Here is a 56876-nt window from a genome sequence, read left to right on the forward strand (position 1 = left end):
TGAAGGACATGCTCAAAGAGGTCTTCCGCCAGCAGATGCCGGCGGTCGCAATCACCGATCACGGCTACATGTACGGCGCCTACGACTTCCACAAGCAGGCGACGGCGGCCGGCGTCAAGCCCATCATCGGCTGCGAGGCGTACGTCGCGCCGGAATCCCGCCCGCTCAAGCAGCGGGTGCGCCGCTGACGGTGGAGCGGCTGCGGGAGGTTCTCGGCGCCCCTCCCGGGCGGACGGAAGTGCACCTGCGGCTGCAGACCGCGAGCCGCACCACCGTGTTCCGGTTCGACGACGCGCATACGGTCCAGCGCACTCCGGCCCTCATGGGCGACCTCAAGGCCCTGCTCGGCGCCTCCGCCGTGGCCTGAGCGGCGCGGGACGGACCGGAGCATTCCCGCTACCGAGGATCCCGTCGGGGATACGGACATGCAACACCCGACACCGTTGCGGCAGCAGGTTTCCGGGGGACGATGAGCCCAGGTAACAACCGGAGGATGCGCCGTGACGATCAGTCGACAGCCGGCGGAGCACGACCCTGCCGAAGCGACCATTCCGCGCCGGGAGCCGCAGTGGTCACCGAACGTGGCGCGGGCGACGCGCATCTTGTTCGAGAGCCTGATCGGGGACGACCCGCCGGTACGGATCGCGCTGTGGGACGGCTCGGTGCTGGGACCGGACACCACCACCCGGATCCTGGTCCGCTCGCCGGAGGCGCTGCGCCGCATTCTGTTCCGCCCGGGTGAGCTGGGCTTCGCGCGGGCCTTCGTCGCCGGGGAGATCGACGTCGAGGGGGACATCTTCGCCGCCCTCGCGGTGCGCCGAGGCATCGCCGGTGCCGGCTCGCGGCTGACCGGCGCGACCGCCCGCGCCGCCGCGACCCTGCTGCGCGAACTCGGCCCGCGCATGCCGGCCCCGCCGCCCGAGGAGGCCCGGCTGCGCGGCCGGCAGCACACCCGGGACCGGGACGCGGCGGCGATATCCCATCACTACGACGTGTCCAATGCGTTCTACCGCCTCATCCTCGGCCCGACGATGACCTATTCCTGCGGGGTGTGGGAATCGGAGCAGGTCGGCCTGGACGCCGCCCAGAACGCCAAGCACGAGCTGGTCTGCCGCAAGCTGGGCCTGCGTCCCGGCGAGCGGTTGCTGGACATCGGCTGCGGCTGGGGCAGCATGCTGATCCACGCCGCCCGCCACCACGGGGTCCGCGGCGTGGGGGTGACCATCTCGGTGGAACAGGCCACGCAGGCCCGCCGCCTCGTCGCCGAGGCGGACCTCGCCGACGTCATCGAGATCCGCCTGCAGGACTACCGGGAAATCCCGGACGGCCCCTTCGACGCGATCAGTTCCATCGGCATGGTGGAACACGTCGGCCGGGCGATGCTCCCGACTTACTTCGACCAGTTGTACCGGCTGCTGCGCCCCGGGGGGCGCCTGCTCAACCACGGCATCTCGTTTCCCGGCGACCCCGCGGGGGCCCGCCGGGCCCGGCCCGGCCTCGGCCCGGTCCCGTTGCCGAGGGGACGCGACTTCCTCCAGCGCTACGTCTTCCCGGACGGGGAACTACACGAGATCGGGGTCATGGTCTCCCTGATGCAGGCGGCCGGTTTCGAGGCGCGCCACGTCGAGTCCCTGCGCGAGCACTACGCGCTGACCCTGCGGGCCTGGGTACGCCTGCTGGAGAAGAACTGGCCGGCCGCGGTCGGCATGGTCGGGGCGGGTCGGGCCCGCGTCTGGCGGCTCTACATGGCCGGATCGGCGCTGAGCTTCGAGAGCGGGCGGACCCAGATCCACCAGACCCTCGCGGTCCGGCCGGACGCCGGCACCGCCGGCATGCCCCTGCGGCCCCGCTTCGAGTCGCCCACGACCGCACCGAGCCAGTCGACCGCACCGACGCCCACGACCGCACCGACGCCCACGACCGCACCGAGCCAGTCGACGGCCGGCTGACCCGGCTATGCCGCCCGGGAGCCCGCCCGGGAGCGGCGTCTACGATCGGAAGCGACGCCTATGCCCCGGGAGCGGCGGAGTCCGCCACCGTACGGTCGGACCCTTCGGTGCCGACGCTCTCGGCCCGCCCGGCGACCGCGTCCCCGGCCGTTGACGATCCGACCGTTGACGATTCAGGCATCGACGGCGCAGCGTCCCGGCGCAGCACCACCACGACGGCGATGGCCGTGACCGCCATGACCGTCATGGCAATCAGGGCGGTCACCGACATCGCGTCGACGTAGCATTCCTGTGCCACCCGCAGCAGCATGTCGCCAAGACCACCCGGGTGGAGGCCGCCGGGGAGCCGGTGGGCGACCTCCACCGCACCGCCGAGGGTCTCCCGCGCCGCGTCGACCGCGATCGTGGGCAGGCCGGACGGTGCCCGCGTCGGCACCTCGTTCCGGTAGACGGCGGTGGCGATGCTGCCGAGAACGGCGACCCCGAGCGCGCCCCCGAACTCGATGGCCGACTCGGACAGGGCGGAGGCCGAACCCGCCCGTTCGGGTGGGGCGTTGCCGAGCACGACGTCGGTGCAGATCGTGAGGACGACACCGACCCCGCTGATCAGCACGGCATAGGCGCCGAGCAGCACCGGCAGACCCCCGGAGACGCCGAGCCGACTGGCGATGCCGAATCCCAGCGCGGTGACGACCAGCCCCGCGCCAAGCGCGCCGCCCAGCCGCAGCAGCCGCAGCAGCCGGGGGGCGGCCAGCACAGAGATAATCATTGCGGTCGCCGGCAACATCGTCCACAGTCCGGCGACCAGCGGGGTCAGGCCCGCCACGAGCTGCAGGTACTGAGTGGCGAAGAAGCTGAACCCGACGAGGGCGAACAGGGCGAGGGCGTTGACGGCCAACGCCGTGCGCACGGCACGGGACGCGAACAACCGCGGATCGATCAGCGGTTGGTCGACCCGGCGCTGCCGGACCACAAGGAGGCCACCCAGGATCACACCGACGACGAAGGCGGTCATCGGAACGGCGGTCCAGCCGTGTTCGGCGATGCGCTTCATGCCGTAGACCGCGCTGAGGACGGCGGCGAGGGAGAGCCCGGCGCTGGTCAGGTCGAAGCGGCCGGGACGCGGATCCCGGAACTCGGGCAGGAACGCGAGACCCAGCACCAGCAGCAGGAGCATCACCGGCACATTGATCAGGAAGACGGCACCCCACCAGAAGTGCTCCAGCAGGAAGCCGCCGAGCAGCGGTCCCAGCGCGACACCGCCGGAGAAGCTCGCCGTCCAGATGGCGACGGCGACGCGCCTCTGGTCCGGATCGACGAACAGGACCCGGATGAGCCCGAGGGTCGACGGCATCAGGGTGGCACCGGCGGCGCCCATCGCCGCCCGGGCGAGGATCAGCATGACCGGGCCGGTGGCGTAGGCGGCGAGTACCGACGCGGTTCCGAACACGGCCGCGCCGTAGAGCAGGAGCCGGCGACGCCCGATCCGGTCGCCGACCGTCCCCATCGTGATCAGCAGGCCGGCGAGCACGAAGGAGTAGATGTCGACGATCCAGAGCAGTTGGGCGCCGCTCGGGGCGAGGCGTGCGGTGATGAACGGCAGGGCGAAGTACAGCACGGTCACGTCGATCGACAGCAGCAGGCAGGGCAGGGCGAGTACGGCGAGACCGGCCCATTCCCGGCGGCCGGCCCGTCGTGTGCCGGGGGTCGGCCGCATCCCGGGCATCGGTTGCATCACCAGGTCTGGCATGCGCCGACTATGGCGCGGACCGGCGCCCGGCGCCGGGGCCCAGTCCTGGATGCGGCGAGATGCGACAACGCACCGGGACGGCGGAACCTCCGGACGCCCCGATCCGCCGTGACCAGCCGCGTTGTTCCGCATCGTCGAGAAAACCCCATCGGGTCCATGAGGCGAGACGGCAGCACGGCAGCACGGCGAGACGGCAGCACGGCAGCACGGCGAGACGGCAGCACGGCACCCGTCTCAGTCGGAACGTCACGGGTCCGACAGGCGGAAGGACAGGTCGGCCGGGGGCACGGCCGTGTCGAGTTGGGCCTTCTGCAACCTGCCGGAGTAGTCCCAGTTCATCGACTGCCATCGGGTGACCTGGTCGAGGACCCAGCGACCGGACTGGCGGCTTCCGTTACCGGACCGCCCGTTGCCACCGAAGGGCAGGTGGGCCTCCGCGCCCGACGTCGAGGAGTTGACGCTGACCATCCCGGCCCGCACCCCCCGCCGGAACCGGAACGCGCTCGCCGCATCGCCGGTGTAGATCGACGACGACAGCCCGTAGCCGGGCAGGTTCGCCAGGTCGATGGCCTCGTCGAGGCTGCGGTAGGTGGTAACGCCGATGATCGGACCGAACGTCTCCTCGCGGAACACCTCGTCGTCCGGGCGCACGCCGTCGAGCACCACCGGGTGGTAGTACAGCCCGGAGTCGGGATCGCCGACGAAGCCGCGACGCGGTCCGCCCGGCCACCTTCCCGGCCCTGCCGGTGTCAACGGCGTCGATGAACCGGCCGACGTCCCGAAACCGGCCGACGTGATCCGTCCCACCGCGGTGGACCCGAAGATCCGGTGATGGTCCCGGATCAGGTCGAGATGGTCGGCGAACCCGGCCGCGAACCGGGCGTCGAGCAGCGGCCCGTACAGCACGTCCCGGGTCGGATCGCCGACGACCGCCGCGGACACGGCGGCGTCGAGCCGACGCACGAACTCGGCGTGCACCGACTCGTGCACGATCGCCGTACCCAGCGAGGTGCACCGCTGCCCGGCGGTGCCGAACCCGGCGAACACCGCCGCTTCGACGGCGGCGTCGAGATCGGCGTCGGGCGCAACGACCATCGGGTTCTTCCCGCCGAGTTCCAGGCACGGCGACTGCAGGTACCGGCCGCACAGGGCGCCGATGAACCGGCCGACCTCGGTGGATCCGGTGAAGCCGACCTTGTCGACGACGCCGGCCGCCAGCGCCCGCTCCAGCCCGAGCGACGTCGCCGCGCCGTCGGCGGGCACGAGGTTCACCGCGCCGGCGGGAACCCCGGCGGCGGCCATCAGCTCGACCAGGGCCTGCGCGCAGGCCGCCGCGTACTCGGCAGGCTTCCAGACCACGGTGTCGCCGGCGAGCAGGGCCGGCACGATGTACCAGGACGGCACCGCCACCGGGAAGTTCCCCGCTGTTATCACCATCATCACCCCGACCGGCTCCCGGAAGGTGAACAGCTGCTTGTCCGGCATCTCGGAGGGAACGGTCTCGCCGTAAAGCCGGCGTCCCTCGCCGCGGAAGAACTCGCAGGTGTCGATGATCTCCTGGACCTCGCCGCGAGCCTCGGCCGCCGGTTTGCCGATCTCCCGGGTGACGAGCCGGGCGAGCGCGGCGGCGTTGTCCGCGACGAGCCGGCCGAGATTGCCGATCACGCTTCCCCGGACCGGGGCCGGCACGTCTGCCCAGGTGCGCTGGGCGTCACGGGCCGCCACCGCGGCGGCAAGGATCGTCTCCGGGCCGGCCAGCTCGACCTCGGCGACCACGTCGTCGAGCCGGGCCGGGTTGGTCGAGGGCACCGTCCGGACCGGGGTGAGCTCCGCTTCGGCCGCGCCGGGCGGCGCGCACCCGTCCCGCGGACGTCCGTCCCGCGGACGTCCGCCAATGAGCGCACCAACCCGCCGTGGCCGTACCAGCGTCATGACGATCCCCCATCCGGTCCACCGGGTCCATCCGGCCTATCTAATCCGCCCGGCCCATCGGATCCGCCCAGCCCGTCCAATCCACCACCCGGCAGTCCGTCGAGGACCCGGCCGAGGGCCGCGATCCCGGCGGCGAGCTGCTCGGCGCTCACCGTCAGCGCCGGTCGGAACCGGATGGCCCGTTCCCCGGCGGGCAGCGCGAGGACTCCCTCGCGCACCCGCAGCCGCCGCAGCACCTCGTCCCGGACGGCGCTGCCCGGCAGGTCCACCGCGCAGAGCAGACCGCGCCCACGGGGATTACGCAGCAGCCGGGAGTGGCGGGCCGCGAGCTCCGTCAGCCCGGCAAGCATGCCCACGCCGAGCTCGCCGGCCCGGGCCATGAGCCCCTGTGCCTCGATAATCTCCAGGATGCGGGTGGCGCGGACCATGTCCACCAGGCCACCACCCCAGGTGGAGTTGATCCGCCCGGGCACGCGGAAGACGTTGTCGGCGACCTCGTCGACCCGCCGGCCGGCCATCACCCCGCCGAGCTGGACCTTCTTACCGAACGCGACGACGTCCGGGCGCAGGCCGAGCTGCTGGTAGGCCCACGCCGAGCCGGTGGCGCCGACACCGGTCTGCACCTCGTCGAGCACGAACAGCGCGTCGTGGCGCCGGCAGAGCGCGGCCATCGCGGCCAAGAACTCGGCCCGCAGGTGGTTGTCCCCGCCCTCGCTCTGGATCGGTTCGGCCAGAAAGCAGGCGATGTCGTGGGGATGGGCGGCGAAGGCGGCCTCGGCCTGGCCGAGCGCGACACGTTCCGCGGCAATCACGGCGTCGAGGGCCGGCCCCACGCAGGGAAACATCATCGCCGGGCAGTCAATGCGCGGCCAGTCGAAGACGGGGAAACGCTCGGTCTTGACCGGATCGGTGTTCGTGACCGAGAGGGTGTAGCCGCTGCGTCCGTGGAAGGCGTTCCGCAGGTGCAGAACCCGACGGCCGAGCGCCGCGGGACGGCCGTGTGCCGCGTTGTGCCGGCTCTTCCAGTCGAAGGCGCACTTGAGCGCGTTCTCCACCGCCAGGGCCCCGCCCTCGACGAAGAACAGATGCGGCAACTGCGGATCGCCGAGGACCCGGGCGAAGGTCCGCACGAACTCGGCGTAGGCGACGGTGGCGACGTCCGGATTCGCCGGCTTGTTGACCGCCACCCGGCCCAGCCGGGCGACGAAGCCCGCGTCGTTGACGAGGTCCGGCGGGTTGATCCCGAGCGGCGCCGAGGCGAAGAAGCTGTAGAGGTCGAGATAGCGCCGCCCATCACGGGCGTCGACGAGCACGCTGCCGCGGCTCATCGCCAGGTCGCAGACGAGGTCGAAGCCGTCGACGAGGACGTGACGACCGAGCGTGCTCAGCACTGCGTCCGCCGCTAGCCCCTCCGCCGGCATCGCGTCCGCCGACCGGGCACCGGACGCAGACACCTGGGCTGACCGCAAGGGCTGGGCTGACCGCAAGGGGACGACCATCCCGCTCTCCTCCCCCGGACCACTTTCATCCGGATCCCGTCGCCATCCCACGAGCCGTCTCGGCGACGTCGATCTTCTTACGAAAATATCCCTGCAAGATTACGCTACAACCTCTAATTCTTTCGTTCCATACCAAGCATTGGACAAATCTTCGCGCGAAGGTCGTCAGGGCGTAGCGGCGACGCGTCAACCACACCGCGAGCGGCGCGTCGACCACACCGCACACATAAAGTGGCGGACACTTGACACAGAGCGAAGGCAACGCCGTCAGATGAGTGCAGGGGACGGCACGGGAGACAATCGGCGCATCTCCACCCCGCACCGTCGCGAGGTGCGCCGGAACCGCCGGGCCACCCCGACACCCGGGCCACCCCGACACCCGGGCTACCCCGACACCCGACGACGGAGAGAAGGCAAGCGGCGTGCTGACGCCCCTGACCACGGACGATCCCCGACGCATCGGCCCCTACCGGCTGGCGAACCGCATCGGCGCGGGTGGGATGGGCGTCGTCTACCTCGGTTTCGGCACCGACGGCAGGCCTGCGGCCGTGAAGGTGCCGTCGGCCGGACTCGCCGACGATCCCGAGTTCCGGTCCCGTTTCCGGCACGAGGTCGACGCGGCCCGCCGGGTCAGGGGCAGCGCCGTCGCCGCTGTGCTCGACGCCGACCTGACCGGGCAACGGCCGTGGATGGCCACGGAGTACGTCGAGGGCAGGAACCTGGCGGACGCGGTCGCCACCCGCGGCCAGCTCGACGATCGACTGGTCCAGGGACTCGCCGTCGGTCTGGCCGACGCCCTGGTCGCGATCCATGCCGCCGGGGTGGTGCACCGCGACCTCAAACCGGCGAACATCCTGCTCACCTGGGACGGCCCGAAGGTCATCGACTTCGGCATCGCCCGCGCCGGGGACAACACGAGCCACACCCGGACGGGAATGCTGATCGGCACCCTGGTCTGGATGGCGCCCGAGCAGCTGCGCGGCGAGCGGGCCGGACCCGCGGCCGACATCTTCGCCTGGGGGGCCTGCGTCACCTTCGCCGCCGCCGGCCGGCCCCCCTTCCGGGGCGAACGGGCGGAGGCGATCGGCCTGCAGATCCTCACCGCGGAGCCCAACCTCGACGGGTTGCCCGCGTCCCTGGTCGGCGTCGTGCGGGCGGCCCTGGACAAGGAGCCGGCGCGCCGCCCCGCCGCCACCGAGCTGCTCGCCCGACTGGTCGGCCACGACGTCCGCTCCCCCGCCGAATCGGACCGGGCCAGCGAGACGGCGCTGGCCCGCTGGTGGTCGTTGCCGCCGACCCCGCCGGACGGCGAGGGTCCCCACGGGGGGTACCGCGACGCCGGCTACGGTCCCGATCCCGCCCACCACCGCGCGTCCGCCCACCACCGCGCGTCCGCCCACCACCGCGCGTCCGCCCCGCCGACCGTGAGCCACGGCGCTGACGGCTGGGAGGACGACGGGTGGCGCGTCGGGTCGGGCAGAGGCGGGAGCGGGGGCGGCGGGCGGCGTGGAGCCGTCGTGGCGGTGGCCGCGCTGCTCGCGGTGCTGCTCAGCGGGGGCCTCGCGGCGGCCCTGGTGCTCAACCGTAGCGACGACACGCCCACCATCACGGGGTCGACGCCAGACCCGCTGGCGACGGCGGGGACGGCCGCCGGGACGGCGGGGACGGCCGCCGGGACGACGGGTCCGTTGCAGGCCGCCGGGACGACGGGTCCGTTGCAGGCCGCCGGGACGACGGGTCCGTTGCAGGCCGCCGCGCCGCCCGCCACAACCGGGCCCGCATCGGCGCGGGCGCGGGCGTCGGCGTCAGCGAGCCCGACACCGGTGGCGACCACGGTGGCGACCACGGTGGCGACGCTGTCCGCCGCCGACGCCGCCGCCACGGTGCGCCGGAAGGGCTATGAGCCGGACATGAGCACCTACGCGGCCGACCGGCGACTGAACGTAGTGATCGGCACCGGCCAGCCGGCCGGGGACACCCCCCGGCAGCTCGCCTTCGTCTTCGCCGACGGTGAGTACCGTGGCACGGACACGAAGGCACCCAGCGCGCGCATCACCCTCCAGCGCCAGCGCAACGATCATGAGGTCGTGCTGCGCTATGCCACCTACGACCCGCGGGACCCGGTCGATGCCCCGTCGGGCCACGCCGACGTCCGCTTCCGCTGGACTGGCACAATCTTCTCCACCCTGGACAAGATTCCGCCGAGCGACCCGAATGTCTCCGGCAGCCGACGGTAGGGCCGTCCGCCGGGGTCCGGGTGGCGGCGGGCGGTACCGGATGGCGGGTGGCGGATGGCGGTGGCGGGTGGCGGACCCGAGGCGCCCGCCTCCGCGCCCAGCCGCACATCGCTGCGCTGGAAGCATTACGGTTCAGGGTTAGGGGTCTCGCGGGGCCGTGGACGTCGCGGATGCCGTGGACGCTGTGAATGACGCTGTGAATGCCGTCGACCCACGGACACCGGTGCGGCGCGGGCCGGCGGCCATCGGGCCTCGGCCCGTGCCCACCGCCGACGAAGGAGTGAGCTTTCGGGTGAGCCCCGGCATTCCGAGTCTCACGGCCGAACGCGGAACCGAACGCGGAACCGAACGCGGCGATCAGGACAGGCGGCACGATGCTGACCCCGCTTGTTGACGACGACCCGCGCCACGTCGGCCCGTTCACGATCCACAACCGGATCGGCGCTGGCGGCATGGGCACCGTGTACCTCGGTTTCAACGCCGACGGCCGGGCCGCCGCGGTGAAGGTTCCCGACGCCCGGTTCGCCGACGACCCCGAATTCCGGGAACGGTTCCGCCGCGAGGTGGCCGCCGCCCGCCGGGTGCACGGCCGGGCGGTCGCGGCGGTACTCGACGCCGATCCCGAGGCCACGTCGCCGTGGCTGGCGACCGAATACGTGGAGGGCACCAGCCTCGCCGACGCGGTGCTGCGCCACGGCCGGCTGGAGGAACGGCTGCTGCACGGCTTCAGCGTGGGACTCGCCGACGCGCTGATCGCCATCCATGCCGCCGGAGTGGTGCACCGCGACCTCAAGCCCTCGAACATCCTGCTGGCCTGGGACGGCCCGAAGGTCATCGACTTCGGCATCGCGCGGGCCTCGGGGATCCCCAGCCACACCCGCACCGGGATTCTCATTGGCACGCTGGCCTGGATGGCGCCCGAGCAGCTGCGCGGGGAACGGGCCGGGCCCCCCGCCGACGTGTTCGCCTGGGGCGCCTGCGTGACGTACGCGGCGACGGGACATCCGCCGTTCGCCTCCGAGCAGTCCGACGTGCTGACCAGGATGCGCGAGGACCGACCACCCGACATCGCCGGCGTGCCGGTGAAGCTCGCCCCGCTGGTGCGCGCGGCGCTCGGGCGTCGGCCGGAGGAGCGCCCGAGCGCCGCCGAACTGGTCCGCAGCCTGGTCTCGGACTCCGCGGTCCGCACCCCGGCCGACGCCGACCGGGCTGCGGCGTTGGCCCTCACCCCCTGGCAGGCCCGCCCGCCGCTGAGCGCGGGACCCGGCAACGGCAGCAACAGCAACGGCGCGCCGCTGGACCCTGACCGGCCCGATCAGCCGACCCATCCCCTGGCCAACCGGCCGACGCCACCGCCGGGCGACGACCAGTCGTGGCGCACCGTCCCGGTGCCCCGCCGGGGCGCGGACGGCTCGGTGCAGGATCCCGCCGACGGCGGCGCAGCCGGTCCGCCGCGACACCCGGCGGACGGCGGGCTCCTCGGCATGCTGCTCGGCCGGCTCCCGGCGTCCTGGCGGCGGCAGGCACCGGGCGCGCACGGAGCGCTGCCGGTCGTCCTGCTCGCTGGAATCGTCGGGCTCGTCGGGCTCGTCGCCGCGCTCATCGGGGCCGGCGGCTCCGATCCCCAGGTGGAACCGGCCGCCCCCGCCCCGTCGTTCGGCCCGGCGGCCCCCGGCGGCCCCGCGAACCAGCCGCCGGCCGGTGCTCCGCTGTGGACGCCGGGCACCCGGCCCGGCCCGGCTCGGCCCGGCCCGGCCAGCCCACCCCCGGTCGGCGACGAACAGCCGATGACACCGACGGACCCGGGCACTGCGACACCGGTACCCACCACGGCGAGCGCGCAGCCGAGCGCCACGCCTACGAGCCGGCCATCGCAGCCGACGGGCGCCTCCCCGACGGTCGCGCCGACCCCGTCGCCGAGCCCGGGCGCCTCGACCACGGCGACAAGCTGCCCGACGGGCGCCCCAGTCGGGGGCGCGACGACCGCACCGCCCTGCTGAACCCGCCGCACGGCCGCGTCACGCCACCGTCCGGCGTCCTGGTGCTCATCCACCACGCACCGGAGACTCTGACTGTGGCAAACCGGCTACGCGACCGCCGCCTTCGGCTTCGCCACAAGATAGCGAAGCGATCGGATCTAGGAAAAATTTAGGAGAACGGAACGGTGATGCAGGCCGCCCGCGGACCGGCGGATCCGGCTTCGCCGGGCATGCCACTCGTCCCGTGCTCGTGGAGCACGACGGCCCTGGCACCGCCGGCTCGGAAGTTCCAGTCGACGACGGCGAACGCCTGGCCGTTGCCGTCGGCGTCCGTACTGAAATCCAGCCAGACCTCGTTGTGTGGATTGGCGTACGCCGGATCGACAGAGGGTTGTACCGGGTCCGGCACGTTCTGGTAATGCGGCCCGGCCGCCGTACCCGTCGCGCCGCACGCCTTCTGATGAACATGCGCCCCGTACCTGTGGCCGGGCAGCAGCCCCTGAACCACCAAGCCCACCACGGTACGAGGTCCGCCGGCCGCCAGTACGACCGCCCCGGCGCCGACCGGAACGAGATGCCGGTCGTAGGTGACGGCCGCCGGTGGCTGCTTCTCGTTCCAGGTCGTGAACGCGACCGGCTCCGCGACGACCCTCGTGGCGCTCGGAGCCGCCGGTGCCACCGCCGAGGCCGCAGCGGCGAACAACGCGGTGAACAAGCCGAGGCCGGCCAGGGTGATCGACAGACGCCGTCGCATGAGGATCCTTTCAGCGGCTAGTTCAGTGGCTCGGGAACGCCGTTCACGTGGGACGAGCCTAGCCTGGCCACGGGTTTCGGGAATGCTCAACACGACCTGAACGGAAACGTGGGGCCGAACGGGGGTGCCCGGCTCACCATCCTCGGCGCGAATCCGAGGAAGTACCCAAGGACCGGGGCAGCACCGACGCCATATTTTGCTCGGACGCCACGTTTTGCTCAGGCATGGTCCACCCTTCCTCAGGCATGGTCCACCCTTCCTCAGGCATGGTCCGCTCCCAACGCCGGCCACCGGCTCGGGCGAAGAAACCAGCCAGGCTCGGCATGCGCCCGGTGGCTCAGGCGGGCACAGCAACGGTCAGGCCTTCCTGGGCGGCGGCGGTCGACAGGCGCTTGTCGTAGCTGACGAAGACCAGTGACGGCGCATCGAGCCGGAGCGCCGTCGCGAGATGCAGGGCATCCAGCGAACGCAGCAACGGATCCGTCAAGGCCGCGGCGGAGACCATGATCGGTTGGTCGATGGGCACGAGCGTGATCCGCGACAGGACGTCGGGGATACGGGGAAGAGCGGCGGGGTCGCTGCGGCGCAACGCTCGGGTCACTTCGAGCATCACAAGCGCGGACGACACCGCGACGCCTGGCCGGACGGCAAGCCAGGAGCGCAGCGCACGCGTCCCACGCTCCGGATGGGTCAACTTCATCAATGCGCTGGAGTCCAGATAATTCAAGAAGATTCCCCGCGTAGCTCCGCCACCACGTCCACGGAGTCACGGCCGTCCCAGCTGCCCGTAGACGTCGGTTCAGGGAGATCAGCCAGGCTCGCGGTGGGGACGGTAACGCGCCCCTCGGCAACGAGTTGGTCCAGGTAGTCACTGCCCGTCTGCGTCAGTTCGGGCACCAGCCTCGCCCACGGTCGTCCGTTGCGAGTGATGACGATCGATTCTCCCGCGTGCGCACGGTCAACCCAGGTACCCACGGCGTGGCTGAGATCCCGCATGCTCACCACAGTCATACCTGAAGTCCAACAAGTGTTGGACACCCGCTGGCCCCTCGATTCCAGGATCAGCGGGAGCACCGTCCCCGGACGGCCACTCGTCCCCGGACGGCATCGCGCCCCCGGACGGCATCGCGCCCCCGGACGGCATCGCGCCCCAGCGCTCGGCGTGGACGGCGTCGGCGAGGGGACGCCGCCGGGCCCAGCCATGGCGTTCGAGGTCGGGAACGTGCTCAAGATGGGTTACCGGCCCGAGGCAGAGCCACGCCACGGGCCGGATGTCGGCGGGGATGGCGAGCAGATCACGAACGAACGGCTCCCGGTAGAACGACACCCAGCCCACCCCGAGGCCCTCGGCGGTTGCGGCGAGCCACAGGTTCTCGATCGCCAGGCACACCGAGTACAAGCCGGCGTCGGCAATGGCGTGCCGCCCCAGCACCGCCGGCCCGCCGCGGTGCGGATCGTAGGTCACGACCAGCGACAACGACGACTCCAGGATGCCGTCGATCCTGATCCGGGCGAACCGGGCTGCACGCTCACCGGCCAGGGCCCCGGCGAAGACGGCGCGCTCGCGGTGCACATGGGTGTGGAAGGCCCGCCGGGACCGCTCGTCGGTGACGAGGATGAAGTCCCAGGGCTGGCTGAGGCCGACGCTCGGCGCGGCGTGAGCCGCCCCGAGCACCCGGTCGAGCACGTCGGCGGGGATCGGCGCGCCGGTGAACTGGCCGCGCACGTCGCGCCGCCGGTGCAGGACATCGTAGAGGTCCGTGGGGCGGAGGTTCGTAGGGTGGCTGTCGGTGGGCATGGCAGGCTCCCGCTGTCCGGCCGCCCGCACGACGACGGGCGACGTCGATGCGGGGCCGGTCTTCGGACTTCCGGATCAACGCCGGCCGTCCGCCTTCCCGGACCCGAGGGCCCAGTGGCTGCGCGACGCGCATGGACGGCGACTTCCCGGTTACCGCGGCGGGCCCGTGCCGGACTTTCACCGGCTTCCCGATTCTCCCCGGTCCCCCGGGGCACCCCGCTCATGATGCCATTGGGGACGATACAGGATAAATCGACATACCAAGGTGACGGCGATCCGTCGACCGGTGAGTTTGGGGGACCTGAGCACGGTCTGCGGGAAGGTCATCCCGGTCTGGCAACGGAACAGGCGGCTCAAGGTACGTTCACTGTACGTTCACTCGCCCCGACGGTGGCGCCGAACTCGGCCCGAGTCCGCGGATCGGCGGGATCACCGGCCAGCGCCGCTGTGAGCGCGGCGACGCGGTCGTCGCGCGGTTGGGGCAGGCCGAGCCGTAGCTCGGTCACCTGCCGCAGCGAGCGCAGCGGGACGGCTGTCAGGTCCGTCGCGGTGAGCGCCCGGATGATCTCGCACAGCAGGGGGTTCCGGCTACCACGGTCGGAGCGGGGGACCCGAACGGATCATCCATGTCCGGGAAGGCCAGTACGTGCATATGGGTGGGGGTGCGCCTGGTGCGCGTGGTCACCGACGCGATCCCCCGCGGCGACCCGGCCAACATCGCCGCGGCCGGGCTGAAGGCGCGTCAGGACGCGTGCTCGTGCTGACAGGCAACCCGCGCGAAGAGAGCTACCGCGGCGTTGCAGCTGGTCAGAGGAAAAGCTGGTCGAGCGTGTCGGCGATCAGGACGCGAGCGGTCCAGGTCTGGAGCTGGCCGGCGGAGGCGTCGTGCACGGCGGCGAGCGCGGCCTCGGGAAGCGGACCGAACTTGAGGGTCAACAGCTGGAGGAGCGACTCGACACGACCCTCGACGCGACCCTCGACACGACCCTCGGCACGGAGCATCTCTGCGATGGTCATGTAGGCATCCTCCGCCTCAGGTCCAAGGCCGGCGATCAGGTCATGCAACTCGTCGCGGGCGTCCGCTTCTCCGACCAGCTCAATGTAACGCAGCAAAGTGGCGAACTCCTCCCTGCCATCCGGGCCGTCGAGGACCGCGCGCAGTTCGTCGACCCACGGTCGCAGGTCCTGGGCGAGCCGGGGGTTACCAGGGACGATCTTGAGGAGGAGCAGAGTGAGCCGCACCGAGTGCGTCAGCGGACGCTCCCGCAGCTCCCGCTCGTCAACGCGAACCAGGTCATCGAGCAGGAACTGGAACCGGGGCAGATGCTCCCGCCAGGCGCCGGCGAGGTCCGGAGCCAGGTCGACCAGGTCGAGCACCTGAGTCGGGGCGACCCACGCGTGCTCGTTGTGGTGCACGACCAGCGGGACCACCGCTGGCAGCCGGGCCGCTTTGTGATGGTCTGCCAGGTAGCGGTCCCAAACACGCACGACGTAACGCAGCATCCGGAACGCCATAAGCGGGTCGCTGCTGCTCTGGTGCTCGACGAGGACGTAGATGAACGCCTCATGGCCGTCAAGCGGAGCGGTGAAGAGCAGGTCGGTGTGCCGCCACCGCAGCGTGGCGTCGACCAGGCTACCGGGGACAATCGCCAGCCGGTCGAGGTCGAGGCGGGCCACAAGAGCCGCCGGCAGCGTCGCGCGCAGCTGCGACGCCGCGTTCGACGGCACACCGAGGACCCGGCGGAACACCGCGTCATGCGGCGAAGGCGGACTCGACATGGCGGCACCGTACCGGCGAACACCGACATCCCAGACGGCGCCGCACAGCTAGCTCCCGATCCACACGGCCAACGGGGGCGGCGCTCAAGCCGTCTGCCAGACTGGCGGCAACGATAGCGCCGAGTTCCCAGCACGCCTCGCGTACCGCGGCGTCCACTTCGCCGACGATCGACAGCGGCTCACGCCGGCGCTTCCACTTCAGCCCCGTGGTGACACCACCGCCGCGGATCGCGCCGGTGGTGTCGCTGTTGCCGCGCGTACGGCCGGCCTACGGTTGCCTCAAGCACGGGATAGTAGATCTGCTCGCAGATTTCACCGAAACTCGGGTACGCGACGTGGCCACGCTACGTGTCCGCGAGGTCGAGACACCACGGCCGGCCACGTAGAAGACAGCGAGCCCGGCGCCGCCGCTCCCACGTCCGAGGTCGAGAATTTGCTAAACTCTGTCTGTGGACGAATGGGAAGTCCGCGTGACGAACGAGTTCCTGGCCTGGGTCAACGAGCTCGATCCGAGGTCCAGGGCGCTCGTCGTCGACGCGATCGATCGGCTGGCCGATGCCGGGCCAAGCCTGGGCCGACCACTGGTCGACCGCCTGGTCGGCTCGGAGATCCACAATCTCAAGGAGCTCAGGCCAGCTTCCGCGGGCACCTCGGAGATCCGCGTCCTGTTCGTCTTCGATCCCTGGCGCTGCGCCATCCTGCTGGTCGGTGGGGACAAGTCGGGCGACTGGTCCGGCTGGTACCGCACGGCGATCCCACGCGCGGAGACGCTGTACGCCGAGTACATGAAGGAACGGGAAGCCGAGGAGGGCAGCTCATGACCAGATTCCCCCGGTGGAACGACGTCCGCGCCGATCTGATCGCCGACGCCGAGGAGACCCTGACCGAGGCCCGCAGGCGCAACCAGGCCTACATCGACGGCCACCGCCTCGCTGAACGCCGCAGGCTCCTCGGCCTGACCCAGACCGAGGTCGCCGAGCACATGGGTGTCAGCAAGAGCCGGGTCTCCCAGATCGAACGCGGCGACGTCTCCACCGTCGACGTCATCGCCCGCTACGTCCAGGCCCTCGGCGGCCAGATCCAGATCACCGCCGTCTTCGGCGACGATCTCTACATCCTGCGCGGCACCGACACGCCCGCTGCGTGACAGGCAACAAACCACGCCCCCGCACTGTCTGGAGCAAGCGGCCTGGGCCGGGTTTCCTCGGCGAGACAGGACAGAGCCGCAGGCCGCCACGGGCACGGACCTGGGGTCGACGTGGGCGAACACCGGTGGTGCGGGTACCCGGCCGGGCGGGTCCGGACGGGTGAGTGTGGTCGCCGATGGTCTGCTACCGCCCCGGGTGGCGGCCCAGGGCTGCTCTACCGGGCCCGGACCTGGCGTGGTGGCAGCGGCCGGAAAGGCATCGGCTGGCAGGACTGCCGGGATCTGCTGGCCGCCGCGCACGCCCAGCTTCCCGGGGGCCGGATGATCCTGGTCTGGGACGGGGTGAACATCCACCGCCAGGCGGAGATGGCCGCGTTTCTCCAGGAACACGCCGATGGGGTGAGCGTGGTGGCGTTGCCGGCCTATGCCCCCGAGCTGAACCCGGCGGAGGGGTGTGGTCACAGATCAAGCGGACCGCGCTGGTGCACCTGGCTGCCCGCAGCCTCGACGCCATCACGATCATCCTATCGAGGCGTCGCTACGACCGTTTGACCCCGCCCCCAGTCAAGTGTCCATTCACGGGTGACGGCTTGAGCAGCCCCGTGTTGATGTTGGTTTAGGTGGCGAGAGCGTGTGTGGGGCTGGCCGCGCGCCTGGCTGGCATCCAGGGCGTACCGGCGAGGGCGAGGCGGATGGCGTCGACGGCGGTCAGGCCGTGGTCGCGGGCGGATACGAGGTAGGAGCGCACGCGTAGGTAGGCGGCCATGGTGGGGGTGTGCCAGTAGCCCGAGACGGCCTGGTGGCGTTTCGGGAGGCGTATGGCCTGCTCGCTGGGGTTGTTCGTCCATGGGATCTTGAAGTCGGTGGTGAAGAGCCAGACCTGGTCTGCCTTCGCGGCGAGCCGGCGGGCCAGGACCAGGCCGGGATGGTTCTTCTCGTCGGCCCAGGGGCGGGACATGTTCGTCAGCTCGCCGATCCGGACGTCGGCGTCGTAGCGGGCCCGCAGCGCGTCGATCGCGGCCTGGCCGAGGCGGCTGTTCCCGGCGGCGCGGGCGGCGACGACCAGGCCGTTGGCCTCGCGGAGCAGGTCGATGAGCCGGCCCGCCCACTTCTGGACCTTCGGCGCGAGGATCAGCACCGCACGCAACGCCCTGATGAGATGGGCACAGCACAACTGCACGCCGGCGAGCGTGGGGTCGTACTGGTGCCAGCCGGCGTAGTCGTCGCGGGTCAGGTAGCCGTGCCAGCCGGTGAGGACGCCGGTGGCGTCGATCGCCCCGGACGAGCGGGAGCTGATCGCCGCATACCAGACCAGCCCGGGCGCCGGGGTGCGCACCACCAGCAGGTGCGGGGTGCCCGACAGGGCGGTGCCGGTGGCCTCGTCACGATCCTTGCGCAGCACGTTGACCGGCGACTCGTCCCCGCACAGCACCGGCTCGGCCCGCAGCGCCGCCTTCATCGCCTCGTCGAACCCGGCGGCCTTCAGGTCCTGGGCGAGCCGGGCGTTCGCGCGGGCGACGAACCCGGCCGACACCGGCACCCCGAGCAGCGCGCCGATGACCATCGCGGCCCGCTCGACCGGCACGTTGCCCTCGGAGGCGAGCAGCACCGCCGCGCCGTGCAGCCTGGGCCCGTAGGACACCGCGCCCGCCGCCGCGTGCCGCACCCCCGGAACCACGGCGGTGGTGACCTTCGCGCAGCACGCGCAGCGCCGCCGAGGCAACACCCACTCGACCTTCTCCAGCACCGGTTCGAGTAGGTCCCAGACCTGCGCCCACCCGTCCGCCAGCACCCCCGCGTCGGACAGATCCGCCTGGCACGACGAGCATTCCGACGGCGGGTCCGCCGACAACGACCGGTCCGGCGTCTCCTCCCGCGCCAGCCCCGCCCCCGGATGGCCCGGCTGCCCACCCGGCTTCCTGTCCTTCGACCGGACCCGCTCCGAGGACGCCCACCGCTCGGCCTTCCGCTTCTCCCTCGCCCCGACCGGCTCCTTCGACGGCGGCACAGAGGAGTTCGTACTGTCCATCGACAACCGCCGACGCAGCTCGGCGAACTCGAGCTCAAGCTCCTCGACCCGCCGCACGGCCCGGTCCCGCTCGGCGCGCACCGCGCCAAGCTCCACCTCATGCCGCGCGGCCGAGTCCTCCACGACCCGACGCAGCCGCTCGTTGACCGACACCAACCGCTCGTTCGCCGCCACCGACGCGGCCTGCCCGACGGCGAGTTCCTCGATCCGCGCCTCGGCAGCCGCGAGACGCGACTCCCACGACGACGCGGACAGCTCAGCCACAACCCTGATCATCCACGCCCAGCCACCAGGATCAAGCAACGGCCACAGCACGTCCCCGCAACACAAACCCCAAGGTCAGCGGGCTACCCCGGCACACCCGTGAATGGACACTCTCTGGCGTCAAGGTACGGCGGTGTTGTTTTACCACTCGGCCGTCCCTGGCCCCCAGGGTGCTCCTCGCTGGTAGCCCTCAGCGGGTTTCTCTTTGGTGTCATACCAGGACAAGGGAAGTTGCGTGCCGAAATGGAGAGCAGCTGTGAGGAGGGCATCAATGTGTGTATTAGATACCATGAAGGCGCTCATGGCGGAGTTCCTTGTTTACTGTCCCTCTTAGCCGAGCACCGGCCGCGACCCCTTTGACTTGTAAGGGGAGGGGTAGGCTGACGAAAGGCATTGACCGACATCCGGATGCCCGGTAAGCTAAGAGTGAGTTTTTCCGTTAGTGCTTATTGCGGCTCCCGTTCCAGCGGGCAGCCGCTTTTTCATTTGCGCCGCTTCAGGGCGGCCGGATGCTCGGCAAGCGGCGGTGCCGGGGCCGCTTGCGACCACTCAGGACGCAATGCGTGACCTCGATGGCCAGGCAGACGACGACGAACATGCGCCAGGCTGCGCGGGCCAGCTCCACCGCCCAGGCTCGCGCGGAGTTGTCGAGGGCGGCAGGCTGGTGCAAAGTGCCTGTACTTCTGTTGAACGACCGTCCCAGCAGCACCAGGACGGTCAACTATGGCCGTCCTGGAGGTAGCGGACACCTCCTCCGCCCAGCACGGCGAGTGCTACGTGTACCCGCCGCCATACATACGGCCGGAGTAGCTGGGCCGCCTCCTCCGGGGAGCAGAAGCGGACGGCCGCCAGCTCCGGGTCCACGGAGCGCAGCCCCTGCGCTTGCTGCTGGGTGAGGGCGCCGCCGTCGAAGACGAAGGCCAGCAGGTCATCCCACGGCCCATGCGGTGAAACCCAGTCCACGCACAGCAGGTCACCCACCTGCGGATCAAGACCGAGTTCTTCCTTCAGCTCGCGCCGCAGGGCGTCCCGCGGCGGCTCGTTGGCTTCAGCCATCCCGCCCGGTAGATCCCAATCCGGCTTGTATGTCGGATCAACCAGCAGGAGGCGGCCGGCTTCGTCGCGGATCAGAGCATCAGCCGATACCCGCTTGCGGGCCTGGCGGGCGTTGCCTTCGGCCAGGTGGGCGAACTCGGCGGCATCGCGGCCGGCGTAGCTGGCCTCCCACTCCTGTTCGATGTTCATGAAGCCTCAGCCGGCCGGGGTCGTGGCAACGTCGTGGTCATCCGCCCAAGAAAATTGGCTACGGGCCCAACAGCTCCGTGAGGTTCAAGCCGGTGGCCAAGGGCCCGAAGCTGGCCGACGACGCGATCGGATGCCAGATGCGGCGTCACGTCGAGCACCTGGCCGCCGGCTTCACACGCCCCCTCAAGGTCGCCGGCCCCAAGACGCACCGTGGCCAAGGTCAGGTTCCCGAAGGCCCGGCTACGAACCCGGTCGGGGCCTCGAAGCTCCAGCACGCGGGCAACCTGGCGCTCGGCTCCGGCAAGGTCACGAAGATCCCGCAAGCAAATGGCGGCCTCAGCGGCCAGCGCTGCTTCGTCGAATGGGCTCAGCCACTCGTGGCCACCGGTGGCGGCACGTGACAGTTCCAGTACGGAGGCCCGGAGGGCGGTCAAGCAGTCGGCCGGTGCTCCGGCCAAGGCGCTGCCCCTGGCCTTCATGGCATGAAGCCGGGTACGCAATGCGCCGCAGCCCGGATCATCCGGCACCAGGGCAAGGCCAGCCTCGGCCAGCCGGACGGCGTCGCGGGGACGGTCATCCTCCAAGGCTAGGTGACTCTGGCTCACGAGGGCTTGGGCACTCAGGGCTTGGTCGCCGGCGGCGGTGGCAAGGCCGAAGGCCTGCACGAAGTGCTGCCCCGCGAGGTCGCCCCGCTCGTCGTCGTAGGCCAGCCGGCCATGTCCGTCAGCGACGAGGCCGCCGAAAATACCGCCGACGGCGGGTGCTGGTGGCCCACCAGCTGCGGAGCAACTTCGGTCTGGATGAACCGCACTACCACTGGGTACAGCCGCCCGCCCCCGAGCTGGCGGTCGGCAGCCCGGAAGGCCAGGGCGGCGGCGCGGATCGTCTCCAGGGCTCCACCCTCGACGGTGGCAGCGATGGAGCCGTAACCCGGTCCACCCATCCAGGCCGGCGTGGAAGACGCCGCCAGGGGTACCCGCGGTTGCCCGGGAAGGTCGAACCAAAGCAGGGCAGGCGGCAGCCGAAGTGTCCTGGCCCAGTGCGTCAGGCGGTCCAAGTCCCGGATGGGCGGGCCACTCTCGATCCGGCTCACCTGGGCCTGGGTCAAATTGAGCCACCCACCAAGCCGCTCCTGGCTGATGGGCCGGCGGTGGTACGGGCTTTGGCGGTAGGCCACGGAGATCAGGCCGATGTGCTGGGCCGCGAAGGCGTCGCGGAGTTGATCGGTCTGCCAGAAGTGATCCGGAAGCGCCGGCGGGCCTTCGGCTTCCCGGCGGACTCGCCCCAGGCATCCGGTGCAGCGGGGGCCGGCGTTGTCGGCGGCCAGCCGGGTGCCGCACTCGCAGTAACGCGCGGCCAGCTCCGGCATGTGATCGCTCCCGTGGGATGCCGCCTGGGTATCAACGTGATCGAGAGTGTAGCGGCCAAAAGTCCACCGGACGGGAGCCGGCGGTCACCACCCGCCGTTCCTTCGATGTGGGATCATGACCGGGTGACCGCACCGGCCCTCATCCTTTGGGACGTCGACCACACCCTGCTAGAGATCAAGGGCGTCAGCCGGGACATCTACGCCCGCGCCTACCAGCTGGTAACGGGCAGCCCCATGGAACAGCTGGCCGACATGACCGGCCGCACGGAGCGGGCGATCATTATCGAGACGCTCCAACTCGGCGGGATCACCGAGCCGGAGCCGCTGCTACCGGCCTTCTACGACGCCCTGGGCGAGGCGGCCCGGCAGCTCCAGGACCGGATGCGGGGCGCCGGCCGCAGCCTGCCCGGTGCTGGGGAGGCCATCGCGGCTCTCGTTGCCGATGGTGTTGTGCAATCTGTCGTGACGGGCAACCTGCACTCCATCGCCGAAGTCAAGCTGGCCGCCTTCGGGCTCACGGAGCATCTAGACCTGGCCGTGGGCGGCTACGGCGACGACGACAGCGACCGGGCCGTGTTGGTCCGGCTGGCGGTTAAGCGGGCCGAGGCCGCCCACCAGGTGAGCTTCCCCCGGCCCAGGGTGGTGGTGATCGGGGATACGCCGCACGATGTCAAGGGCGCCCACGATGCTGGTGTGCGGGCGGTGGGCGTTGCCACCGGCGGCAGCACCGTGGCGGACCTCGAGGCCGCTGGGGCCGAAGCCGTTTTGCCGGACCTCACCCGGCCCCGCGCCCTCCAAGCGGCCGTCTTCGGCCTCGTGGGCTAACTGCCGGGGCCAGCGGTCGCCAGGCGGAACCGCTCGCCGAAGTCCCGCGCCGCGGGCACGGTGCCGAAGGGCTCAAGCCCGTCCGCAAATTCTTTCAGGCGCAGAGCTACCCGCGTCGAGCCGATGGCTTCGCTCAGGGAGAGGGCATCGGCCGCCGTCTGGCAGGCCTGCTCAACGTCGCCCGCCTTCAAGTGGCACTTCGCCAGCCGGGACAGGTAATGCACCTGGTCCCGGATGCGGTGGGGTGTGCGCTGGGTAAGCAGGCCAATGGCCTGCGTCAGCGCCGAGGCGGCCTCGCCGGTTTGGCCCAGTTCCAGCAGGCAGGCGCCTTCCTGGGCGGCTACCTCTACCTCGTCGACGTAGGACACCCACATGGGCTCGTCCCGGTGGCCGGCGGCCTCGAAGTCGGTACGGGCGGCATCCAAGGTGCGGCGGCAGCCGTCCTGGTCGCCAACGCCGGCCTGGGCCCGAGCCAGGCGGGTACCCAACATCGTCTTGGTCAGCGGCGTAAGCCCGGCCGTCCCGGAGGCGAGCGCGGTTTGCGCTAGCGACAGCGCCGGCCCCCGCCGCCCCCGGTAGGTCTCCTGAAGGCTCATATAACCCAGGGCGCTGGCGGCCAGGCCCGGTTCGTCGCTCTCATGGGCCACGTAGATGGTGGTGGTGAAGTAGCGGCGGGCCTGGGCGTGGTGGTCAGCGTCCAGCGCCAGCCACCCCGTCATCTGGGCGAGCTGGCCGAAAGCGAGCAAACCATCACCGGGGTCCTGCTCCACCGTCACGGCCATCCGGGCCACGTACCGGGATAGGGGCAGATACAGGCTGTCGCCGCCCAACTCGTCGTCAAGCTGCAAGAACAATTGCAGCAGCAGTTCGGCGCTCTGGCCCGTAGTCATGCCCTCGAAGGCGGAAATGCCGATGGTGGGGCTACGGGTCTCGCCGGCGGCCAACGGGAGGCGCCCAGCCGTCAGGCTGCCCAGCAGCGCCGGCAGGTCCGGCCCCGCGGGTACCGGCGGCGTCGGGGCCGCCGCTACAGGTGCGGGGCGCTGCTCGGGGAGCTGGAACCACAGCAGATGAGCGGGGATGCGCAAGGTGCGCGCCCACATCATCAGCCGGTCCAGGTCCTTGATCGGCGGGCCGGACTCGATGCGGGATAGCTGCACCTGGGAGAGGTCGGCCCAGCCGCCAACCAGTTCCTGCGCCAGCACCCGGCCGTGCCAGGGGTTGCGGCGGTAGGCGGCGATCACCCGGCCCATGTGCCAGCTGGCCAGGGCGTCGCGTAGTTCATCGGTCTGCCAGAAGTGATCAGGCACCACCGGGGCCTGAAGGCGCAGCTGCTCCTGTTTGCGCTGGCAGGGGGCACAGGACCCGGCCGCGTTGTCGCGGGCGAGACGGCTCCCGCAGGAGCGGCAGTACCGGCCTGATGCCCTGTCCATGCCCCCGGCCGCTTCCACTCGTGGTCATCCAAGTGCGCTCGGCAGCAGTGTAAAGGGGCATTGGTCACGCCAGGTGGGGAACTGGAGGCGGCACGTATAGCCGTCATACATGGCCCGGCATGGCCGCATCCGTCCCGCCCGCTCACGCTGAGGACCAAGGCGCCCGGGGCCGGGTAGAGGACCCTGCTCCCCGGCCTCGGGCGCCCGTCCACATCAGTGGATCTTCCTGCCAGGATTGGAGGCACCGGTGGATGCAAACACCGGAAGGCAAGACTCCGTACTGGGGCCGCTGGGCAGTGCGGCGCTGCGGCTCATCGCCGAAGGGCTCGGGGCGGCGTTGGGACGGCTGGAAGCCGCTGGCGTCGTCCTCGCTTGCGACGCGGGCGACCTGCCCACCACCGCTGTACAGCAGGCAGCCTTGGAAGAGCGAACCGAAGCCGTCACCGCGGAACTGCGCCGGTTGCACGGCGAGGCGCGGCGGATGCTGGCCCGCCAGCGCCGCACCCCTGCCGCTAGCCTGTCCCGCCGGGCCTTCCTCATCTGGCCGGGGTTCCTTCCGAGCAGCCAGGCCACCACCCGCTTCACCGCCTCATGAACGGCCGCCCGCCGTCCTCGGCGGAGTGCCAGTCGGCGCGGACGGTGTACGGCTACATCAGCTCCGAGCACGCCGACGAAGCCGAAATCGACCGGCTCCACGACCAGCTCACCGCCCACGCGCAGGCCGAAGGCTTGGCCCTGGCAGAAATTTTTGTCGACCGTTCCATTCCCCCGGGGCGCATCGTGCGTCCCGGCCTCACGGTCCTCCTCGAAGCCGTCATGAGGTCGGAAGCCGCCGGGGTCCTGGTGGCAAGTCTCGATCACCTCTCTCCCTTGCCCGCCGTCCGGCAGGCCATCGAAGTGGAGATCGAGGTGTTGGGCGCGCGGGTGCTCACCGTAACGCCCGCCGTCCCTTCGCCGAGGTCGACATGAACCTTCCGGCCAGCACTGCACCCCAGCCAGCCGCTCACCTGCGCGCGAGCGTCCACCAGTTCACCACCACCACCACCACGGCCCCGGCCTTGGCGCGGCAAGCGGCGGCCGAGCTGCTGGAGGACTGGGGGCTTACAGATCTTCTCGACACCACGGCCCTGTTGATTTCAGAACTCATTACTAATGCCGTCCGGGCCACCCAAAGTTCCGGCGGCGGCTCAAGGCCCATCGTATCCATGCGCATCAGTTGGGCCGCCGGGAGCCTCATACTTGAAGTCTGGGATCGCAACCCGAAGCCGCCCGAACTTCAGGTTCAGTATCTTCACGGTGAGAGTGGCCGGGGCCTTCACATTGTCGAAGCCCTGAGCACGGCGGCAGCCTACTACCCATCACCCACCGGAGTTGGCAAAGTGACCTGGTGCCAGATTGAGGCACCGGCACCGCCCGAATCCCAGGAGTCGCACCCGCTTCTCCCGCACCGTCGGGCTACGGTTGCACGTGCCGATCCTGGGTTGGTTTTCGATGACATGGCAGTTCTAAAACGGGTGCTCGCTGGCCTGCAAGCCCTGGACAGTCGCCTACCCCGGAGTGACGCCATGAGATAATAGCGCCAATATCTTCGCCCAATACCGTCGTACTTCCGGAGTTTCCTCATGCCGTTTGCCGCAGACCGCTGGATGACCGAGTACCCCGCCTGGCTTCCCGCAGCAGATGGGGTACGCCGCGTATTTGCGTTGCCTGGCGGCCCGGTCTTGGCGGAGGTTCACGGCGGCAAATTGACGCTCGCGGCACTGGGCGATGAGGCGGCGGAGCCGCTGGCGGATGTCTTCGGCTTGCCGGAGGGAGCAGCTAGCGAAGTGCCGGAGCTCGCCAAGGAGCTGGCTGGCCTCGGGCTGGTGGGACGTTTCCGCAACCCCTCGCTGTGGGAGGCCCTAGCGACCGCGATCTTGCGTCAAGTCATCCGGGCGGGGCAATCCAAGAAGCTCTACCGGGCACTATGTGCGGCCCACGGCGAGCAAGTGGCGCTGCCGGACGGTGGCGCGTTCGGCCTGTTTCCGAGCCCCGAAAAAATCCTAGAGCTAGACGACGAGCAGTACGGAGAACTAGGGCTAGCTTTCAAGCGGCCAGCGCTGCGGGCCGCCGCTACGGCCTACCTGGCCCACGGCGAAAACTGGAACCGCCTACCCCTGGCTGCCCTGGTCGACGAATTGCAAAGCGTCCAGCGGATTGGCCCTTGGACGGCCGGCGCTGCTGTTGCTGACTACACCAATACCTGGGACCTCTACCCCTACGCCGATCTGGCCGTACGCACGTGGGCGGGGCGAGCTGCCCCAGCGCACCATTGGTTCAACAATGAGCGTGCCTTCGGTGCCCAGTGGCGGCATCTGGCGGGGGAACACCTATCAACCTTGACCATACTGACCCTCGCTTGGGGTTCATACCGTGGAGACATTGGATGACGGCCCCGTCCTGGGCGCCGACCTGAACCAGCCGCTCGACGCCGTTTTTATTAACGCCCCGCTGCGTGACTACGGCGTCCGCCCACGGGTAAACGACTTCACGTTGCCCGTGTTGGGCATGGCCTACATCGCAACCTACGCGGCGGCCCAAGGCTTCAACGTCGGCGTGCTCGACGCCGAGGCTTTGGGGCTCGGCGTCAAAGAGACCTATCAACTGGTGAACCGCCTCGGACCGCGCTGGGCCGGTTTCAACCTCCTGGCCCCCACCTACGAGGTGAGCGCCGAAATCGCCGCCGGCTTGGACCGGGACATCATGGTCATGATCGGCGGGCACCAGGCCAAGGCCATGCCTGCCGCCATCATCACCGACCCCCGTTTCGGGGCGCTGGAGGCCCTGGTGCTGGGCGAGGGCGAGACCCGCGTGGCTGAGCTGTTGCAGGACAAACGCTCCCGCGCCGACCTGCCCGGCGTGATGTGGCTCGATCCCATCCTTCGCCAGCCTGTCACCGGCGGCCGTCCGGGCGCGGGCCACCACCTGAGCCCGGATGTGGACCGCCTGCCCTTCGTCGACCGCCGGTTTCTGGTGGGCGACCCGTACCAGGCGCCAGACGGCCGCGTCGAGGCCAACATGGTCGGTGCCCGCGGGTGTCCTTACGATTGCTCCTTCTGCGGCGCTGCTGTTAGCGCCAACCCAGACATCACCATCCGCACCCGCACCCCGGCCGGCATCATCGCGGAGATGGAGGTGCTGCACGCCACAGGCGGCGTGACCGCCTTCCGCTTCGTCGATGATCTTTTTCTCGGTTACGAGCGGTTCATCCGCCAGTGCATGGAGGCCTTCACCGCCGCTCGCCTCGGGGACCGCTTCGTCTGGGACGCCACCGGCCGCATCAACATCCTGCATCGGGTCGACAACGCCCTGTTGGATGTGCTGGCCGCCAACGGCCTGCGCGAAGTTGCCCTGGGCGTCGAGTCCGGCAGTGAACGGCTCTTGAAGTACATGGGTAAGCGGATCACCCCGGACATGACCCGCTCCGTGGTCCGCCGCCTCAACGAGCGCGGCATCTCGGTGAAGGGATACTTCATCTTGGGCTTCCCCACCGAGACGCGGGAGGAGCTGGCGGCCACCGTCCGCCACGTCAGGGAGTTGTGGGAGGTGGCCGACGGCCAGCCGGGGAACTTCCGGGCCTCCGTCTTCGAGTTCCGCCCGTATCCGGGGACGCCGGAGTGGGACCGCATCGTGGCTACCGGCCGCTACCAGCCCGCGCAACTGCTGGCCTACACCGCCGTTGACCTCACCGAAGGCGGGCTCGACGAGGCCATGCGCGGTCGGGATGAGTTCAACTTCTCCGTGAACATCCAATTCGGGGAGGCCACCGTGGATGAGGTGCGTGCGGCCCTGGTGGAGCTGTCCCGCGAGCAGCCGGGCATGCTCCGTCCTCAGCTCCGCGAGCTCGACTCGCAGACGGCCGTTCTCCACCAACACATCCGCCAGCGCCTCACCACCAGCAACGCCGCAAACACCCGACTCGACAACCGCCACGCACCGCAGCAAACTATCCCGACCAGCGAACCGTCACCCACGGAGACCATCAGGCCACACCCAGTCCCCCCAGCCACCGCCAACGTCGATCAACTCAACGGGACTTCCGACTACGTACGTCCGACTGGCACCACATGGCCGGGCCCTGGGATCGGCCACTCGACGCCATCGCGGTGGGCTCCCATGGACGAGCCCACCAGGAACTGTTCGTCCTCGTCGAGGGCGAGGTCTGGCACCGCTGGTGGATGCCCGAACCGCAATGGTCCGACTGGCACAAGCTAACCCGCCTGGGCATGACAGCGACGGACATCGCGGTGTCCTCCCTCACCGAAGGTCACCTGGAGGTATACGCGCTCGACGCCACCGGCCGGATGCGACACCGGTGGTACTGGCCCGAGCCCGGCTGGTCGGACTGGACGGACATGACCACTCCACGCGACGACACCACGCCCCCACACATGCCGCTACCGGAGCAGAGCAGCGCCTGACCGTCGCTTCCGACACGACCACCCGCCCCGTGCGGACCGGGTGGCTCACCGCCATCGCCGCCGGCTCCCACTCCGACCGCCACCAAGAGCTCGTTGGTATAGACCGAGACGGCACGGTTTGGCATTCATGGAACTGGCTGTGCGACGACGGCCTGCCGAACTGGCAGGCCTGGTCCACCTGGGACCCCTGGCACGCAATGCCTCCCGTCCGCTGACGCGTCCAGACAGCACTCGCCTTCGGCCGGTCCCTCCAGGTCTCTTCATCAGGCTGGCCGCTGCCGTGGCGCCGAACTCCCGACAGGCTCCGCGGGCAGCCGCGTCCACCTCGACGATGATCGAAAAAGGTTCGTGGGGTGCTTCCACTTCAGTCCGGTGGCGATCGTTGCGACGGCGCGAGTCCCGCCGGTCGTATAACTACTGCCGTGGACCTACCGCGCTACCGTGGACAGCGCGTACGGCCGGCCTACCGCCACGTCGAGGCACGGGTAGTAGATCTGGCCGCAAAAACATGAGGAAAGTCGCGTGCGCCGTGCGGTCACGTTCAGTGCCATACCGGCACGCCCGGGTCAATCGTCCATCAGGCTGGCCGCAGCTGTGGCGCCGAGCTCCCAACAGGCCTCGCGTACAGCGGCATCTACCTCGCCGATGGTCGACAGCGGCTCCCGAAGGCGCTTCCACTTCAGCCCGGTCGCGATGGTCTCGACCCCACGGATCGCACCGGTCGTGTCGCTGTTGCCGTGGACATACAAGGCGTACGGCCGGCCGATGGTCGCCTCAAGCACGGGAAAGTAGGTCTGGTCGCAGAACTTGCACAAAGTCGCATGCGTCGGATGGTTACACTACGTGTCCGCGAGCGTGGCCGCCATGGTCGCGCCCAACTCCCAGCATGCTTCGCGGGCAGCAGCGTCGAGCGCTCCCACCACCGTCAGCGGCTCCCGCAAGCGCTTCCACCGCAGCCCCGCAGTGATCGTCTCGACTGATCGCACGGCGCCGGTGGTGTCGCTGCCGCCGTGGACGTAGAGGGCATACGGCCGGCCGACGATTGCTTCAAGGCAAGGATAATACACACCATCAAAAAAGTGCTTCAAAGCGCCCGACATATAGCCGATATTCGCCGGAGTACCAAGAATATACCCATCGGCAGCCAACGCATCCGAGGCCGTGGCTGAGAGTGCCGGCCGCACCTCAACCTCTACGCCCTCGATCTCGTCCGTCCGAGCACCCGACAGAACCGCCTCCAGCATTTCCTGCATGGTCGGGGACGGGGTGTGATGGACCACCAGCAGCTTCGCCACAGCCATACCCTACCAAGCTAAGGCCCACCCCCTCATACGAGAAGGTGGGCAAGTGGTTAGGGACAGGTACACGGGCTATATACCCAGACGCGCCTCCGTGCAGCATCATGGCCGGCAAGGTGGTGGATCGCATCCATGTAGCGCGATGCCGCTTCCATATCCCCGAAGCGGTGATGGGGAGAGGTCCAGCCGCCCGGTTCCCGGTAGGCGAGATGAACCTTCACATCCACCGGAATTGGTAGGGCCTCAATCTGGGGAGCCGGATACCCTAAGCGCGCCACACGACGTCCAAGCGGTCGGGGTCAGACTGACTGAACCGCCCCGGTCTCCACCGAACCCGGGGCGGTTCACCCGGGGCGGTTCACCCGGAGCGGCCACACAAGACACGCTCTTAATATAACTACCCGCGCTTTGACCGACCGAAAAACCCGCTACCAGCTACCAGCTGGTCAGCGGCGGGCACCGCTAAGCTGGAGACCGACCACTCCGACGATGACGAGGACCAGCGAGGCGACCTTTAGCGCGTTCATCGATTCGCCGAAGACGGCCGCGCCAATGACGGCCATGGCCGCGGTGCCGGCCGCGGACCACACCGCGTAAGTGAAGCCGATCTCCAGATGCTGCAACACTCGAGACACGAAAAAAAATGACAGCGGATAGCAGACACAGACCATCAGGGTCGGCCAGAGCCGAGTGAACCCGCTGGTCTCCCGGAGCGCCAGCGTTCCAGTGATCTCCAGCACTATAGCGACGATAAACTGCACGATGACGGCCACACCCGGACGATATCGGCGCGCCGGATGGCCGTCACCCCGGCCAGGGAGTTCAACCCGTTCGGCTCGTCGATCGGCTGGCGGTCACCAGTAGCGGGATGCCGACCCCGTGCCGGGCACTCGCCTCCGCGAGCAACGCGGCCAGCCAGCCCAGCGCGTCCAACGTCCACTCGGCGAGGGCCCCCTGGAAGGTGACCCGGTGCCGAGCAGGTCCCTGCCACAGTTCATCGATGACGGCGGGTTCCAGCACCGGATGGTCGTCGTTCGCCGGAGAGAGCGAGTCATCCGAGAAGACGTGCTGGTCGAGTTTGCGCAGCCAGTCGAGCATCGCGGGGGCGGCGGAACGGATGGCCGGGTCCTGCCCGCCGTCCACCGTCACCCGCACCCGCGTTCTGTGCCGCGGGGCGCAGTCGGCGAACCAGCCGGCATCCTGCAGTAGACTTCCCACGGCGGGTGTCCGTGGCGAGATCCCGAGGCCCTCCACCGGCGACACCTGCACCGGCAGCAGGAGCTGCACCGGCAGCAGGAGCTGCACCGCCGTCAGCCGCAGCGTGCCGATCCGCGCCACGACATCGTCCGCGCAGGCCAGGAACGGCTGCACCGGCAGGGGGCGGCGGTTCGGGACCGGTTCGGTCAACGACACCTGGAACCAGGCGGCGCGGGACGGCGACGCCCCGGCGGCGGCAGGCCGGTCCTGCCCGGCATCGTTCATCCCCCACAGGCCGCCGGAGGCGTCCGGCATGGCCTCGGTGAGCCAGCCCAGCGCGGACGACCTCGCGACGAACAGGCTGTACGCGTCGGAGGATGCGACGAAGGGATCCCGCCACGGGTGCGGCGCCAGCTCGCCGTACAGGGAGGCGAACAGGGTGCCGGCGGGCCCGGCCGCGTCACCCTCGTGCACTACCGCCGGCACCTGATGTTCCGACCCGTCGTGACGAGTTTGTTCGGGTCGTCGGGCACGCCCACCAGATCCACGTCGATGACGCTACGCCACCCTGTCAGACTGCCGCTCCTGCAGTGGCCCCGCCCGGTCGCCCGGTTTCCGGCGCCGCCGCCGGACTTCACCGTCGACCGGCCCACCGCGCCGACGTTCCGCCACGTGCCGTCGCTGTAGTACTCCTGCAGCTGGACGGTGACGACCGCCTTGGTGACGTCGCAGTCGATGTTGACCCACCAGCCGTGTCCGGACGCCTCATGAGCGGAACTGGAGACGTGTACGTCGTCGCCTCTGGTCTCGAAATAACACACCCGCGCGGATTTCGTGATGCCGGCTGGGGAACTCCTGCCCCGCAGGCCATCCGCGCCGACCGCGCCAGCCGCGACCGCGGAATCCGGGACGGGCGCGGGTACCGGCCCCGCCGGCGCCGCGATCGCCGCGGTCACCGAGATCTGCGACGTTCCGATCAGCACGGTGCTCGCAATGCAGGATCCCACAGCGAGCCCACGAAGAGAGTGACGCACAAGCGCACCTCCGAATCTGGTAGAGCAGCGGAAAGAATACCACGTGCCCGGGACGGAAATTGACGACACGCACGGCACCGGCCCCACCGATCCCATCCGGTGCCGGTGGTCACAAAAAAAATTGCATCGCCGCCATGCCGCGTCAAGCAGGCAGCCGTCCACCCGGCCCGTGTCGGACCCTACCGGTCGCCGACGGAAATCTTTTTCACATGGCAGACGAAAACGGCTCGCGCAGGCGTTTCTAATTCAGCCCCGTGGTAATCGTCTCGATGCCGCGCACGACGCCGCGCACGACGCCGGTGGTGTCGCTGCCGCCATGGGCGTGGAACGCGTACGGCCGGTCGGCCGTACGCCGCGCTCCCGTCGGTCTGGAGCGATCCCGCTTCCGTGGACCGGGGGTGTGAGACGGCTACGCCGAGGCCCGGCGAGCAGGACGTTCCCGCTCGGATCACACCGGCGCCCACCAGCCGGGATACATCACATCCGGTTCCCCGGGCCGGTACATTACGGCCATCGTGTCCAACATGCGCGGTCCAGGCGATGCGCCGCGGCGGCTCGACCGGCCGCTCGGCGGCGTACACCCGGTCCCGGCGGTCCCGGCGGTCCCGCTGTCTCCGACGCTCCCCGACGAGGCACCCAGCCCGATGAGTACGCCCGCGCGGGGCGGCCGCCATCCCGCCGGCGCGTCCGGCCGCCCGCCGGCAGCCGCCCCGCGGGCCGGCTCCGCCTGACGGACCGAACGATCCGTGTTGCTCTTCATCCCGCTGGCCCTGTGCGCCGCGTTCCTGCTCGCGTCGTCCGCGGCTCTGCAACAACGCGCCGCCGGACGCAGCCGGTTCGCCGCCCGTGACGACCGGACGCACGCGCTGCCCGGAATGGGGCATCTGGTCGACCTGGCACGCGAACCGATGTGGCTGCTGGGCTGGCTGACAAACGTCGCCGGGTTCTTCACCCAGGCGCTCGCCCTACACCTTGGTTCCCTCGCCGAGGTGCAGCCCCTCATGGTCACCCAGTTACTGTTCGCGCTCCCGCTGGGCCTGGTCCGCACCCATCTACGGATGGCGCGGGGAGCATGGTGGGCGGTGGCATCGATCTGCGCAGGCCTCGCGCTGCTCCTCACGGTCCAGGGACGCCTACCCGCCCATGCTCCCCTGGACGAATACCGGCTGGCGCTGACCATCCTCGCGATCATTGCCCTCGCGGCGACGCTGACGGTCTTCTCCCGCGGCCGGCGACCAGCAATGCGTGCGGCGATGCTCGGAGTCGGCGCCGGGCTGTTCTTCGCGCTGAGCGCCCTGCTGATGAAGCAGGCCACCGACGAGACCCTGAACGAGGGGATCGCTACCACCGCGACCCACTGGTTCGCCTACGCCCTGTGCGGAGTCACGATGGCCAGCCTCGTATTCGGGCAGATGGCGTTCGCCGTGGGTCCGCTCGCGCCGACCGTCACCGCCATGAACATCACCAATCCGACGGTCTCCTACACTCTCGCCGTGCTCGTCTTCGGGGTACCCGCCCCGGACACCCCCGGGGTTATCACGGGTGTCACGGTGGCGGCTCTGCTGGTCGTGGGCGGGGTCGTCCTGCTCGCCCGCTCGCCCGCCCTGCCACGCCCCACCCGTCGCCTGCCTGACGTCTCTCGCCACGATGCCCCCGCCCCGATGCCCCCCTCCTGATGCCCCCCTCCTGGCGGGCGACGAGGTCGAACTGTTACCGGTACTCGCGGAAGTCCAGCCTCCGGCCATCGAATGGTTCGCGCTGGAAGGGCTGCACCTGACGAGCGGGAGTCTCAGCGCCTGGCGACGGCAGGTTCGATCATCTCCTCGGCGGGGCAGGACGTCCGGGCAGGATGACGGGGACGACGGGCTCCGGGGACCGCCGCGGTCGCTCCGCCTGGTGGCGGCCGACGCGGGGCAGGCCCGGGGCGGGATCCGGGGAGCTGGCATGGGAACATCATCCGCACCGTTGCGCTGGACCACCCGATGCGTCATCGCGGGCGGTGGGCCGGCGGGGATGATGCTCGGTCTGTTGCTGGCCCGCGCAGGGGTGGACGTCATCGTGCTGGAAAAGCACGATGATTTTGCCCGTGACTTCCGCGGTGACACGATTCACCCGTCCACGATGGCAGTGATGGCGGAGCTGGGCCTGCTGACGGACTTCCTTCGCATCCCGCACACCCGGGCCGCCACGCTGGCTTTGGATATGGCGGGCCGGCGCCGGACCGTTGTGGACTTCCGGCACCTGCGGACGCCCTGCCCGTTCATCGCCCTGATGCCCCAATGGGACTTTCTCACGTTTCTGGCCGAGCGGGCCGGTGCCTATCCGACGTTCCGCCTGGCGATGAGCACCGAGGCGACCGACCTGGTCCGGGCGAATGGACGGGTCGTGGGCGTGCGCGCGGCCGGCCCCCTCGGGGAGGTCGAGATCCGGGCGGATCTGACGGTGGCCGCCGACGGCCGGCACTCGACCCTGCGGTCCCGTGCCGGCCTGCCGGTGCGGGAGCGCGGCGCTCCCTTCGACGTCCTCTGGTTCCGGCTGCCGAAAGACATGGGTGACAGGTCCGCGAGCGGCCGCCGGGCGGCGAGGGACGGGAACGGGAACGAGGAGGGGAACGGGCGTGGGGAGGAGAAGGGGAACGAGCGTGGGGAGGAGGGAAACGGGGACGGATTCACCCTGGCGCACCTCCGCAAGGGCCACGCCCTGATCACCCTGGATCGACGCGACTACTGGCAGTGCGGCATGGTGGTCCGGAAGGGGTCGGCGCAGCGGCAGCCAAGGACGGCCGGCGGGCTGGCGGCGTTCCGTGCGCAGATCACCACCGCGGCGCCGGCGCTGTCCGGTGCCGTTGACGACCTCACCGACTGGGACCAGGTGAAGACCCTGGTGGTGCAGGTCGACCGGCTTCGCCGATGGTTCCAGCCGGGTCTGCTCTGCATCGGCGACGCCGCCCACGCGATGTCCCCGGCGGGCGGCGTCGGGGTGAACTACGCCGTCCAGGACGCGGTGGCGACGGCGAACCTGATGGCCGTGACGCTGCGGGCCGGGCCACCCGAGCCGGCCGAGCTGCGGCGGGTGCAGCGCCGGCGGACCTGGCCGGTCGTGCTCATGCAGATGATCCAGGTCCGGCAGGGCGCCTTCCTGGTACGCCTGTTGGGTGACGACGAGCGGCCAGCGCACGGCGGCAGCCCGTCGCGCCAGGTCGCGCGTGCCCCCCTGACGAACGCGACGACGAACGCGACGGCAAGGACGATGACGGGGGCGGTGCGGGCCGGGATGTCCAACCTGGTGACGGCCATGATGTCCTATGGGGTGACCGCCACGGCGGCGCCGCGGATCGGGCGGGTGCTCGGGCGGGTACTCGGGCGGCTACTCGGGCGAGTCATCGGCATCGGATTTCGGCCCGAACACGTCCGCACCCCCGACGTGTTCGCCGAGGATGCCGGATACACCAAGAATGCCGGATACGCCAAGAATGCCGGGTACGCCGAGGGCGTCGAGCGGGCGAGATGACCCCCCACGCCTCGCCGCCCGTCCGTCGCAGGCGGTGTCGCCTCAGCGGTTACCGAACAGACCGCCTAGGCCGCCACCGCCGAAACCGCCGCTTGGGCCGTGACCACCGTGACCGCCGTGCTGGTTGCCCTGGAACCCGCCCTGACCGAGGCCGAACTGTCCGGCGAGACCGGCACCCGCGAGCGCGTTGTACGGCGGAAGTAGCTCGCAGGGCTGCACGATGACGAAGCCCTCGCCGGTGAACTGCATCTGCCAGCTCTCCCCGGTGTTCCCCCGGGGTCGCCACACGGCCGAGGACGTCACCGCCGCCTGCATCGAGACCTGCAGGCTCGATGACCAGCCGACGACCGCGTCGGCGTCCGCGAAGTAGTAGTTCTGATGCGTTACGTGCATGACCAGCGGCGCCCCGGACGTGCAGACAGCGACCCGGCCGTTGCCGCGCAGCTCGACCTGGTAGCTCCCGACACCGGCGATGCCGACCTGGCTGTCCACCCGCACCAGGTCCCAGGTCAGGTCGGCGTTGAAGGCGAGCACGTTCTTGCCGTCGACGGTGAGCCCATCACCGACCAGGTCGAGGATGTGGATGTCCTGCGCCTGGTTGGCGAGGAAGACCGAACCCGATCCGGAGACCTGCATGAGGTTCAGGCCCTCGCCGCCGCTGAAGAAGCTGTGGAAACGCGAGCCCCAGCCCTCCCAGTGCGCGTCGAAGTTCGCGGCACCCTGGTAGGCGACCATCGCGCCCTTGCGGGCATAGAACTCCCGCATCCCGCGGGCGCCAAGCGTCGCCTTGAGCATCTTGCCGTTCTGCAGGGAAAACGGCTCGTCCGAGGGACGCTCGGGATTGTCCAGGAGACTGCTGCGGATGCCGCCGGCCGGCCCACCGGAGCCACCGGGAGGTGTCCCCTGGCCCGGCGGATAGCCCTGGCCCGGCGGATAGCCCTGGCCCGGCGGATAGCCCGGACCACCGCCGGGATAGTTGCCCTGCGGACCACTCGGGTGGCCGCCGTACATCCCGCCCTGCGTCATGTCGCCGTCCCCGTCCTCTCCGCGGTGCGCTCCGCCGTCCGGCGCCGGTACCCGGCCGCCCGCCCCCACCGTGCCATCGCGGCCTCAGCCCCGCACCGAGAAGGTCGGCCGCTCGTCCTCGCTCGGTTGCACGACGACGAACCCCTGGCCGGAAAAGCCGAGCTGGAACGCCTCCCCGGAGCCGCGCCCGATGAGCCCGCCGAGCCGGGCGGTGCGCCGGGGCTCGACGCGCAGCCCATCGGTGTAGGCGACGAGGGCGTCGGTGTCGACGTAGGTCGACGCCTCCCGGGTGTCGAGCACGATCGGACTGCCCTTGGCGGTCAGCGCCACCCAGCCGTGCCCACGCACCACCACGTTGAACATCCCCATTCCGGACAGCATGGTGATGCCGCGGACCCGCTCGATGCTCCACTGCAGCCCGGCGTCGAAGGCCAGGATGTTCTTGCCGTTGACCGAGAGTCCCTCGCCGGCAAGCTGCGCGACGATGACCTCCTTGCCGTAGTCCGCGAGGTACAGCAGCCCCTGGCCGGTCGCCGTCATGAGCGGAACGCCCTCACCCGTCGCCCAGGAGGAGGCGATCCGGCCGAGCTGCGGCGGCTGCGGATTGAAGTCGATCAACCCCTCGTAGGCGATCATTGACCCGACCCGGGCGAAGAGATCCTGGCCCGGGTTCATGACCACCTTGGCGATCTTCGAGCCGTGCCTGCTCATCCGTTCCATGATCGGAGTTGGTCCGTAGTGCTGGATCAGGCTGCCCTGCACGGCCCGCTCCTCTCCCCCGGCGGTCCTCCCGCCAGGCGCGCTTCCCGGATGGTCGACACGCCTCAGACCTCGTACGGCTGGACGACGATGAAGTGCCCCGCGAACCCCATGAACTGCAGAGCCAGTGCCTCGCCGCTACCGCCGGCGTAGATCTGCCGGGAGATCCGGACCTGAGTGGACACGCTGACCCGCATGCCGGTGGTCCAGGCGACGAGGGCGTTCATGTCCGCGAAGGTCGGGCCCTGCACGGTGAGGGTCATCGGAGACCCCTTGGTCATGACGACCACCGAACCCGGCCCGGAGACCTCGAAGTGGAAGAACCCCCCGCCGGGGATGCCGGGGCTCTCGATCCGACGCACCTCGGTGCGCACGGTGGCGTCCATCGCCAGCAGGTTCTTCGCGTTGACGCAGAGGGAGGAGCTGCCGAGCTCGACGATGTGCAGGTCCGCGGCGTCCTGGGCAAGGAAGACCTCACCCGAGCCCTTGCAGGTCATCAGCTTGAGGCTCTGGCCGGTCAGCTTGCCCTCGATGAGACCGCGCAGCCCGCTGCTCTTGTAGTCGAACTCGACGCTGCCCTGGTAGGCGACCATCGACCCGCGCAGCGCCAACGCGTCCGGACCGAGGGTGACCTTGACCAGCTTGCCGTTCTGCTGGGTCCACCGACCGGCGGTCGGCACCTCACGGTAGGGATCCAGGCTGTTCATCGCCCCGGGCAGGGTGGGTCGCGCCTGCGACGGCAGGATCTCGGGTCCGCCGAACGCGCCGGTCGGCGGCATCCCACCCGGCATGCCGGTGGCGGGCATCCCACCCGCGAAGCCCATGGGCGGCGGTGCAGCGAGCGGAGCGCCGAAACCGGGAGCGCCGAAACCGGGAGCGGGGGCCGGCTGCGGCGCCTCGTCGGCGACCTCACCGCCGTAAGAGCGGATGAGCTCGGCCAGTCCCCCCTGGAACCCCTGGCCCACGGCGGCGATCCGCCACACACCCTTGCGGTAGATGTCGGCGATCATCACGGCGCGCTCGCTGGTGAAGTCGGCGCCGGTGAAGGAGTAGCGCAGCACCTCGGTTCCCGCGACGACGACCCGCAGGTACCCCGACGAGATAGCCGAGGCGCTACCGGCACCGTCGAGGGCGGCGCAGAACGACAGCCGGCCGATCGAGGCGGGCACCTGGTCGAGGGTGACCCGGAACGCCTGACTGTCGCCGGCCTGCGGCCCGAGGAGCTGGATGGACTTCTCCGGCGACGCCGGCTGGTTGAAGAAGACGAAGTAGCGGTCGTCGGTGAGGCGATCGGCGCCGTCCAGGCCGAAGCAGGAGATGTCCCACTCCCCCGGCGCATTGATCTGGATCCCGACGTACAGGTCGGTGCCCGGGGTGATCGTCGACAGCTGCGCCTTCTGCCCTCGACTGAACTGGGTGACCAACACGCTCCCTCCACCTGGCATTCCGTGCCGGACCGGCGCAACCATGACCTACCGGCGTTACCGTGCCCAACCGGCCAGCCAGCACCCGCCCGCATCCGCACGAACCGGACTGCCGGCAACCTAGCAGCTGCCGGAGAGTACAGCCGAACACGTCGGCGCCGGGAACGCTGTCGATCCCCGGACAAGACGATTCGCGGACAGGACGATTCGACGACGACACCGGCATCGGAGCGGCTACCGGTGAGGCTCCTCTCGCGCTCCGACATGGTCGGGCGTTCACTGGACAGATGCGCTACGTCGAGGGCATCACGACAGCCAGCGGTAAGAAGATATCCAAGATCGGCCTCGGAACCTGGCAGTTCGGGTCCAGGGAGTGGGGGTACGGGGCGAGCTACGCCGACACCGAGGCCGGGCGCATCGTGCGCCGGGCCCTCGAACTCGGGGTGACGCTGTTCGACTCCGCCGAGATCTACGGGATGGGACGCAGCGAACGCATCCTCGGCTCGGCGCTGGCCGGGATCCCGGACGCGCTGGACCGGGCGTACGTGGCGACGAAGGTGTTCCCCGTGCTCCCGCTGGCTCCGATCGTCGAGCAGCGGGCGGTCGCGAGCGCGAACCGGCTCGGGGTGCACCGCATCGACCTGTATCAGGTCCACCAGCCCAATCCGGTGATCAGGGACGGCCAGACGATGCGCGGGATGGCGGCGCTGCGCGCCGTCGGCCTCGTCGGGGACGTCGGGGTCAGCAACTACTCGCTGACCCGCTGGCAGGACGCCGAGGCGGCGCTCGGCGCGCCCATCCTGTCCAACCAGGTCGAGTACAGCCTGGTTCGGCGCAGGCGGGGCGAGGAGCTGCTGGCGTTCGCCGCCCGGGAGTCCCGGATCGTGATCGCCTGGAGCCCGCTGAGCCAGGGGCTGCTCTCGGGCCGCTACGACGTCACGAACCGCCCGACCGGGCGGATCCGCGCGATAAACCCGCTGTTCCTCACCGAGAATCTGGCCCGCGCCACCCCGCTGCTCGACGTCCTACGCGAGGTCGCCGCCACGCACGACGCCACCCCCGCCCAGATCGCGCTGGCCTGGGCGATCCATCATCCGTCGGTCGTCGCGATCCCGGGGGCGTCCAGCGTCGCCCAGGTGGAGAACAACGCCGCCGCGGCCGACATCACGCTCACCGAGGACGAGTACGGCACGTTGACCGCAGCCGCGCAACGCTTCGAACCGCTCGCCGGCACGTCGGCCTTCGCCGCGCTGGCCGCGGAACGGCTCCACCGCTGACCGCTGTCCGGCCAGTCCGAGGCGCCCGGTCAGTCCGAGGCGCCCGGTCAGTCCGAGGCGTCGTAGGTGGTCACGTCGTCGGAGGAGATGTCGTCGGAGGAGATGATGTGGAACGGCGGGCACACCCCGGTCGAGTGGTGGGCCGCGGCCTCCAGCGCCATCCGGACCCGCTGTTTCGGGTCGAGGCCCCGGGTGCTGTGCAGCGAGCCGCAGGCGTACTCGTCGCCGCTGCCGACCGCATAGTAGTTATCCGCGCTGCGGCCGATCTGGTAGTCCGAGTCGATGCGGTAGAGGTGTCCGCGGAGGCCGACCAGGAACAGCCCGCCGCTCTCATTGCCGGAGTCGTTGCGGGCGAAGCCGCCGTCACGCAGGCAGTCCCGGACCACCGCGATGAAGTCCGTCGCCATGAACCGATCGAGATCCCAGTCCTGCGGGACCGGGGGCACGAGGCTGTAGCGGAGCAGCTGGCCCATCCGGAACGAATCAGTGAACCCCATAATGAACTCACTGTTACGAAACACCTTGGTATCCGCACGGACAGTGATAGACCAGCCAGCGACACCGGCGCTGTCCCCACCGATCACGACCCGGCCGTCCTGCTGTACCCCGACGATGCAGGTCACGAAGCGGAATGGTACCGGTTCGCCCCGAAGCCGGACGCCGTACCCCATCCGCGTCACCAGCCCGTTGACACGCTCCGCCCGTTGACACGCTCCGCCCGCTGTCACCCGCCCCGCCCGCTGTCACCCTGCCGACCCGGGAGCCGTTCCGGCGGTCCGGTCGTCAGGCGGATGTGAGAACGTGTCCTGCGCACACACGAGAACGGAAGCGGAGGACGGGCACACCATGGGGATGAAGCGGTTCATGTCGCGGCTCGGCGTGGGCGGGGCCGCGGTCGAGACCGTGCTGGACCGTCCGGAAACCCTGCCGGGCCAGGTCGTGACCGGTCTGACCACCGTCACCGGCGGCAAGGTCGAGCAGAAGATCGAGAAGGTCCTCGTCGCGCTCGAGGCGACCGTCGAGGTCGAGACCGACGACTCGACCTGGCACGAGCAGGTCACCTTCGGTACCCAGCAGATCGGTGGCGGCTTCACTATCCACCCGGAGCAGCAGATCAGCGGCCGCTTCGAGCTGCCCGTGCCGTGGCAGACCCCGATCACCGACATCGGCGGGTGGCATCTGCACGGGATGAAGATCGGGGTGCGGACCAAGCTGGCCATCCCCGGGGCGGTGGACCCGGGTGACCTCGACGCGGTGAACGTGCACCCGCTGCCCGTCCAGGAGGCGGTGCTCGCCGCCCTCGGTGACCTCGGCTTCCACTTCAAGTCCGCCGACGTCGAGAAGGGCCGCCTACACGGCTCCGACCTGCCCTTCTACCAGGAGATCGAGCTGAAGCCGTCGGGCGAGTACGCCCGGCGCATCTCCGAACTGGAGGTCACCTTCCTCGTCGACGGCTCCGGGGTGGACGTCGTCCTGGAGGCCGACCGCCGCGGTGGGCTGCTGTCCTCCGGCGGCGACGAGCTCAGCCGGTTCCGGCTCGGCCACCACGACACCGACCGGCACCAGCTCGCCGGGCTGCTCCACCAGCAGCTGGAGCACCTGGGCCGCCGCCGCGGCTGGTTCTGAGCGCTCTACCCGTCCGGGGGACGTCGGCTCACCTGGTGAAGCTGCAAGAATACGGTATGTGAAGATCGAGGAGCTGGAGGCGGATCGTACCTGGCTGGCGTTCGACCCCATGCGGCAGCTTCGGCCGCACCTGACCTCCACCGGGTTCGTCAAGCTCGTCAACGAGGTCCAGCGCCCCGAGGGCTACCGCCTGGTCGCGTCATGGGACGGGGAGCTGGGACGGGTGGTCGCGGCGGTCGGATTCCGGCAGGTGACCTCGCTCGCCTACGGGCGGCATCTGGTCATCGACGATCTGTCCACGATCCTGGCGGCGCGGGGGCGGGGGCACGCCACCCGGCTGCTCGCCTGGAGTGAACGGGAGGCGCGCCGGCTCGGCTGCGAACATATCCATCTCGACGCCGGCACCCACCGCTACGAGGCGCACCGGCTCTACCTGCGAACCGGCTTCACGATCGCGGCCTTCCACTTCACCCGCCGACTCTGAGGTCCCTCCGCAGTCCCTCCCCCGGCCGTCAGCCGTCCGGCGGTCAGGGGACAGGGGGTCAGGGGGGCAAGGGGACAAGGGGGTCAGGGGGTCAGGGGGTCAGCAGCCGGGGGGTCAGCCAGTCGACGACCGCTCGGACGAACGACCTGCGGTGGCGCAGATCCGCGATCTCGTGCCCCTCGCCGGGAAAGAGCAGGTAACGGCAGTCGACGCCGCGAGCGAGGGCCGCGGCGACCGTCTGCTCCGCCTCGATCACCGGGACGTTGGTGTCGTTCTCCCCATGCACGACGAGCAACGGCGCGGCGAGGGCGCTCATCCGGTGCAGCGGGGACAGCGCCCGCAGCAACGCCGGCTCGGTGCGTGGATCACCGTACTTGGTGACCGCGGACGCGGCGATCCACGGCTCGGTGTACTGATAGAAGCTCTCCAGATCAACCATCCCGCAGACGTCTACCCCGACCCGGAACAGCTCCGGGAAGTGGACCATCGCCGCCAGCGTCAGATAGCCGCCGTAGGAGCGGCCGGCGACGCCGATCCGGTCCGGGTCAGCCAGGCCCGTCGCGACCAGATGCGCCACGCAGCTGCGGACGTCGGCGATGCCGCCGAACCGACGATGGGTGTGATCGGCCTCCTCGAACGACCGGCCGAATCCGGTGGAGCCGCGCACGTTCGGCGCGAACACCGCGATCCCCCGGGCGAGCACGGCCTGGAACAGCGGGTTGTAGACGGGACGCTCCTGCGCCTCCGGGCCGCCGTGCAGGTGGAGCAGGGTCGGGACCGGTCCTCGCGGGCCGTGCGGGCGGTACCACCAACCGGACAGTTCCCGGCCGTCGTGGGCCGGCAGGGCGCACGGCACCGGACGGACCAGCCGCGGGTGGTCACCGGTGCGGGGCCCGGGGATCCCGGGTACACGCGCCGGCGCGGATAGCCCGGATGGCATGGATGGCCCGGATGGCCCGGATGGCCCCGGGCTGTCGGATCCCAGGCCGTCAACGTCGATGTTCAGGACGACCCGCGGTCCCGGGATGGTCACTGCCTCGACGGGAGCGTGCGAGATCAGCCGACGGTAGCCGGCGGATGGCGCGGTGAGATCCCAGGTCCAGATCTCCCCCGGCCTGGTGGCACCATCCAGGGCAAGCACGAGCTCCCGCCCCCCGGGCCGGACGAGCACGCCGGTGACGACGTCGCGGGGAAGCGGCGGCAGCGTCAGTGACCGTCCGGTGGGCAGATCGACCAGCGCGAGCTCGCTGCGCCCGCCCACGTTCCAGACGACGACCGCCCGATCCGGATCGAGCAGGGCGAACCGCTCCAGATCGGCGTCATCCCGGGCGGCGAGGACCCGCGGCCCGCCGGTCGGATCGCCCGTGGGGTCGACGGGGACGTCGAACAACGCGGCCCGGTCCCGCCCGATGTCGCACAGCAGCAGCAGGCGACGGCCGTCGGCGACGAACCGACCGGTCACGGTGGTCGCCGTCCCGCCGGGCACCTGCCATGACCCGCCGATCCCCTCCCTGGCTGCGATCCCCTCCCTGGCTGCGATCCCCTCCCTGGCTGCGATCCCCTCCCTGGCTGCGATCCCCTCCCTGGCTGCGATCCCCTCCCTGGCTGCGATCATGGTGTCGACCACGAGCACCCGCCGGACGCCACGGGGGCCCTCCCGCAGCAGCAGGCGGTACCCGCCACCGGCCGGGCCCCGCCCCGGACCGCCGCTCCCCGTCCCGTCCGGCGCGGGGTCGGGGAGAACGACGACGTCGCACACCTGCAGCGCCACTCCGGCGGCGAGGCGGGTCCGTCGCCCGTCGGAGTCGATCAGCACCGCGGCGGTGCGGCCGGACGGATCGGAGCGGTCGGACTCGGTCACGACGAGGCCGTGGCCGTCGTCGGTCCAGCGGGCTGGGGTGGCGGCCCGCCTCCCGCCGCCGGCCAGGTGGCGCAGGTCACCGCCGTCCGCCCGGACGGTCCGGACCTCGGTGAGCTCCCCGCCGCCCGGCGCGACGTGGACGGCGATCCGGTCGTCGGTCGGCGACCACAGGACCGCCCGGACATGACCGGGGCCGGTGTCAACCGGGCGCTCCCGGCCATCCGGGTCCCGGATCCACAGCGCGGGGGCGCCGCCGCGATCGCCGACGAAGGCGAGCCGACCATGCGGGCCGGTACTCGGTGCGCGACAGCTCGCCGCCGCGACCCAGGCGTCGGACAGATCGCCGGGACGCCCGGAGTCGACGGTGTGCGCCACCACCGGCCGTCCCACCACCGGCCGTCCCACCACCGGCTGCGCCACCACCGCGGGTCGGATCATGTCACTCCAAGGGATCATGCGACTCGGTCGTGCGATGTACGTGGGTCGTGCGATGTACGTGGGTCGTGCGATGTACGTAGATCATGCGACCGTGTGGGTCTGGAGCCACATCTCGAGCAGCGCGGCCTGCCACAGGGCGTTCGCGCCGAGCGCCGTGCGGTTGTCGTTCGGGGCGGCGAGCATCGTCTGGACCCACACCGGCCGGAACAGACCCCGCGCCTTCGCCGCCGGATCGGTGAGCGCCTCGCGCACCCGGTCCAGGAACGGCCCGTCGAGATGGCGGATCGCCGGCACCGGGAAGTACCCCTTGGGTCGGTCGATGACGTCGACCGGCATCAGCGGGCGGCCGATGTTCTTGAGCACACCCTTGCCGCCGGAGGCGAGCTTCAGCTCCGGCGGGCAGGCTGCGGCGAGCTCGACCAACTCGTGGTCGAGGAACGGGGTGCGGGCCTCAAGCCCCGCGGCCATCGTCATGTTGTCGACCCGTTTCACGGGGTCGTCAACGAGCATGATCGTCGAGTCGATGCGCAGCGCGGCGTCAACGGCGGTTTCGGCGCCCGGCCGGGCGAAGTGGGAGGCGACGAAGTGCCGGCTGGCATCGGCCTCGATGAGATGGTGCGGCTCCACCATCGCGGGCAGGTCCCGGTGCGGTCGGTCGGCGAAGACCCGCAGGTAGGCGTCGACGGCGTCGGTCCGCCCAACACCCGCCAGCGGCGGATACCAGGAATACCCGGCGAAGACCTCGTCGGCGCCCTGCCCCGACTGCACGACCTTGACGTGCCGGGAGACCTCCTGGGAGAGCAGGTAGAAGGCCACGCAGTCGTGGCTGACCATCGGCTCGCTCATCGCGGCGACGGCCGCGTCGACGGCGGGCAGCAGCCTCGTCCCCGGCACCCGGATCTGATGGTGGTCGGTGTCGAAGTACCGGGCGATGACGTCGGAGTAGACGAACTCGTCGCCGGGCTCGCCGCCGACGGCCTCGAACCCGACACTGAAGGTCGCGAGATCCTTCTGCCCCGCCTCGGCGAGCAGCGCGACGATCAGACTGGAGTCCAGCCCACCGGACAGCAACACGCCGACCGGGACATCGGCGACCATCCGGCGGCGCACCGCGAGGCGCAGCCGCTCGGCGATCGCGTCCTGCCAGTCACGGGCGGTCCAGTCCGCGTGCGCGGGATCGCGGGTGAAGCTGGGACGCCAGTACAGGTCGTCGGTCGAGGTGCCGTCCGGCTCCACCACCCGCACGGTCGCCGCGGGCAGCTTGCGCACCCCGGCCAGAATCGTGTGCGGTGCGGGCACCACGGAGTGGAACGACAGGTAGTGGTGAAAGGCGACCAGGTCGATGTCGGAGGAGACGCCGCCGCCGGCGAGCAGGGCCGGCAGGGTGGAGGCGAACCGCAGGCGCTCGCTGTTCCCGGTGAGGTAGAGCGGCTTGATGCCGAGCCGGTCCCGGGCGAGGATCAGCCGTCCGCTGTCCCGCTCGGCGATGGCGAAGGCGAACATCCCGGCGAAGTGGTCGACGCAGCGTCTCCCCCACCGGTGGTACGCCTTGCCGATCACCTCCGTGTCGGAGGTGGAGAAGAAGCGGTAGCCGGCCGCGATCAGCTCGTCACGCAGCTCCTGATAATTGTAGATGCACCCGTTGAACACCGTGGTCAGGCCGAGTTCGTTGTCCACCATGGGCTGGGCACCGCACTCGGACAAATCGATGATCTTCAGGCGACGGTGCCCGAACGCGACCGGGCCGGCGGACCATACTCCCACGCCGTCCGGGCCCCGCGGCACCATCGTCGCGGTCATCCGCACCACCGCGTCGACGTTCGCTCCCCGGCCGTCGAATCTCAGCTCGCCACTCAGCCCGCACATGTGCGCTCCCGTCGATCGATGAGGTCAGGCGAGATCCATTCCCCGAGGCTTCCTTCCCGGTACCGCAGCCGTTGACTACGACCTCACTTTCGAGGACGGAGATTTCACAACAGTGTCCGCGATGTTGCCAACTCCCTCGGTCGCCAACCCGCACGGAACCGCAGCGCATCCCGCACGGAACCGCAGCGCATCCCGCGACGGAAGACCGGGCCACCCTGGATCCGACTACGGAGAGTATCGGCCACGGAACGGTTGACGGCGGGGAATCACCGGCTAACGGCGGGGAATCCAGGTGTCCTTGGATCCCCCGCCCTGCGAGGAGTTGACGATCAGACTGCCGGGAGGCGCCACCCGGCTGAGCGCCGCGGGCACCACCCGCGGCTCCCGCCCGGCGTAGACAAAGACCCGCAGATCTACCGCGCAGGGTTCGAGATGGCTGTCATGCCAGGTCGGATGGGTCGACAGCGACACCAGTTCCTGGCCGATCCACTGCCGGGGATTGGCCAGGATCCGCTCGCGGACCTCGGTAAGCCGGTAGGGCTCGGCGTGCGGCCCGATGACCACGCCGGACCCGCCGTACCCGTCGACCGGTTTCACCACCAGTTGATCGAGGTTGTCCAGCACGTGTTCACACTGCTCCGGGTCGCCGCAGACATAGGTCGGCACGTCATCGAGCACCGGCTGCTCGCCCAGGTAGTAGGTGACCATCCGCGGGACGTAGGCGTAGACGACCTTGTCGTCACCCACCCCGTTACCCAGAGCGTTCGCTATGCCGACCCGGCGGGCCCGGATCGCGCGCAGCAGCGGGAGCCCCAGCGGGGTGCCGGCGGCTCCGAGGGCGCCGAACAGGTCGTCCTCGTCCATCCGGCGGTAGAGGACGTCGACGCGGCACCGCCGGGAGCCGTCGATCCGGTAGACGACGTCGTTGTCGTCGACCAGCAGATCCGCCGGTTCCACCAGCGCGACGCCCATCTTCTCGGCGAGCAGGGAATGCTCGAAGTACGCCGCGTCGGTCTTCCCGCCGGTCAGCACGGCCACCGCCGGGTCCCCCGTCGCCGCCGCCGGGGCCGCCGCGACCAGCGCCTCGTGCAGCAGGGCGGGTATGCCGTCCAGTCGCAGGATGCCGGCCGGCGGACCGAGCTCCGGCAGCACCGACTCGGCGAGCCGCCGGCCTTCCATGGCGTAGGCGATACCGGACGGCACGCGCAGGTTGTCCTCCAGCACCAGCCAGCCGCCGTCGCCGCCGCGGACCAGGTCGATGCCGGCGACGGTCACCCGGATGGCGTCCGGGCCGACGGCGCGACCGCCGTGGCGCAGGCTCGGCGCGTCGTTGACCACCCAGGCCGGCACGATCCCGTCGGCGACGGCCGCCCGCTCGCCGTAGATGTCGTGCAGGAACGCCTCCAGGGCCCGGACCCGCTGGCTCAGCCCGGTCGTCAGGGTCGTCCAGTCGTCGGCGGCGATGATCCGCGGGACCAGGTCGAACGGAAAGGGACGGCTGGCGGAGTCCCCCGAGGCCCGGAAGACGATCCCCCGGTCGTTCTGCTCGGCCTCGCGCGTCCCGACCCGTTCGTCGAGGATGCCCGGGCCGAGCCGTTCCAAGGTGCGCATGACGGCCCGGTACTGGGGACGGACCGCGCCGCGGGCGTCGACGATCTCGTCGTACCCGGTCGGCTGGTAGCGCTCGAGCAGCCGCGGCGCGATCTGGTCGGAGGCGGACACAGCGGGCGCGCTCCCCAGCGCGGCCGCCGCCCCCGCGGGCGGGACGTCGCGGGTCTCGGCCAGCACCAGATCCGCGACGTCGGTGAGCAGACCCCGACGGGCGAAGGCCCGGCGCTGGCGGTGCGCCGAGCTGCCCCGGCCGACGGCCTGTTCGGCCAGGTTGTCGATGAGCTCCCAGTCGTCGAACCGTTCGAGCTGCGGGCGGACCTCGGTGAGCAGCCGGCGCAGCATGGCCTGGGCCGGTATCGGGCCGGCACCGAGGATGTCGACGAGGTCGCCCTCCAGGCCGGACCGGGCCGCCCGCCAGGTCGCCGCGCGCAGCAGCTCCGCGCGTGGCGGCGGGGCCTGGCCGCCGGCCTCGATCTCCTCGATGGCCTGGCACACCAGCGCCCGGAACAGCCCGGCGATAAGGATGACGTTGTCGACGTCCGGGCAGGCATCGCAGATGCGCAGCTCGACGGTGGGCAGGTGGGCCGACGGGCGGACGTCGAAGTAGACCATCCCCGGGTCGCTGATCACCCCGGACTTGATCAGGTCTGCCACGAGCTGGTCGTACTCCGCGGCGGTCCGGAAGGACCCGGCGACCCCCGCGGTCGGCCAGCGCTGCCACACCAGCGTGCGCATGCTCGCGTAGCCGCTGTCGGCGCCCATCCAGAACGGCGAGCTGGCCGAGAGCGCCAGCAGCATCGGCAGCCACGGCGCGGTCCAGGCGACGACGGCCATCGCGAGGTCGCGGTCGGCCACGTCGACGTGCACTTGGGCGCCGCAGATGAGCTGCTCGCGCGCGACGATCTGGTAGTCCTCGGTCATCTGCTCGTAACGGTCGTCCCGGGAGACGTCGAGCAGATCCATGTCCACGATCGGCACGGTGCCCGCGGCGGCCGGCCCGAGCCCGAGCTCGCCGGTCACCTCCGCGAGTCGCCGCCGCAGATCGAGCAGGTTCGTCCGCAGCTCCAGCAGATCCGCCGTCGGCTGACTGTTCGTCTCGACAACCGATTTCAATAGCTCTGGAGAGAACGAGTCCCCGTCGAGTCGACGGAGGACCTCCTCGGCCCTGGGAACGAGCTGACGGGTAGTGAGATCGAGGATGTGAAATTCCTCCTCGACGCCGACGGCCACGATTCGTGCGTCGCTCATGGCGGGCTACGCTACGGCCGGCCGGTTACGCATGCGTGTCACAGATATGACCCGCCTCGGGAAGAATCCCGCGCTACTCGCCACGGACCTGCACCCCCACCCTTGTCATCGTCGGGTACCGGCCGCCACCCGACACCTCAACCCGACGCCTAGCCCGGCCCACCCGCGCGGCCACTCTCGTCCGACCCGTCCGTCCGGCCCGTCGGCCCTGCTGGTGGGGCCGACGGGCCCACCAGGGTCTCTACTATCCCGCCGGGCCTCGATAAAACGTGACGAAGCGTGCAGGGCGCGGCGTGTCCGATGCGGCGCGCGGTCGCCCGACCGGCTCACCGGCGGGAGGATCGACGGGTGTGGCGGGACGGACGGATGCGGCGGGACGGACGGATGCGGCGGGACGACGATCGGGCTGCTGCCGGGCCTGTCCCGGGACGAGGGAAACGACCATCTCACCGTCAGCCTCCCGACCGGGATGGGCGAGCTGCGCAACGGCCTGCTCGTCCGCGGCAGCGACGCGTTGGTCGCCGTCGGCGGAAGCTGGGGAACGCTCAGTGAGATCTCCTTCGCGCTCCGGACCGGGAAGACGGTGATCGGTCTCGACACCTGGGCCGTGGACACCCGGGATTCATCGCTGCCGACCGTCATCCCGGTCCAGGATGTTGACGATGTGGTGCCGCTCCTTCCAGCACACCTCAATGATGCCGGCCCTCGATGACGTCTACCGCTTGATGACGTCTACCGCTTTTTGTCCGACACGGTTATGACCCCCATCATAGGCGTTCCGAAGTTGCCGTTGGCGTCCTGGATGCCGCCCTCCGGCCCAGGTGCGACCGGCTGGTTGAAGTCATCCAGGTTCGAGTGGAAACGACAGCGGTGGAGGAAGGATCCCGCCTTGCGGAAAGTTGGGGTGAAACTTTCTCCCGGATCGAGCACCTCGTCGGTGCCCCGGTGGTCCGATGCCCGAGAGAAAGAGGCCGACATTCCGGAGTGCTGTGAAAGTTGTTGTGAACAGGGAGTTACCCTGTTCGCCGACGGCCAGCTCGCCATTGCGAGTTCCCGCCCATTGCGTGTCCCCGCGGCCGCGGCGCGGCCGTGGAACACCTCGTGAACCGTCCGGCGTATAGCGTCGAAGGCGCCGGACCCGACGGGTCCAGGCAGATCGGCCGGGTTCCGCCGGCCGCGGCCCGCGCACAGCCTGCGCACGGGGCCGGTGCAGGGAAGGATCGCGATGTTCTCGTTCGGGATACTGCCGGCCCTGGCGGGGCTCATGGCGGCGGCAATCGCCGCCGGGCTGTGGTGGTCGGCGGACTGGTGGGGGGCCGCCGCCGTGTCCGGCGCCCTGCTCGCCCTGGCCGTCCACGACGTCACGCAACGCCGGCACGCAATCCTGCGGAACTACCCGGTGTTCGGCCACCTCCGCTTCATGCTGGAGTCCATCCGGCCGGAGATCCAGCAGTACTTCATCGAACGCAACTACGACGGCCGCCCGTTCGACCGCGACATCCGGACGAGCATCTACGAACGCGCGAAGGGCATCCACAGCGACCAGGCGTTCGGCACCGAGCGCGATGTCAACGCGGTCGGCTACGAGTACCTGCTGCATTCGACGGTGCCACTGGCGGTTGCGCCAGGCACCCCGCCGCCCCGGGTGCGCATCGGCGGCCCGGACTGCACCCAGCCGTATGACATGGCGCTGCTCAACATCTCGGCGATGAGCTTCGGAGCGTTATCGGGCAACGCCGTGCTCGCGATGAACCGCGGCGCGGCGGCGGGCGGTTTCGCCCATGACACCGGGGAGGGCGGTCTCACCGAGCATCACCTGCGCTACCACGCCGACCTCGTCTGGGAGATCGGCAGCGGCTACTTCGGTGCTCGCACGGCGGACGGCGACTTCGACCCGGCGCTGTTCAAGGACAAGGCGGCTCTTCCGTCGGTCCGGATGGTCGAGCTGAAGCTGAGCCAGGGCGCCAAGCCCGGCCTCGGCGGCATCCTGCCCGCGGCGAAGGTCAGCGCCGAGATCGCGCGGGCCCGCGGTGTCCCGGCCGGGGTGACCTGTGTCAGCCCGCCGGGACACCGGGTCTTCTCGACTCCGCGGGAACTGGTGCTGTTCATCGCCCGGATGCGGGAGCTCGCGGGTGGCAAGCCCACGGGATTCAAACTGTGTATGGGGCCCCGGCGGGAATTGCTCGCGATCTGCCGGGCGATGCTGGCCGAGGGGATCACCCCCGACTTCATCGTCGTCGACGGAGGTGAGGGCGGCACCGGCGCCGCGCCGCTGGAATACGAGGACCACGTCGGTACTCCGCTCACCGAGGGCCTGATGACGGTGCACAACGCACTCGTCGGCGTCGGCCTGCGAGACCAGGTCCGGATCGGGGTGAGCGGCAAGATTGCCACCGGGGTGGACATCGTCAAACGGCTCGCCCAGGGCGCCGACTACACCAACGCGGCCCGCGCGATGATGATGGCGGTCGGCTGTATCCAGGCGCAACGCTGTCACACCAACACCTGCCCGGTCGGGGTGGCCACCCAGGATCCGCGCCGCGCCCGCGCGGTGGACGTCGCGGACAAGGGCGAGCGGGTGCGCCGCTACCAGCAGGCCGCGGTGGCCCAGGCGGTACAGATGATCGCCTCGCTGGGCTGCGCCGGTCCCGAACAGCTGCATCCGGGGATGCTGATGCGCCGGGTCACCCACACCGACACCCGTAGCTACGCCGAGCTGTACGAGTGGCTCGAACCCGGGGAACTGCTCGTCGAGCCGCCGGCGGACTGGGCCGCGGACTGGGCTGCGGCCGACCCGGACCGCTTTCGCCCCTGATCCAGGGGTACCACGACGCTCTTCGGGAAAAGCTCTTCGGGAAAAGCTCGTGCGGGAAATGGCCGCGCGCTTCTCATCCAGACAGGAAGGACCGGAGGATGCCAGCAATCACGCCATGTCTGTGGTTCGACACTCAGGGCGAGGAGGCGGCCAGGTTCTACACGTCGATCTTCCCGAACTCGCGGATCGTCGACATCACCCGCTACGGCCCGGCCGGGCCCCGTCCCGAGGGCACGGTCATGACCGTCCGGTTTGAACTGGATGGCCAGGAGTACGTCGCGCTGAACGGCGGACCCGAGTTCACCTTCTCGGAGGGGATCTCGCTGCAGGTCGGCTGCGGTTCCCAGGCCGAGATCGACGAGTACTGGGACCGGCTGACCGACGGTGGCGAGGCAGGACCGTGTGGGTGGCTCAAGGACCGGTACGGGCTGTCCTGGCAGATCGTGCCCACGGCCCTGTCTGAGCTCCTTGACGATCCCGACCCGGGCCGGTCCCAGCGGGCGATGCAGGCGATGCTGAAGATGTCGAAGCTCGACATCGAGGAGTTGCGCCGGGCCGCCGACGAGGCGTGAGGCCCGGCGACGGACGCAACGGGCGCCGTGCTCAGGGCACGGGCGCCGCGCTCAGGGCACGCTGGCGAGACGACGCCGGGCGGCCAAGGCCACGGCGATGCCGCAGGTCAGGGCGACGAGCAGGACGATCGGCCCCTGCCGGACGAACCAGGGGGCGACCTGCGGGTGATCGACGAACAACAGCTCGCAGTGCGGCAGGGCCAGGAACGAGCCGACCACGGTGACCGCCCCGAGCACCCGTCGCGGCGCCTGCCCGGTCAGGCCGAGGAGCACGGCGCCCCAGGTGAGATACCAGGGATAGAGGACGGGTCCGAGCAGGGCCAGGCTGAGTAGTGCCAGCCCGGCGGTGGCATGCGGTTCGCGGTCGCGGACGGTCGCCAGCAGCCAGACGAAGATCCCGGCGGCGACGGCCACGCCCGCGGCCCGGGTGGGTCCCACCAGATCCTCGAAGCGCATCGCCGATCCGGCCATCCTCGCCAGGGCGGACAGAAGATCGGCGAGGCAGGTGGTCGGGGCGTAGAGGGTCAGTCCGGCGGCCGGTGTCCGCGCGGCGCGCAGCCATCCGAAGCCGTCGGGTACCAGACTCGAGAGCACCACGACGACGCTCGCCACGACGGCGAGGTCCCGCCCAGCGACGGCGGCGGCGCGACGGAGCCGGGATGAACGCCGACCCGATCCGACCGAGGCTGCGGTCGCGGCGGTAGCGGCACTCACCGCCGCGACCGACCGCCAGACCAGCACCACCACGACGACCAGGGCCGCGGGCCACTTCACCAGCGCGGCCGCGGTGATGAGGACGAGACCGAGCACCGGCCTGCCGCGGTACACCGCCGTCAGGCCGCTGGCAAGCAGCGCCAGCAGGATGGCCTCAAGATGGATCGCGCCGACGAGCTGCAGCAGCACGATCGGACTACCCGCGCAGAACGCCAGCGCCCAGGGCCGTCGCGCCGCGGAGGACACCCGCACCACGCACACCGCCATCACGACGACGCTCGCCCCCGCGACGATCCGGTGCAGCAGGACCGCGCGCAGGACGTCACCGCCCGCAAGCGCGGTCACCAGCCGGAAGTAGCCGAGGGCGACCGGCCCGTAGGGCGACAGCGATGATCTCCAGATCGGATCGACGGCTAGCAGGATGGGACGGGCGCCGAGCGCGGTGGGCCCGGCGGCGTAGGGGTCGAGCCCGGCGGCGAGCATCGTCCCCTGCGCGGTGTAGCAGTAGACGTCGAGGCTGAGGATCGGCGGGCCGAGCAGCACCGGAACGGCCCAGAAGCCGATGACGAGGCCTATCCGCGGGACCGACAGGTCGCCGTGGTGCGCGCGCTGGCACAACCGGAACCATGCGCCGACGAGCAACGCCACCCCGATGATCATAAAAGCGGGTAGCGGAGAGGGGCGGTCGAACGGCACCGGGTCGAGCAGCCCGAACCAGCGTGACGGGGTCACAACTCCGGGCTGCAGGGCCAGTCGCCCCGCCACCAGCACCACCAGCACCGATCCGGCGGTCCCACATCCCGCGAGCAGGACGATACCTCCGTCGAGGCGTCCGCCGACGCCCCTACCGGGGCGCGACGAACAGCGTCGAGCAGGATCGCCCGGTCGGGCGGTTCCGTGCGGCGCGGCGCACTCTATCTCGTCCATTCCGGTATAAAGCCTGACGTTTCTACATCGCCAACAGGCAGCGCGCCCGGGAGCACCCGGTGAACAATACCTGTCCTGTATGGATGTCGGAGCCCACGGGCGCCGGCCCGGCCCGCGGTGTCCTGCCTCGGCGCCGGGCGGCTACCGGCGGCTACCGGCGGATGGCGCCGGGATGAACGGCGGATGGTGGCTGCCGGGCTCCCTGCTGGCGGACCGCCTCGGGGTGCTATGCCGAACGCATGCGGCAAGCGAGAACCATGGGCCCGGCAACCGTTACCGCCTGCCCCAACGGGGAGACGGCAGGCCCGGGACCGGTGCCGGTCGCCTCGGCGCGACCGACGGCGCCCGTCGTGACCACGGGCGTCGTCGCCGCGCTGGTGGTGCTCGCGGTGATGATCGCACCGCAGCCGCAGACCGACTTCGCTGTCTACCGGCTGGGGGGGCAGGCTGTCTGGGACGGGTCCGCCCTTTACCAGGTGCGTACGGCGGCCGGCCTGCCCTTCACCTACCCACCGATCGCGGCGGTGCTGTTCACGCCGTTCGCCGCCATCCCCCTGGGGGTGGCTGAGGTCGTCTGGGCCGCGCTGACCGTCGCGGCACTCATCCTGCTGCTGTCCAGGCTGCGAGCCTGGCTCATCCCGCCGACCGACACCGCGCGGGCCGCCGGGGTCGGGCGGGCACTGGGCTCGCGCTGGGCGCCGCCGCTGCTGCTGGTGGCGGCGCTCGCGACGGAACCGGTTCGCAGCACCATCATCTTCGGGCAGGTCAACATCCTGCTGATGCTGGCGGTCTGGCTCGATGCCGGGCCCGGACGGCGGTCCACACCGTTCGCCCGACTGCCACCCGGTGCTCTCACAGGTCTCGCCGCGGCGGTGAAACTGACTCCGTTGATCTTCGTGGCCTACCTGTGGCTGGCCGGCCGGCGCCGGGTGGCGATCGCAGCGGCGGGGACGTTTCTCGCGGCCCATGCCGTGGCGTTCGCGCTGGCACCCGCGGCGTCCCGCGCCTACTGGGGCGGGGTGTTCGCGGATCCGGGCCGGATCGGCTCGGTCACGTACGCCGGCAACCAGTCGCTGTCCGGCGCGATGACCCGGATCTGGGGAGACGGCGCGTCGGTCGTCCAGATCCACCGGCTGGTGGTGGCCGCGGTCGCCGTCGCCGGGCTGGTGCTCGCGGTGCGGCTGCACCGGCGCGGGGAGCCCGTCGCGGGCCTGCTCGCCTGTGCGGTCACCGGACTGCTGGTCTCGCCGATCTCGTGGAGTCACCACTGGGTGTGGGCGGTGCCGACGCTGCTCTGGCTCGCCACCCACGCCACCCACGCCACCCACGCCACCCACGCCACCCACGCCACCCACGGCACCGACGGCACCGACGGCACCGACGGCACCGACGGCCGAGCCTCACGCCGGTACGTCGGAGCGGCGCTCGCCGGCTACGTGTTGTTCGTGGCCTCCCCCGTCTGGTGGATCACGCCACACGACCAGAACTGGCCGCACCGCCGCGACCCGACCATCCTCCTCACGAACGCCTACGTGATCGCCGGTGTCGTACTCCTGGTCACCCTGGCGCGCGTCGCAGGCCGCCGGGACCTGTACCGCCCATCACGGAGAATGCGACATCCGGACCTGGTGCGCCGGGGCGTCAGGGGCTAGGTGGGCCCGGGATGCGTGGCAGGTCGGGCCGGGCGAGATCGGGCCGGGCGGGATCGGGGAGGGTGAGCTCGGTCGGGCCGAATCGGTCGGTGAGGAAGCGGCTGTGCGCGAGCAACTGGGCCGTGTCGCCGCGGGCGGCCGCCTCGGTGACCTCACGCATCCCACCGGCGAGCAGGGCCAGCGTCGCCAGCAGGACATCGCGGGGGGTACGGCCGTCGGGCAGCCGGTGGGTCTCGGCGTAGGCCCGCGGCAGCCCCAGATAGGTCTCCACCGCGGTGGGCAGGTAATCGGCGACCGTCCGCTCGACGGCGAACGTCTCCGGCGAGCCGGGACGCAGCAGGTGCGGGGTGTCCAGGACCTGCCGCAGCGCACCGATGACCTCCTCGGCGGCGGCGACGAGTGCCCGGTCGTCCGGTGCCCGGTCGATCAGGGCCCGGTACTGGGCCTCGACCGTCGCCCGCAGATCATCCACGTCGATCCCACCGCCCGCGACCGCGGCGCGGCGCGGCGGTGCGACCAAGGCGCCGATCGCGTAGAGCGCCGCGACGACCGGCGGCCAGAACGGCCAGTCCACCAGGCCCGCGGCACTCGCGCCGGCGCCGGCGAGCGCGCATGTGCAGCCGGCGATGTTCTTGGCCGAACCGAACCAGGTGAGGATCCACTGTCCCCGGCCGGGGATCGGCGCCGACGGGGGTGGTGCCGGGCGCGGGAGCCGCGGTGGACGCGGCGTCGGCGGTTCACTGGTAGCCACGGATGTCCTTGAACGCGTCCGCCAGCGACGAGGTACGGGCGTCGAACACCGCGCCACCGGTGTCGGCGGAGATATCCCGCAGCGCCGCCGGGTCGGCCTCCCCGAAGGCGATCGTGAAGGTACGCACGGCACGCGCGGCCGCCGGCAGCCGCTGATAGGAGGAGCGGAAGTCGGCGGCCGAGATACCGGAGTTGTTCTCCCCGTCGGTCATCAGGACGATCGACGTGAGGTAGCCGGGGTCGGCCTCAACGGCCGCGCCGGCAGCCCGGTAGCCGGCCTCCAGCGCCGAGTAGATCGCGGTGCCGTCCTGGAGCCGCAGGCCGTCCACGAACGTGTTGAC

Annotated in this window: 52 protein-coding genes, 2 pseudogenes and 1 riboswitch (2 of these 55 running past the window's edge); of the genes and pseudogenes, 25 read left to right on the forward strand and 29 right to left on the reverse strand. The window is 70.5% G+C overall.

Going from position 1 to position 56876, the window contains the following annotated elements:
* The 3 genes and pseudogenes from FRANCCI3_RS14415 to FRANCCI3_RS14420 form a co-directional block, all read left to right on the forward strand.
* Positions 1 to 182 (forward strand): annotated as a pseudogene (locus tag FRANCCI3_RS14415) (PHP domain-containing protein); its annotated part reaches 61 nt to the left of the window's first position; the annotation flags it as partial.
* 8 nt (positions 183 to 190) lie between these two features.
* A complete protein-coding gene (locus tag FRANCCI3_RS27050; RefSeq protein WP_011437256.1) occupies positions 191 to 367 on the forward strand; it encodes a hypothetical protein in 177 nt (58 codons plus the stop codon).
* Between the two features lie 133 nt (positions 368 to 500).
* The gene (locus tag FRANCCI3_RS14420) at positions 501 to 1949 is read left to right on the forward strand and encodes a class I SAM-dependent methyltransferase (protein WP_011437257.1); all 1449 of its coding nucleotides are present in this window, start codon (positions 501 to 503) and stop codon (positions 1947 to 1949) included.
* A gap of 58 nt (positions 1950 to 2007) precedes the next feature.
* On the opposite strand, the gene FRANCCI3_RS14425 is transcribed toward FRANCCI3_RS14420, so the two are convergent.
* The 3 genes from FRANCCI3_RS14425 to lat all read right to left on the reverse strand — a co-directional run bounded on the left by FRANCCI3_RS14425 (position 2008) and on the right by lat (position 7052).
* Positions 2008 to 3675, reverse strand: a complete 1668-nt coding sequence (locus FRANCCI3_RS14425; protein ID WP_201783441.1) for an MFS transporter — start codon at positions 3673 to 3675, stop codon at positions 2008 to 2010.
* 270 nt (positions 3676 to 3945) lie between these two features.
* Positions 3946 to 5631 (reverse strand): aldehyde dehydrogenase family protein, encoded by a 1686-nt coding sequence (locus tag FRANCCI3_RS14430; RefSeq protein WP_011437259.1) that lies wholly within the window; start codon positions 5629 to 5631, stop codon positions 3946 to 3948.
* The gene (gene lat / locus FRANCCI3_RS14435; RefSeq protein WP_236701483.1) at positions 5628 to 7052 is read right to left on the reverse strand and encodes an L-lysine 6-transaminase; all 1425 of its coding nucleotides are present in this window, start codon (positions 7050 to 7052) and stop codon (positions 5628 to 5630) included. The genes FRANCCI3_RS14430 and lat overlap by 4 nt, the downstream gene beginning before the upstream one ends.
* 500 nt (positions 7053 to 7552) lie before the next feature.
* Between lat and FRANCCI3_RS14440 the strand changes: the two genes are divergently transcribed.
* Together FRANCCI3_RS14440 and FRANCCI3_RS14445 are read left to right on the forward strand one after the other, a co-directional pair.
* Positions 7553 to 9367 (forward strand): protein kinase domain-containing protein, encoded by a 1815-nt coding sequence (locus FRANCCI3_RS14440; protein ID WP_011437261.1) that lies wholly within the window; start codon positions 7553 to 7555, stop codon positions 9365 to 9367.
* Between the two features lie 374 nt (positions 9368 to 9741).
* Positions 9742 to 11367 (forward strand): serine/threonine-protein kinase, encoded by a 1626-nt coding sequence (locus tag FRANCCI3_RS14445; RefSeq protein ID WP_011437262.1) that lies wholly within the window; start codon positions 9742 to 9744, stop codon positions 11365 to 11367.
* Positions 11368 to 11515: 148 nt separating this feature from the next.
* Here the strand turns inward: FRANCCI3_RS14445 and FRANCCI3_RS14450 are convergent, their stop codons facing one another.
* The 6 genes and pseudogenes from FRANCCI3_RS14450 to FRANCCI3_RS14475 form a co-directional block, all read right to left on the reverse strand.
* Positions 11516 to 12100 carry a superoxide dismutase family protein gene (locus FRANCCI3_RS14450; RefSeq protein ID WP_011437263.1) on the reverse strand — a complete coding sequence of 195 codons (585 nt, stop codon included), beginning with the start codon at positions 12098 to 12100 and terminating at the stop codon, positions 11516 to 11518.
* Between the two features lie 337 nt (positions 12101 to 12437).
* Positions 12438 to 12827: a type II toxin-antitoxin system VapC family toxin gene (locus tag FRANCCI3_RS14455; RefSeq protein ID WP_011437264.1), complete on the reverse strand. Its 390-nt coding sequence runs from the start codon at positions 12825 to 12827 to the stop codon at positions 12438 to 12440.
* Positions 12824 to 13303 carry a type II toxin-antitoxin system Phd/YefM family antitoxin gene (locus FRANCCI3_RS28760; protein WP_308726851.1) on the reverse strand — a complete coding sequence of 160 codons (480 nt, stop codon included), beginning with the start codon at positions 13301 to 13303 and terminating at the stop codon, positions 12824 to 12826. Before FRANCCI3_RS28760 ends, FRANCCI3_RS14455 begins: the two co-directional genes overlap by 4 nt.
* Positions 13245 to 13898: pseudogene (bluB, locus tag FRANCCI3_RS14465) on the reverse strand (5,6-dimethylbenzimidazole synthase); the annotation flags it as partial. The gene FRANCCI3_RS28760 and the pseudogene bluB, both read right to left, overlap by 59 nt.
* A gap of 35 nt (positions 13899 to 13933) precedes the next feature.
* Positions 13934 to 14132: riboswitch (cobalamin riboswitch) on the reverse strand.
* A 119-nt stretch (positions 14133 to 14251) separates the two neighbouring features.
* Positions 14252 to 14404, reverse strand: a complete 153-nt coding sequence (locus FRANCCI3_RS28195) for a hypothetical protein (protein WP_011437266.1) — start codon at positions 14402 to 14404, stop codon at positions 14252 to 14254.
* A gap of 301 nt (positions 14405 to 14705) precedes the next feature.
* Positions 14706 to 15677: an Rpn family recombination-promoting nuclease/putative transposase gene (locus FRANCCI3_RS14475; protein ID WP_011437267.1), complete on the reverse strand. Its 972-nt coding sequence runs from the start codon at positions 15675 to 15677 to the stop codon at positions 14706 to 14708.
* Between the two features lie 470 nt (positions 15678 to 16147).
* On the opposite strand from FRANCCI3_RS14475, the gene FRANCCI3_RS14480 reads away from it, so the two are divergent.
* The 3 genes from FRANCCI3_RS14480 to FRANCCI3_RS14490 all read left to right on the forward strand — a co-directional run bounded on the left by FRANCCI3_RS14480 (position 16148) and on the right by FRANCCI3_RS14490 (position 17376).
* Positions 16148 to 16498: a type II toxin-antitoxin system RelE/ParE family toxin gene (locus FRANCCI3_RS14480; RefSeq protein ID WP_011437268.1), complete on the forward strand. Its 351-nt coding sequence runs from the start codon at positions 16148 to 16150 to the stop codon at positions 16496 to 16498.
* Positions 16495 to 16824, forward strand: a complete 330-nt coding sequence (locus FRANCCI3_RS14485) for a helix-turn-helix domain-containing protein (protein ID WP_011437269.1) — start codon at positions 16495 to 16497, stop codon at positions 16822 to 16824. Before FRANCCI3_RS14480 ends, FRANCCI3_RS14485 begins: the two co-directional genes overlap by 4 nt.
* A 111-nt stretch (positions 16825 to 16935) precedes the next feature.
* The gene (locus FRANCCI3_RS14490) at positions 16936 to 17376 is read left to right on the forward strand and encodes a transposase (protein WP_011437270.1); all 441 of its coding nucleotides are present in this window, start codon (positions 16936 to 16938) and stop codon (positions 17374 to 17376) included.
* A 64-nt stretch (positions 17377 to 17440) separates the two neighbouring features.
* Here FRANCCI3_RS14490 and FRANCCI3_RS14495 read toward each other — a convergent pair whose 3' ends face one another.
* The 3 genes from FRANCCI3_RS14495 to FRANCCI3_RS14505 form a co-directional block, all read right to left on the reverse strand.
* Positions 17441 to 19129 carry an IS66-like element ISFsp11 family transposase gene (locus FRANCCI3_RS14495; protein WP_011437271.1) on the reverse strand — a complete coding sequence of 563 codons (1689 nt, stop codon included), beginning with the start codon at positions 19127 to 19129 and terminating at the stop codon, positions 17441 to 17443.
* Between the two features lie 484 nt (positions 19130 to 19613).
* Positions 19614 to 19838 carry a hypothetical protein gene (locus tag FRANCCI3_RS14500; RefSeq protein ID WP_023841125.1) on the reverse strand — a complete coding sequence of 75 codons (225 nt, stop codon included), beginning with the start codon at positions 19836 to 19838 and terminating at the stop codon, positions 19614 to 19616.
* Entirely contained in the window at positions 19835 to 20362 is a 528-nt protein-coding gene (locus FRANCCI3_RS14505) for an NUDIX domain-containing protein (protein ID WP_011437272.1), read from the reverse strand. The genes FRANCCI3_RS14500 and FRANCCI3_RS14505 overlap by 4 nt, the downstream gene beginning before the upstream one ends.
* A gap of 92 nt (positions 20363 to 20454) precedes the next feature.
* On the opposite strand from FRANCCI3_RS14505, the gene FRANCCI3_RS14510 reads away from it, so the two are divergent.
* Positions 20455 to 20763, forward strand: coding sequence for a hypothetical protein (locus tag FRANCCI3_RS14510; RefSeq protein WP_023841126.1), 309 nt, complete (start codon positions 20455 to 20457; stop codon positions 20761 to 20763).
* A gap of 218 nt (positions 20764 to 20981) precedes the next feature.
* Here FRANCCI3_RS14510 and FRANCCI3_RS14515 read toward each other — a convergent pair whose 3' ends face one another.
* Positions 20982 to 21731, reverse strand: a complete 750-nt coding sequence (locus FRANCCI3_RS14515) for a helix-turn-helix domain-containing protein (RefSeq protein ID WP_011437274.1) — start codon at positions 21729 to 21731, stop codon at positions 20982 to 20984.
* Between the two features lie 105 nt (positions 21732 to 21836).
* Here FRANCCI3_RS14515 and FRANCCI3_RS14520 point away from each other — a divergent pair, with 105 nt between their 5' ends.
* On the forward strand, positions 21837 to 22556 hold the full coding sequence (locus tag FRANCCI3_RS14520; RefSeq protein WP_011437275.1) for an HAD family hydrolase: 720 nt from the start codon (positions 21837 to 21839) through the stop codon (positions 22554 to 22556).
* Here the strand turns inward: FRANCCI3_RS14520 and FRANCCI3_RS14525 are convergent.
* On the reverse strand, positions 22553 to 23863 hold the full coding sequence (locus FRANCCI3_RS14525; protein WP_201783639.1) for a DNA-binding protein: 1311 nt from the start codon (positions 23861 to 23863) through the stop codon (positions 22553 to 22555). The genes FRANCCI3_RS14520 and FRANCCI3_RS14525 overlap by 4 nt on opposite strands.
* Before the next feature lie 370 nt (positions 23864 to 24233).
* Here FRANCCI3_RS14525 and FRANCCI3_RS14530 point away from each other — a divergent pair, with 370 nt between their 5' ends.
* Genes FRANCCI3_RS14530 through FRANCCI3_RS14550 form a run of 6 tightly spaced genes read left to right on the forward strand, consistent with a single transcriptional unit; the run spans position 24234 to position 28446 of the window.
* On the forward strand, positions 24234 to 24581 hold the full coding sequence (locus FRANCCI3_RS14530; RefSeq protein ID WP_011437277.1) for a hypothetical protein: 348 nt from the start codon (positions 24234 to 24236) through the stop codon (positions 24579 to 24581).
* Between the two features lie 44 nt (positions 24582 to 24625).
* Positions 24626 to 24955 carry a recombinase family protein gene (locus FRANCCI3_RS14535; RefSeq protein WP_035733191.1) on the forward strand — a complete coding sequence of 110 codons (330 nt, stop codon included), beginning with the start codon at positions 24626 to 24628 and terminating at the stop codon, positions 24953 to 24955.
* Positions 24952 to 25560 carry an ATP-binding protein gene (locus tag FRANCCI3_RS24730; protein WP_011437279.1) on the forward strand — a complete coding sequence of 203 codons (609 nt, stop codon included), beginning with the start codon at positions 24952 to 24954 and terminating at the stop codon, positions 25558 to 25560. Before FRANCCI3_RS14535 ends, FRANCCI3_RS24730 begins: the two co-directional genes overlap by 4 nt.
* A 48-nt stretch (positions 25561 to 25608) precedes the next feature.
* Complete coding sequence (locus FRANCCI3_RS14540; protein WP_011437280.1) at positions 25609 to 26415, forward strand: hypothetical protein; 807 nt, start codon at positions 25609 to 25611, stop codon at positions 26413 to 26415.
* Positions 26399 to 28240 (forward strand): B12-binding domain-containing radical SAM protein, encoded by a 1842-nt coding sequence (locus tag FRANCCI3_RS14545; RefSeq protein WP_011437281.1) that lies wholly within the window; start codon positions 26399 to 26401, stop codon positions 28238 to 28240. The genes FRANCCI3_RS14540 and FRANCCI3_RS14545 overlap by 17 nt, the downstream gene beginning before the upstream one ends.
* Positions 28241 to 28251: 11 nt before the next feature.
* Entirely contained in the window at positions 28252 to 28446 is a 195-nt protein-coding gene (locus tag FRANCCI3_RS14550) for a hypothetical protein (RefSeq protein ID WP_035912180.1), read from the forward strand.
* A 566-nt stretch (positions 28447 to 29012) separates the two neighbouring features.
* Here the strand turns inward: FRANCCI3_RS14550 and FRANCCI3_RS14555 are convergent.
* From FRANCCI3_RS14555 to FRANCCI3_RS23545, 5 genes are all read right to left on the reverse strand, one after another.
* Positions 29013 to 29228, reverse strand: coding sequence for a hypothetical protein (locus FRANCCI3_RS14555; RefSeq protein WP_023841132.1), 216 nt, complete (start codon positions 29226 to 29228; stop codon positions 29013 to 29015).
* A 57-nt stretch (positions 29229 to 29285) separates the two neighbouring features.
* A complete protein-coding gene (locus FRANCCI3_RS14560; protein WP_082456722.1) occupies positions 29286 to 29747 on the reverse strand; it encodes a flavodoxin family protein in 462 nt (153 codons plus the stop codon).
* A gap of 443 nt (positions 29748 to 30190) precedes the next feature.
* The gene (locus tag FRANCCI3_RS14565) at positions 30191 to 30517 is read right to left on the reverse strand and encodes a DMT family transporter (RefSeq protein WP_023841168.1); all 327 of its coding nucleotides are present in this window, start codon (positions 30515 to 30517) and stop codon (positions 30191 to 30193) included.
* A gap of 49 nt (positions 30518 to 30566) precedes the next feature.
* Positions 30567 to 31427 (reverse strand): hypothetical protein, encoded by an 861-nt coding sequence (locus FRANCCI3_RS14570; RefSeq protein WP_011437285.1) that lies wholly within the window; start codon positions 31425 to 31427, stop codon positions 30567 to 30569.
* Positions 31415 to 31924 (reverse strand): hypothetical protein, encoded by a 510-nt coding sequence (locus FRANCCI3_RS23545; protein WP_049760948.1) that lies wholly within the window; start codon positions 31922 to 31924, stop codon positions 31415 to 31417. The genes FRANCCI3_RS14570 and FRANCCI3_RS23545 overlap by 13 nt, the downstream gene beginning before the upstream one ends.
* 797 nt (positions 31925 to 32721) lie before the next feature.
* Here FRANCCI3_RS23545 and FRANCCI3_RS14580 point away from each other — a divergent pair.
* A complete protein-coding gene (locus FRANCCI3_RS14580; protein WP_011437287.1) occupies positions 32722 to 33651 on the forward strand; it encodes a DMT family transporter in 930 nt (309 codons plus the stop codon).
* A 268-nt stretch (positions 33652 to 33919) separates the two neighbouring features.
* Complete coding sequence (locus FRANCCI3_RS14585) at positions 33920 to 35485, forward strand: FAD-dependent oxidoreductase (protein WP_011437288.1); 1566 nt, start codon at positions 33920 to 33922, stop codon at positions 35483 to 35485.
* A gap of 42 nt (positions 35486 to 35527) precedes the next feature.
* Here the strand turns inward: FRANCCI3_RS14585 and FRANCCI3_RS14590 are convergent, their stop codons facing one another.
* The 3 genes from FRANCCI3_RS14590 to FRANCCI3_RS14600 form a co-directional block, all read right to left on the reverse strand.
* Positions 35528 to 36511, reverse strand: a complete 984-nt coding sequence (locus tag FRANCCI3_RS14590) for an AIM24 family protein (RefSeq protein ID WP_011437289.1) — start codon at positions 36509 to 36511, stop codon at positions 35528 to 35530.
* Positions 36512 to 36595: 84 nt separating this feature from the next.
* The gene (locus FRANCCI3_RS14595; RefSeq protein ID WP_011437290.1) at positions 36596 to 37273 is read right to left on the reverse strand and encodes an AIM24 family protein; all 678 of its coding nucleotides are present in this window, start codon (positions 37271 to 37273) and stop codon (positions 36596 to 36598) included.
* Between the two features lie 62 nt (positions 37274 to 37335).
* Complete coding sequence (locus FRANCCI3_RS14600; RefSeq protein ID WP_035912209.1) at positions 37336 to 38694, reverse strand: TerD family protein; 1359 nt, start codon at positions 38692 to 38694, stop codon at positions 37336 to 37338.
* Positions 38695 to 38981: 287 nt separating this feature from the next.
* On the opposite strand from FRANCCI3_RS14600, the gene FRANCCI3_RS14605 reads away from it, so the two are divergent.
* A complete protein-coding gene (locus FRANCCI3_RS14605) occupies positions 38982 to 39971 on the forward strand; it encodes an aldo/keto reductase (RefSeq protein WP_011437292.1) in 990 nt (329 codons plus the stop codon).
* Between the two features lie 47 nt (positions 39972 to 40018).
* Here FRANCCI3_RS14605 and FRANCCI3_RS14610 read toward each other — a convergent pair whose 3' ends face one another.
* Positions 40019 to 40594, reverse strand: coding sequence for a hypothetical protein (locus FRANCCI3_RS14610; protein ID WP_035733167.1), 576 nt, complete (start codon positions 40592 to 40594; stop codon positions 40019 to 40021).
* Positions 40595 to 40817: 223 nt separating this feature from the next.
* Here FRANCCI3_RS14610 and FRANCCI3_RS14615 point away from each other — a divergent pair, with 223 nt between their 5' ends.
* Complete coding sequence (locus FRANCCI3_RS14615) at positions 40818 to 41597, forward strand: sporulation protein (RefSeq protein ID WP_011437294.1); 780 nt, start codon at positions 40818 to 40820, stop codon at positions 41595 to 41597.
* 58 nt (positions 41598 to 41655) lie between these two features.
* Positions 41656 to 42081, forward strand: coding sequence for a GNAT family N-acetyltransferase (locus tag FRANCCI3_RS14620; RefSeq protein ID WP_011437295.1), 426 nt, complete (start codon positions 41656 to 41658; stop codon positions 42079 to 42081).
* Positions 42082 to 42172: 91 nt separating this feature from the next.
* Here FRANCCI3_RS14620 and FRANCCI3_RS14625 read toward each other — a convergent pair whose 3' ends face one another.
* From FRANCCI3_RS14625 to FRANCCI3_RS14635, 3 genes are all read right to left on the reverse strand, one after another.
* Positions 42173 to 44380: a S9 family peptidase gene (locus tag FRANCCI3_RS14625; protein WP_011437296.1), complete on the reverse strand. Its 2208-nt coding sequence runs from the start codon at positions 44378 to 44380 to the stop codon at positions 42173 to 42175.
* Between the two features lie 81 nt (positions 44381 to 44461).
* Positions 44462 to 46246, reverse strand: a complete 1785-nt coding sequence (locus FRANCCI3_RS14630) for an N-acetylglutaminylglutamine amidotransferase (protein ID WP_011437297.1) — start codon at positions 46244 to 46246, stop codon at positions 44462 to 44464.
* Positions 46247 to 46519: 273 nt separating this feature from the next.
* Complete coding sequence (locus FRANCCI3_RS14635) at positions 46520 to 49105, reverse strand: carboxylate--amine ligase/circularly permuted type 2 ATP-grasp protein (protein ID WP_011437298.1); 2586 nt, start codon at positions 49103 to 49105, stop codon at positions 46520 to 46522.
* 31 nt (positions 49106 to 49136) lie between these two features.
* On the opposite strand from FRANCCI3_RS14635, the gene FRANCCI3_RS14640 reads away from it, so the two are divergent.
* From FRANCCI3_RS14640 to FRANCCI3_RS14655, 3 genes are all read left to right on the forward strand, one after another.
* The gene (locus tag FRANCCI3_RS14640; protein ID WP_232235132.1) at positions 49137 to 49817 is read left to right on the forward strand and encodes a hypothetical protein; all 681 of its coding nucleotides are present in this window, start codon (positions 49137 to 49139) and stop codon (positions 49815 to 49817) included.
* Between the two features lie 513 nt (positions 49818 to 50330).
* Complete coding sequence (locus tag FRANCCI3_RS14650; RefSeq protein WP_011437300.1) at positions 50331 to 51920, forward strand: FMN-binding glutamate synthase family protein; 1590 nt, start codon at positions 50331 to 50333, stop codon at positions 51918 to 51920.
* Between the two features lie 98 nt (positions 51921 to 52018).
* Positions 52019 to 52492 (forward strand): VOC family protein, encoded by a 474-nt coding sequence (locus FRANCCI3_RS14655; RefSeq protein ID WP_011437301.1) that lies wholly within the window; start codon positions 52019 to 52021, stop codon positions 52490 to 52492.
* A 51-nt stretch (positions 52493 to 52543) separates the two neighbouring features.
* Here FRANCCI3_RS14655 and mptB read toward each other — a convergent pair whose 3' ends face one another.
* Positions 52544 to 53980, reverse strand: a complete 1437-nt coding sequence (gene mptB, locus FRANCCI3_RS14660; protein WP_023841172.1) for a polyprenol phosphomannose-dependent alpha 1,6 mannosyltransferase MptB — start codon at positions 53978 to 53980, stop codon at positions 52544 to 52546.
* A gap of 503 nt (positions 53981 to 54483) precedes the next feature.
* On the opposite strand from mptB, the gene FRANCCI3_RS14665 reads away from it, so the two are divergent.
* The gene (locus FRANCCI3_RS14665) at positions 54484 to 55785 is read left to right on the forward strand and encodes a glycosyltransferase 87 family protein (RefSeq protein WP_131728919.1); all 1302 of its coding nucleotides are present in this window, start codon (positions 54484 to 54486) and stop codon (positions 55783 to 55785) included.
* On the opposite strand, the gene FRANCCI3_RS26295 is transcribed toward FRANCCI3_RS14665, so the two are convergent.
* Together FRANCCI3_RS26295 and FRANCCI3_RS14675 are read right to left on the reverse strand one after the other, a co-directional pair.
* Positions 55775 to 56536 carry a hypothetical protein gene (locus tag FRANCCI3_RS26295; protein ID WP_011437304.1) on the reverse strand — a complete coding sequence of 254 codons (762 nt, stop codon included), beginning with the start codon at positions 56534 to 56536 and terminating at the stop codon, positions 55775 to 55777. The genes FRANCCI3_RS14665 and FRANCCI3_RS26295 overlap by 11 nt on opposite strands.
* Positions 56523 to 56876: the 3' portion of a vWA domain-containing protein gene (locus FRANCCI3_RS14675; protein ID WP_011437305.1), read on the reverse strand. The gene runs 1251 nt beyond the window's last position; the window shows 354 of its 1605 coding nt (coding positions 1252–1605); the start codon falls outside the window, past its right edge; it ends in the stop codon at positions 56523 to 56525. Before FRANCCI3_RS14675 ends, FRANCCI3_RS26295 begins: the two co-directional genes overlap by 14 nt.

It is taken from the genome of Frankia casuarinae (assembly GCF_000013345.1).
Lineage (GTDB): Bacteria > Actinomycetota > Actinomycetes > Frankiales > Frankiaceae > Frankia > Frankia casuarinae.

Excerpts from the sequence above, each read along its gene's own strand:
- FRANCCI3_RS14625 (WP_011437296.1), bottom strand. The coding sequence starts at position 44,380 with ATGATCCGACCCGCGGTGGTGGCGCAGCCGGTGGTGGGACGGCCGGTG.
- FRANCCI3_RS14445 (WP_011437262.1), top strand. The coding sequence starts at position 9,742 with ATGCTGACCCCGCTTGTTGACGACGACCCGCGCCACGTCGGCCCGTTC.
- FRANCCI3_RS14655 (WP_011437301.1), top strand. The coding sequence starts at position 52,019 with ATGCCAGCAATCACGCCATGTCTGTGGTTCGACACTCAGGGCGAGGAG.
- lat (WP_236701483.1), bottom strand. The coding sequence starts at position 7,052 with ATGCCGGCGGAGGGGCTAGCGGCGGACGCAGTGCTGAGCACGCTCGGT.
- FRANCCI3_RS14520 (WP_011437275.1), top strand. The coding sequence starts at position 21,837 with ATGTGGGATCATGACCGGGTGACCGCACCGGCCCTCATCCTTTGGGAC.
- FRANCCI3_RS14430 (WP_011437259.1), bottom strand. The coding sequence starts at position 5,631 with ATGACGCTGGTACGGCCACGGCGGGTTGGTGCGCTCATTGGCGGACGT.
- FRANCCI3_RS24730 (WP_011437279.1), top strand. The coding sequence starts at position 24,952 with ATGAACCTTCCGGCCAGCACTGCACCCCAGCCAGCCGCTCACCTGCGC.
- FRANCCI3_RS14585 (WP_011437288.1), top strand. The coding sequence starts at position 33,920 with ATGGGAACATCATCCGCACCGTTGCGCTGGACCACCCGATGCGTCATC.
- FRANCCI3_RS14485 (WP_011437269.1), top strand. The coding sequence starts at position 16,495 with ATGACCAGATTCCCCCGGTGGAACGACGTCCGCGCCGATCTGATCGCC.
- FRANCCI3_RS14605 (WP_011437292.1), top strand. The coding sequence starts at position 38,982 with ATGCGCTACGTCGAGGGCATCACGACAGCCAGCGGTAAGAAGATATCC.
- FRANCCI3_RS14640 (WP_232235132.1), top strand. The coding sequence starts at position 49,137 with ATGCGTGTCACAGATATGACCCGCCTCGGGAAGAATCCCGCGCTACTC.
- FRANCCI3_RS28760 (WP_308726851.1), bottom strand. The coding sequence starts at position 13,303 with ATGGCTGGGCCCGGCGGCGTCCCCTCGCCGACGCCGTCCACGCCGAGC.
- FRANCCI3_RS14650 (WP_011437300.1), top strand. The coding sequence starts at position 50,331 with ATGTTCTCGTTCGGGATACTGCCGGCCCTGGCGGGGCTCATGGCGGCG.
- FRANCCI3_RS14630 (WP_011437297.1), bottom strand. The coding sequence starts at position 46,246 with ATGTGCGGGCTGAGTGGCGAGCTGAGATTCGACGGCCGGGGAGCGAAC.
- FRANCCI3_RS14450 (WP_011437263.1), bottom strand. The coding sequence starts at position 12,100 with ATGCGACGGCGTCTGTCGATCACCCTGGCCGGCCTCGGCTTGTTCACC.
- FRANCCI3_RS14515 (WP_011437274.1), bottom strand. The coding sequence starts at position 21,731 with ATGCCGGAGCTGGCCGCGCGTTACTGCGAGTGCGGCACCCGGCTGGCC.
- FRANCCI3_RS14540 (WP_011437280.1), top strand. The coding sequence starts at position 25,609 with ATGCCGTTTGCCGCAGACCGCTGGATGACCGAGTACCCCGCCTGGCTT.
- FRANCCI3_RS14505 (WP_011437272.1), bottom strand. The coding sequence starts at position 20,362 with ATGAACATCGAACAGGAGTGGGAGGCCAGCTACGCCGGCCGCGATGCC.
- FRANCCI3_RS14560 (WP_082456722.1), bottom strand. The coding sequence starts at position 29,747 with ATGGCTGTGGCGAAGCTGCTGGTGGTCCATCACACCCCGTCCCCGACC.
- FRANCCI3_RS14550 (WP_035912180.1), top strand. The coding sequence starts at position 28,252 with ATGACAGCGACGGACATCGCGGTGTCCTCCCTCACCGAAGGTCACCTG.
- FRANCCI3_RS14635 (WP_011437298.1), bottom strand. The coding sequence starts at position 49,105 with ATGAGCGACGCACGAATCGTGGCCGTCGGCGTCGAGGAGGAATTTCAC.
- FRANCCI3_RS14615 (WP_011437294.1), top strand. The coding sequence starts at position 40,818 with ATGGGGATGAAGCGGTTCATGTCGCGGCTCGGCGTGGGCGGGGCCGCG.
- FRANCCI3_RS14495 (WP_011437271.1), bottom strand. The coding sequence starts at position 19,129 with ATGATCAGGGTTGTGGCTGAGCTGTCCGCGTCGTCGTGGGAGTCGCGT.
- FRANCCI3_RS14425 (WP_201783441.1), bottom strand. The coding sequence starts at position 3,675 with ATGCCCGGGATGCGGCCGACCCCCGGCACACGACGGGCCGGCCGCCGG.
- FRANCCI3_RS14590 (WP_011437289.1), bottom strand. The coding sequence starts at position 36,511 with ATGACGCAGGGCGGGATGTACGGCGGCCACCCGAGTGGTCCGCAGGGC.
- FRANCCI3_RS14475 (WP_011437267.1), bottom strand. The coding sequence starts at position 15,677 with ATGTCGAGTCCGCCTTCGCCGCATGACGCGGTGTTCCGCCGGGTCCTC.